The organism is Paraburkholderia aromaticivorans (assembly GCF_002278075.1).
Lineage (GTDB): Bacteria > Pseudomonadota > Gammaproteobacteria > Burkholderiales > Burkholderiaceae > Paraburkholderia > Paraburkholderia aromaticivorans.
Genome location: NZ_CP022989.1, coordinates 1,597,588 through 1,654,709, shown reverse-complemented (window position 1 = coordinate 1,654,709; position 57,122 = coordinate 1,597,588). Strand labels below are relative to the sequence as shown.

The window sequence follows — 57,122 nt, the reverse complement described above, 5'->3', positions numbered from 1 at the left end:
GCGCCGAGGTCGTCCGGCACCGATTCAGGGATGGCCCAGATCGCCCGCACCGGAAGACTCGTGGCCAGCACGAGACCGTTGCGGTCGAGAATCTTGCCGCGCGTGGCCGGCAATTCGAGCCGGCGCTGATAGCGGATTTCACCCTGCTTCTGATAGAACGCGTTGCCCGGGCCCTGGATCCAGAACGCGCGCGCCGTGAGCGCGACGAACGCCATGAACAGCATGAACACGACGAGCTTGGAGCGCCACATCGGCAGACGCACCGACAGGATCGGATTGGCCGAGAAAGCCACGCTCTTGCGAGCCGACGATTTTTTCATCGCACGCCTCCGCGACGGGTCGCCGCCGGCGCCGAGGCCGGGCCGGACGTCGGGATCGGCGCATCTTCAGCCTTTGCCGCGCCCGGATCGAGCGTGAGGTACTGGGTGCGGCCGGTCGTAACCGATTGCATCTTCAGGGAATCAGTGGCGATCTGCTCGATGCGCGACGTTTTCGACAGCGCGCTCTGCTGATATTGAAGTTGTGAATAGTCCTGCTGCAGCTGGCGCTCCTGCGATTGAGCGCGCTGCAACTGGATAAAGATCTGACGCTGCTGATTGGTAGCGTTGACGACAGACAAGGCGCAGCCCATCACGATAATCAGCAGGAAGATATTGAGGCGGTTCATGGCGCGATCCGCTCCGCCACACGCATCACGGCAGAACGGGCGCGCGGGTTCGCGGCGACTTCAGCGTCGCTCGCGAACACACGGCCGATGATCTTGAGCGGGGGGCTCGGCAGATCGACTGCGCGAATCGGCAGACGGCGATCCACCGCAGGCGTACTGGCGTGCGCCTGCATGAATCGCTTGACGATCCGGTCCTCGAGCGAATGAAAGCTGATGACCACCAGCCGCCCCCCTTGCTCCAGCAGCGACAACGCCGCTTCTAAAACGACTTGCAGCTCCGCAAGCTCTTGATTGATGTGAATCCGTATAGCTTGAAAGGTGCGGGTTGCCGGATCCTTGCCCTTCTCACGGGTTTTGACGACGTTAGCCACGATTTGGGCAAGCTCGCCCGTGCTGACGAGAGGCCCAAGACGGTCGGACTCTGCCCGGCGAGCAACAAGCGCCTTTGCAATCTGAAAAGCAAACCGTTCTTCCCCATAATCTCGTATCACCTCCGTCAATTCCTGCACCGTGGCCCGCGCCAGCCAGTCAGCTGCCGATTCGCCGCGCGTCGGGTCCATCCGCATGTCGAGCGGGCCGTCGGCGCGGAAGCTAAAGCCCCGCTCCGGATCGTCGACTTGCGGCGACGACACGCCCAGATCCAATAAAACGCCCGACACCCGTCCTACGCCGCGCTCCGCCATCGCGGTGCGCAGAGAAGCAAAACTCTCATGCACGATGCCAAAGCGCGGATCCGTGATCTGCTGAGCCGTGGCGATGGCAAGCGGATCTTTGTCGAAAGCGATCAGACGCCCCGACTCACCCAGCTTCTCCAACACCAGCCGACTGTGACCACCGCGCCCGAACGTGCCGTCCACATAGATGCCGTCCGCGCGTGTGACCAGCGCTTGAACCGCTTCTTCCAGCAGCACCGTGCGATGCTGCAATTCATTTCCCATCGCAGGTGCCATATATGTAAACCGCGATCAGAACGTGAAATCTTTCAAGGCGTCGGGCATGCCCTCTGCCATTGCCGCCTGTTCTTTCGCGGCGTAAGTCTGTGCGTCCCATAACTCGAAGTGACGACCCATGCCGAGCAGGGTCACTTCTTTTTCCAGCCCGCCGGCCGTGCGCAATTCCGGCGATACGAGCACGCGCCCTGCGCCGTCCATATCAACGTCCATTGCGTTACCGAGAAAAATGCGCTTCCACCAGGTCGCGTTCATGGGCAGCTTGTCGACCTTGTCGCGAAAGATTTCCCACTCCGGGCGCGGAAAGAGCAACAGGCAGCCGTCCGGGTGCTTGGTGATCGTCACCCGGCCCTCTGCCTGTGTTTGCAGCGCATCCCGATAACGAGAGGGAATAGACATCCGCCCTTTCGCATCGAGCGTCAGCGCCGACGCCCCTTGGAACACTTCGCTCTCCCCTGTCGACCGGCTTTGGCGCTTCAGCGCTTACCCGGTCCTATGCAGTTCGCTGCGCCCGACCGGAGTCGGCGCTTTCAGCGCTGAATGCCGGCCCACGCAACCTGATTGCTCTCGCGGCGCGTTGCGGCGCCGGCTGCCCGATTCGTGAAAATCTACCCGAAACTGCTTGCGAGATCACACAAAAATACACTTTCTCACACTGTCTCCCACTTTAGAGGAACGCTAAACAGGGGTCAAGGGAGATGCGTGCTTTTCCGGCGAATTTTTGTTGCTAGAACAAGGACTTAGCGCGACTCCTTCATGTCAGACATAAAACGGAAAACCGTTATAAATGAATGAGCTAGTGCAACTTGTGAAGGTGATACGTGAAAAGTGCGGGGGAAAGGCGCGGAATGAAAGAGATCGTCAAGCGGGATCGGGATGTGCCGGATGGGGTCTGCGGGTACTTCAGGCGGACGGCGCGCGATGCGCCGTTCCACTTTCAGGCGGTACGTACTTGGAAGTCTCGAACTTATATGTAATAGGCAGTGCGAGTCATGACTTTCGACACGGCGCGCATCAACGCGCGGACGGGGAACGGCAGTTCGACCCCGCCGGCCTCCGTCGCGGCCTTGCCGTGTTCCACCTCGTCCACGCGCATCTGCTCGACGATGGCGCGCGACTCGCGGTCGGCTGCCGGCAATTGGTCCAGATGGCTGTCGAGATGCTGTTCGACCTGCCGCTCGGTTTCGGCCATGAAGCCGAGGCTGACGCGGTCACCCATGCGCCCTGCCGCGAGGCCGATCGCCAGCGCGCCGACATACCACACCGGGTTCAACAGGCTGGGACGCGAGTCGAGCGCCTGGAGGCGCCTCGCCGTCCACGCGAGATGATCCTCCTCTTCGATCGCAGCGCGATTGAACACGGCGCGCAACGAAGGCGACTTGGTGGCGAGTTTCTGAGCCTGATACAGCGCCTGGGCGCACACCTCGCCGACATGGTTCACGCGCATCAATCCAGCCGAGTGGGCCCGCTCTGCCGGCGAGAGTTCGGGCACTGCTGCCGTCACCGGAGATTCTTGCGGAACGGGCAACGGACGACTCATCCGCGACACGCCGGTCATTGAGCGTAAACCCCGATCAAACTCGCTAATCAACTCGTCCAGAAACATTCGATGCTCCCTCATTCAACAACCGCCTCACCGATCCGCCCGGCCCGCGCCACAAGGCTTTACAGCGCAAAACCGGCCTCGCTAAAACGTTCAAACCGGGTGAATCGGGCGGCCAACTTCTGATTTTAGACCATGTTGCGTAAACGAAACAGGAGCGTTCCTACCCCGCTCCTTTTTCTTTGTCCCATGTAGGCCTTTTGTTACATTACGTGCAACTTCTCGCGAAGTTGGACAAGCAAGGCCTCAACGCTAGATAAATATTCCGCCTTGTACAAAAGATTCGTAATCCTTGGAGATCATTCGATGAAAAAGTCGCTTCTCGCTCTCGCAGCACTGGGCGCATTCGCAGGCGTCGCACATGCTCAGAGCAGCGTGACCTTGTACGGTATCATTGACGAAGGCTTCAACATCAACACCAACTCGGGTGGCAAGCACCTGTACAACCTGTCCAGCGGCGTTATGCAAGGCTCGCGTTTCGGCCTGCGTGGCACTGAAGATCTGGGCGGCGGTCTGAAGGCCATCTTCGTGTTGGAAAACGGCTTTGACGTGAACAACGGCAAGCTGGGTCAAGGCGGCCTGATGTTCGGCCGTCAAGCTTACGTCGGCCTGTCGAGCCAATTCGGCACGGTCACGCTGGGTCGTCAGTACGACTCCGTCGTCGACTACGTTGGTCCGCTGGAAGCCGGCGACCAGTGGGGCGGCTACATCGCTGCTCACCCGGGCGACATCGACAACTTCAACAACGCGTACCGCACCAACAACACGGTCAAGTACACCAGCGTTGATTACGGCGGCCTGAAGTTCGGCGGCACGTACAGCTTCGGCGGCGTTGCCGGCAACGTCACGTCGAACCAGATCTGGTCGTTGGGCGCTGGCTACAACAACGGTCCCCTCGTGTTGGGCGTTGGCTATTTGAACGCACGTAGCCCGGCAGCTTCGGGTGGCCTGTTCAACAACGGCGGTACGGCTGCAGCACCGGCCGCAGCTGTGACCTCGCCGGTCTACGCTGGCTTCGCGTCGGCTAACACGTACCAGGTGATCGGTGCAGGCGGCGCATACACGTTCGGCGCAGCAACGGTTGGCGTGACGTACTCGAACATCCGCTTCGGCAACCTGGGCGCTTCGTTCGCATCGCCGTTCAAGGGCCAGTCGGCTACGTTCAACAACGCAGAACTGAACTTCAAGTATCAGTTGACCCCGGCATTGCTGGTCGGTGCAGCGTATGACTACACGCGCGGCGCGGAAATCAACGGCAACTCGCGTGCTCAGTACCACCAAGGCTCGCTTGGCGTGGACTACTTCCTGTCCAAGCGCACGGACGTGTACGTGATCGGCGTGTATCAACACGCTCTGGGCGACACGATCAACGCAGCGGGCGCTACGGTCAACGCAACGGCAGGCATCAACGGCCTGTCGGGTTCGTCGAACCAAAACCAACTCGCAGCTCGCGTTGGTATCCGCCACAAGTTCTAATAAGTCGTAATAAAGCAGTTTGCCTCAAAGGCGCCTTCGGGCGCCTTTTTTTATGGTTGGCCGCGTATCGCCCTTCGGCCTGGCTGGCGTCGCATCACGACAGCGATGGCGCCAGCGGCAAAAAGCCCGGCAGACCTGTATCTGCTGGGCTCATTCGAATTGCCCACTACACGCTGCTTCGCGCTGGCTTCTTCCGTGATCAGCGCTCGATCCGGCTTAGACCCGCCCGTCGCGCAACTCGCGCCGTAGAATCTTGCCGACATTGCTCTTCGGCAGTTCGGTGCGGAATTCGACGATCTTCGGCCGCTTATAGCCGGTCAGTTGCTGCTTGCAATACGCGAAGATGTCCGCATCAGTGAGAGCCTGGTCCTTCTTCACGACGAACAGCTTCACCGCTTCGCCCGAATGCTGATCCGGCACGCCGACCGCGGCGACTTCGAACACGCCCGGCAGTTTGGCGACCACGTCTTCGATTTCGTTCGGATAGACGTTGAAACCGGACACGAGAATCATGTCCTTCTTCCGGTCGACGATCTTGACGAAGCCACCTTCATTCATCAGGCCGACATCGCCCGATTTAAAGAAGCCGTCCGGCGTCATCACTTTCGCCGTCTCGTCGGGCCGGTTCCAGTAACCCGCCATCACTTGCGGGCCGCGAATGCAGATTTCGCCGGGCTGGCCGAGCGGCACTTCGTTGCCTTCGTCGTCGCGAATCGAGATTTCCGTCGACGGCAGCGGTAAGCCGATCGTCCCGCTGTATTCCGTGACGGTCACCGGATTACAGGTCACGCAGGGCGACGTTTCAGACAACCCGTAGCCCTCGATGATCGGCGTGTGCGTGTGCTCGTACCAGCGCCTGGCGACAGCCTCCTGCACCGCCATACCACCGCCGTTCGCGGCGATCAGCTTCGAAAAATCGAGCTTATGGAAGTCCGGGCTGTTCAACATGGCGTTGTACAGCGTGTTGACGGCGGGAATAGTCGTGATCGGATACCCTTCCAGCGCCTTGATCATGCCTGGAATGTCGCGCGGATTCGGAATCAGCACGCCGAGGCCGCCGGTACGGATGGTCAGCAACCCGCAGACGGTCAGCGCAAATACGTGATACAGCGGCAATGCCACAACAGTGATGAACTGATCGATGTCCGTGCGATTCGCGCGCACCGGGTCGAGCCAGATCTCGGACTGCAGCACGTTGGCGATCAGGTTCCGATGCAGCAGCGTCGCGCCCTTGGCTACGCCCGTCGTGCCGCCGGTGTACTGCAGAAAGGCGACATCGTCCGGACCTTGCCGGACCGGATTGAAGTTCTGGTGCCCACCTTCCGCGATTGCGGTATTGAATTTGACGTGGCCCGGCAGGCTCCACGCCGGCACCATCTTCTTCACCTTGCGCACGACGAAGTTGACCAGCGTGCCCTTGATCCCCATCAGATCGCCCATCGCGGCCACGACGACATGCTTGACCGAGGTATTGCGTACGATCGCCTGCAGCGTAACTGCGAAGTTTTCGAGCAGAATGATCGCTTCCGCGCCGCTGTCCTTGAGCTGATGCTCCAGCTCACGCGGGGTGTAAAGCGGGTTCACGTTCACGACCACGTAACCCGCGCGCAGGATAGCGGCGATCGCCACTGGGTATTGCAGCACGTTCGGCATCATGATCGCGATGCGCGCGCCGCGGACAAGGCCCTTCGACTGAAACCACGCTGCCAGCTTGCGCGAGAGCGCGTCGAGCTCGCCATAGCTAATCGCCTTGCCCATGCAGACGAACGCCGGCTTGGCGCGGTGCTCGCGGAAGGCCTCTTCCAGAAGCTCTCCGAGCGATGAATAGCGGGTCGGGTCAATCTCTGCGGGAACGCCGGGTGGATAAGATTTCAGCCAGATTTTGTCCATGCAGCGTCTCCTCCTTTATTTTCGAATGGTCGTGCTAAAAACGCATCGTAGCATGGGCACCTCGGTGCTAATTGCGAAAAGCGGCCGGGTTAGACTGCAGCCTCGAACCTGCGAAAGACGAGCGCCGTGGGGCGATCAGGCGTGCTTCAGACGCGCTCGACCTCGACGAGGCAGTCGTAGAACGTTGCGGATCCGCCCAGATCCGTGAGCGCCTGGCTGGTGACCTGATTGGCATTGCGGCCGTCGGGCGCAAGCTTCTTCCACCAGATCGACAGGCCGACCACGAGCCCCTCGCGGGCTTTATCGGTCAGACGGACGCGCGCCTGCATCGAGCCGCGATCGTTAAAAATGCGCACTTGATCGCCGTCGATGATGTCTCTCGGTTGCGCATCGGCCGGATGCATGTCGAGATGCGGCTCACCTTCCGTAGAGCGAAGGCTTTCAACGTTCACAAAGGTGCTGTTCAGGAAGTTGCGGGCCGGAGGCGAGATCATGGCCAACGGATAGCGAGCGGCCAGTTCCGGTGCCCCGTCAGCGGATTCGTACGGTGGCAGATAGTCCGGTAGCGGGTCGAGTCCCTGCTGAGCGAGACGCTCGCTGTAGAACTCGCATTTGCCGGACGGCGTGCGGAAACCGCCTTCGGCGAACGGCGCATCGGGCAGGTTCAGGCGCGCCCAGCCCGTTTGCTTCAGCCTCGCCCAATTCACACCCTCGAGCATGCTGTCTTGCCAGCGGAAGGCCGCCTGGGCGACGGTCTCGTCGCTCTCGAACAGAGCCGGCTCATCAAGCTCCATATGACGCGCGATGCCCCGAAAAATCTCCGTGTTGGGAAGCGCTTCGCCGACCGGGGGGATTGCCGGCAGGTTGACCATCACGTGCGTATGGCCGTACGACTTGTGGACGTCGAGGTGCTCGAGCTGGGTGGTCGCAGGCAGCAGCAGATCGGCGTAGTCGGCCGTATCGGTCTGGAAATGCTCCAGGACGATCGTGAACAGATCTTCGCGCGCGAAACCCGCGGCCACTCGCTCGGAATCCGGCGCGACGGCCACGGGGTTCGAGTTGTAGACGACAATCGCTTCGAGCTTCGGGCCAAACGTCGCGTCGCCCTGGTGCAAGAGCGCATCGCCGATCGCATTCATGTTGATGACACGGCTCGTTTTGGTCGGCCAACCCGGCATCAGGTCCGGACGCTGCAACGCGTGCGAGTCGACCGGCGCCCAGCCGGCCGACGACAGCAATACGCCCCCCGCTCTCTCGCGCCACGCACCCGTCAGGGACGGCAGACACGCGATCGCGCGCACGGCGTTGCCGCCGCCACGCACTCGTTGCAGGCCGTAGTTCATGCGAATCGCGGCCTTTTTCGTGCTGCCGTAAAGTCGCGCAAGATCCACGATCACGTCCTCATCGATACCGCAAATTTCGGCAGCACGCGACGGCGGGTAATTGAGCGCACGGGCTTTCAGTTCATCGAAACCTAGCGTGTGGGCCTCGACGTAAGCATGATCGAGCAGATCTTCCGCAATCAACACGTTGATCATGCCGAGTGCCAGCGCGCCGTCGGTGCCGGGTTTCAACGCGATGTGCTGGTGGCATTTTTCGGCCGTCAGCGAACGGTACGGATCAATCGCGATCAGCCGCGCACCGCGACGTTTGGCCTGCTGGGCGCGCGTCCAGAAATGGAGGCTCGATGCGATGGGATTCGAGCCCCAGATGAGGATGACTTCGCTCTCGTCGAAAAACTCCGTCAGCATGCCAAGGCTCGCGCCATAGGTGTACTTCAGCCCAGCCGCACCCGCGGCTGCGCAAATCGTCCGATCCAGTTGCGATGCGCCGAGCTTGTGGAAGAATCGCTGCGCAATACTGTCGCCCTGAACCAGGCCCATGGTGCCGGCGTAGCTATAAGGGAGGATCGCCTCCGGCGCGCGGCTCGCAATCTCCGACAGGCGGCGAGCGGCAAGTTGGAACGCTTCACCCCAATTGATCGGCTCAAAATGGCCTTCGCCTTTACGGCCGACGCGCTTCATGGGTGTCGTCAATCTCTGCGGATGATGCACGCGCTCAGCATAGCGGCTGACCTTGGTGCACAGCGCACCTTGCGTTGGAGGATGGTCGGGATCCGCGATGACCTTGATCGCGCGACCGCCGTCGACCCTCACGCGCATCGCACAGGTGTCAGGACAGTCGTGCGGGCATACGAGGCGAGCGTGTTCAGTCGGAGCATTCATCGGCGGTCCGTCCAGGTGAGCAGTAGAGCAATGGGGGATTCTATTACGTCAATTGCCAGCCGGCCTGCACTGTCCCGCCAAAAATGCCTTCGGCGTAGAATCGGTTATCACCGTGCCCGGGCCAACGTGGCCCCGAGCGATTCCACGCAAGCCAAAGCACACTCGCCTCATCACTCCATCATGAAACTGATCCCCGAAATCCAGGCCGCTCACGGCGAAATCCAGACCCTTCGACGAACGATCCACGCCCATCCAGAATTACGTTACGAAGAGACCGCAACGGCAGATCTGGTTGCGCGAACCCTTGAATCGTGGGGCATCGAGACGCATCGAGGACTGGGCAAAACCGGTGTGGTCGGCGTATTGAAACGCGGCAACGGCTCACGCTCCATTGGTCTGCGGGCCGATATGGACGCGTTGCCGATTCAGGAACTGAACAGCTTCGATCATCGGTCGAAAAACGACGGAAAAATGCACGCCTGCGGCCATGATGGACATACCGCAATGCTTCTCGGCGCTGCGCGGCATCTGGTCAAACATGGTGAATTTGATGGCACGATCGTGTTTATCTTCCAACCCGCCGAGGAGGGCGGCGCCGGCGCGCAGGCCATGATCGACGACGGCCTGTTCGTAAAGTTTCCGGTCGACGCGGTCTTCGGCATCCATAACTGGCCGGGGATGGCCGCGGGTCACTTCGGTGTAACCGAAGGTCCGATCATGGCATCGAGCAACGAATTTCGCATTGAAATCAAGGGCATCGGCTCGCACGCGGCGATGCCGCACAACGGTCGCGATCCCGTTTTCACAGCGGTTCAGATCGCGAACGGACTACAGAGCATCATCACTCGGAATAAGAAACCGCTCGACACCGCAGTGCTGTCAATCACTCAGATTCACGCCGGCGATGCAGTCAATGTCGTCCCGAACAATGCGTGGATCGCCGGCACGGTGCGGACGTTTACGACAGAGACCCTCGATCTGATCGAAGCGCGCATGCGCAAGATCGCAGAAAGCACGGCGGAAGCTTACGATTGTTCCGTCGACATTCAGTTCCACCGAAACTATCCGCCAACGATCAACAGTGGCGAAGAAGCGCGCTTCGCGGCGGCAGTCATGAAGGAAATTGTCGGCGCGGAAAATGTCGACGATGCGGTTGAACCGACGATGGGCGCGGAGGACTTTTCCTTCATGTTGCTCGCCAAGCCGGGCTGCTATGCATTTTTGGGCAATGGCGACGGCGGCCATCGGGATTCGGGGCACGGGGCGGGTCCGTGCATGCTGCATAACGCGAGCTATGACTTTAACGACGATTTGTTGCCGATCGGTGCGACGTACTGGGTGCAGCTTGCGCAACGATTCCTGGCGCAAGAGAAATAGAATTATTTCTCGAGCTAAAGGTGGTGATTAATTCGCACCTTTAGCTCGTCGCACTGGGGGAATAGCATTTCGAGGAACTCGCTCAGGCGTTAATACAGCAGATCAGCGAGTTTCGATTGTTCTGAGTTTCAGCGGCCGTAAACGCAGAAACCCCACCTTTTTGGGGTGGGGTTTCTGATGCTGCTGGGGAGCCTGACGATTACCTACTTTCACACGGGAATCCGCACTATCATCGGCGTGGAGTCGTTTCACGGTCCTGTTCGGGATGGGAAGGGGTGGGACCGACTCGCTATGGTCATCAGGCATGACTTGTTGCTCGGCTGTCCCGGGGACAGCCCAGCCAATCTGGAAGAAGTAGTTTCTGGTGATGCTCACCAGGGTAGAGCGTGGGGTTGTGTTGTTTCTGTTGGCACAACACTGATCTCAACCGTGCGTTCTGCGTGCCCCATCTGGAGTTCACGCGTGCCCCCTTCGGGGGTGGGATGCTCGTAAGTGCTGAAGCACTAACGATCATCGCAAGACACACCTGTTATAGGATCAAGCCTTACGGGCAATTAGTATCAGTTAGCTTAACGCATTACTGCGCTTCCACACCTGACCTATCAACGTCCTGGTCTTGAACGACCCTTCAAGGGGCTCGAAGCCCCGGGGATATCTCATCTTAAGGCGAGTTTCCCGCTTAGATGCTTTCAGCGGTTATCTCTTCCGAACATAGCTACCCGGCGATGCCACTGGCGTGACAACCGGTACACCAGAGGTTCGTCCACTCCGGTCCTCTCGTACTAGGAGCAGCCCCCTTCAAATATCCAGCGCCCACGGCAGATAGGGACCAAACTGTCTCACGACGTTTTAAACCCAGCTCACGTACCTCTTTAAATGGCGAACAGCCATACCCTTGGGACCGGCTACAGCCCCAGGATGAGATGAGCCGACATCGAGGTGCCAAACACCGCCGTCGATATGAACTCTTGGGCGGTATCAGCCTGTTATCCCCAGAGTACCTTTTATCCGTTGAGCGATGGCCCTTCCATACAGAACCACCGGATCACTATGACCTGCTTTCGCACCTGCTCGACTTGTCGGTCTCGCAGTTAAGCACGCTTATGCCATTGCACTATCAGCACGATTTCCGACCGTACCTAGCGTACCTTCGTACTCCTCCGTTACACTTTGGGAGGAGACCGCCCCAGTCAAACTGCCTACCATGCACTGTCCCCAGTCCGGATAACGGACCAAGGTTAGAACCTCAAACAAACCAGGGTGGTATTTCAAGGACGGCTCCACGCAGACTGGCGTCCACGCTTCAAAGCCTCCCACCTATCCTACACAGACCGGTTCAAAGTCCAATGCAAAGCTACAGTAAAGGTTCATGGGGTCTTTCCGTCTAGCCGCGGGGAGATTGCATCATCACAAACACTTCAACTTCGCTGAGTCTCGGGAGGAGACAGTGTGGCCATCGTTACGCCATTCGTGCAGGTCGGAACTTACCCGACAAGGAATTTCGCTACCTTAGGACCGTTATAGTTACGGCCGCCGTTTACCGGGACTTCAATCAAGAGCTTGCACCCCATCATTTAATCTTCCGGCACCGGGCAGGCGTCACACCCTATACGTCCACTTTCGTGTTTGCAGAGTGCTGTGTTTTTATTAAACAGTCGCAGCCACCAGTTTATTGCAACCCCTTCACCCTTCTGGCGCAGGCCAGTCAAGCTACAGGGGCGTACCTTATCCCGAAGTTACGGTACCAATTTGCCGAGTTCCTTCTCCCGAGTTCTCTCAAGCGCCTTAGAATACTCATCTCGCCCACCTGTGTCGGTTTGCGGTACGGTCTTGTTAAACTGAAGCTTAGAGGCTTTTCTTGGAACCACTTCCAGTTGCTTCTTCACCGAAGTGAATGGCCTCGCACCCTTGAATTCCGCGCCCGGATTTGCCTAAGCGCCTTCTCCAATGCAAGGACCGGGACTTCCAACACCCGGACAACCTTCCGCGATCCGTCCCCCCATCGCATTTAACAATGGTGCAGGAATATTAACCTGCTTCCCATCAGCTACGCATTTCTGCCTCGCCTTAGGGGCCGACTCACCCTACGCCGATGAACGTTGCGTAGGAAACCTTGGGCTTACGGCGAGGGGGCCTTTCACCCCCTTTATCGCTACTCATGTCAGCATTCGCACTTCCGATACCTCCAGCACACTTTTCAATGCACCTTCGCAGGCTTACGGAACGCTCTCCTACCATGCACATAAATGTGCATCCGCAGCTTCGGTATATTGCTTAGCCCCGTTACATCTTCCGCGCAGGACGACTCGATCAGTGAGCTATTACGCTTTCTTTAAAGGATGGCTGCTTCTAAGCCAACCTCCTGACTGTTTTAGCCTTCCCACTTCGTTTCCCACTTAGCAATATTTGGGGACCTTAGCTGGCGGTCTGGGTTGTTTCCCTCTTGACACCGGACGTTAGCACCCGATGTCTGTCTCCCGTGATTGCACTCTTCGGTATTCGGAGTTTGCTATGGCGTAGTAATCCGCAATGGACCCCACAACCATGACAGTGCTCTACCCCGAAGGTGATACACGAGGCACTACCTAAATAGTTTTCGGAGAGAACCAGCTATTTCCAGGTTTGTTTAGCCTTTCACCCCTATCCACAGCTCATCCCCTAACTTTTCAACGTTAGTGGGTTCGGACCTCCAGTACGTGTTACCGCACCTTCATCCTGGCCATGGATAGATCACCTGGTTTCGGGTCTACACCCAGCGACTGAACGCCCTGTTCGGACTCGCTTTCGCTACGCCTGCCCTAATCGGTTAAGCTTGCCACTGAATGTAAGTCGCTGACCCATTATACAAAAGGTACGCCGTCACCCCTTACGAGGCTCCGACTGTTTGTATGCATGCGGTTTCAGGATCTATTTCACTCCCCTCCCGGGGTTCTTTTCGCCTTTCCCTCACGGTACTGGTTCACTATCGGTCGATCACGAGTATTTAGCCTTGGAGGATGGTCCCCCCATCTTCAGACAGGATTTCACGTGTCCCGCCCTACTTGTCGTACACCTAGTTCTTCCTCGCTGTTTTCGTCTACAGGGCTATCACCTGCTATGGCGGCACTTTCCAGAGCCTTCGACTAACAATGAAGATAAAGAGTACAGGCTGGTCCCATTTCGCTCGCCACTACTCTGGGAATCTCGGTTGATTTCTTTTCCTGCGGTTACTTAGATGTTTCAGTTCACCGCGTTCGCTTCACGTAGCCTATGTATTCAGCTACGGATGACCCATACGGGCCGGGTTTCCCCATTCGGATATCGGTGGATCAAAGCTCGTTTGCCAGCTCCCCACCGCTTTTCGCAGGCTACCGCGTCCTTCATCGCCTGTGATCGCCAAGGCATCCACCACATGCACTTGTTCGCTTGACCCTATAACGGGTGTGTCTCATGTGTGATCCACTGGGAATCACACGCTCGCCACAATCGCTACAGGTTGAGTATTCGTGTTGCGCCGTATTCCAAGGCAATCTTTCGATCACCTTTTCATACATTGATACAATCACAACCCTGATTCACCTACTTGCGCACCCATCTCTAAGTACACTTTCGTGAATCTCTTTACTACTTCTTCCTGATTGTTAAAGAACGACAGCCGATATCGCAGTTGCTATAACCGCGTATCACTCTGACTGGCTCAATCGCCAATGCCAAACATTCAGTTCAACTGAACCCTTGGCATTGAGGATTGGTGGAGGATGACGGGATCGAACCGACGACCCCCTGCTTGCAAAGCAGGTGCTCTCCCAGCTGAGCTAATCCCCCAGTCATGCACAGATCAGATCTGCTTTCATCCCAGGGGTTTCACCGGTCAGCCACCGCAGAATCAGTGGTGGGTCTGGATGGATTCGAACCATCGACCCCCGCCTTATCAAGACGGTGCTCTAACCGACTGAGCTACAGACCCCTGAGTCTGTCTGCGTATCTGTCTTCAATTTCACAGCCGATAAGCGTGAGCGCTCAACACCTGACGCGTTAGCTCGAGAAAGGAGGTGATCCAGCCGCACCTTCCGATACGGCTACCTTGTTACGACTTCACCCCAGTCATGAATCCTACCGTGGTGACCGTCCTCCTTGCGGTTAGACTAGCCACTTCTGGTAAAACCCACTCCCATGGTGTGACGGGCGGTGTGTACAAGACCCGGGAACGTATTCACCGCGGCATGCTGATCCGCGATTACTAGCGATTCCAGCTTCACGCACTCGAGTTGCAGAGTGCGATCCGGACTACGATCGGTTTTCTGGGATTGGCTCCCCCTCGCGGGTTGGCGACCCTCTGTTCCGACCATTGTATGACGTGTGAAGCCCTACCCATAAGGGCCATGAGGACTTGACGTCATCCCCACCTTCCTCCGGTTTGTCACCGGCAGTCTCCCTAGAGTGCTCTTGCGTAGCAACTAGGGACAAGGGTTGCGCTCGTTGCGGGACTTAACCCAACATCTCACGACACGAGCTGACGACAGCCATGCAGCACCTGTGTTATGGCTCCCTTTCGGGCACTCCCACCTCTCAGCAGGATTCCATACATGTCAAGGGTAGGTAAGGTTTTTCGCGTTGCATCGAATTAATCCACATCATCCACCGCTTGTGCGGGTCCCCGTCAATTCCTTTGAGTTTTAATCTTGCGACCGTACTCCCCAGGCGGTCAACTTCACGCGTTAGCTACGTTACCAAGTCAATGAAGACCCGACAACTAGTTGACATCGTTTAGGGCGTGGACTACCAGGGTATCTAATCCTGTTTGCTCCCCACGCTTTCGTGCATGAGCGTCAGTATTGGCCCAGGGGGCTGCCTTCGCCATCGGTATTCCTCCACATCTCTACGCATTTCACTGCTACACGTGGAATTCTACCCCCCTCTGCCATACTCTAGCCCGCCAGTCACAAATGCAGTTCCCAGGTTAAGCCCGGGGATTTCACATCTGTCTTAGCGAACCGCCTGCGCACGCTTTACGCCCAGTAATTCCGATTAACGCTTGCACCCTACGTATTACCGCGGCTGCTGGCACGTAGTTAGCCGGTGCTTATTCTTCCGGTACCGTCATCCCCCTCAGGTATTAACCAAGAGGTTTTCTTTCCGGACAAAAGTGCTTTACAACCCGAAGGCCTTCTTCACACACGCGGCATTGCTGGATCAGGCTTTCGCCCATTGTCCAAAATTCCCCACTGCTGCCTCCCGTAGGAGTCTGGGCCGTGTCTCAGTCCCAGTGTGGCTGGTCGTCCTCTCAGACCAGCTACAGATCGTCGCCTTGGTAGGCCTTTACCCCACCAACTAGCTAATCTGCCATCGGCCGCCCCTGTAGCGCGAGGTCCCGAAGGATCCCCCGCTTTCATCCAAAGATCGTATGCGGTATTAATCCGGCTTTCGCCGGGCTATCCCCCACTACAGGACACGTTCCGATGTATTACTCACCCGTTCGCCACTCGCCACCAGGGTTGCCCCCGTGCTGCCGTTCGACTTGCATGTGTAAGGCATGCCGCCAGCGTTCAATCTGAGCCAGGATCAAACTCTTCAGTTCAAACCTGTTACTGTTTTTCGGGCTCTTCCGAACCCGGTCGCTCACTCAACGTACTGACGAATGATCCAACCATCTTGCGACAGTCAAACCTTCCTTTCATTACTGTGTGAGACTTGATACTTTTGCTTTGCGCCAGATTCCGGAGAATCCAGCCCGCATCGCGCATCAAGCGCCCACACTTATCGGCTGTTAATTTTTAAAGATCGAGTCCGCATTCACTACCGAACCAGCACCGCACTTCCAGCTACCCGGCACCGCTTCGTTCTGCGTCGCTGCATCAGCAGCACAGAAACGAGATTATGGAGAACTTTCGCTGCGTCGTCAACAGGTTTTTCTAACTTTCTCAACCCGCCCACTCCGCTGAAAGCCTTGCCACTGCTGGCTCTCCCGCCTCCCGCGCCCCGTTGACCGAAGCACGAAAGAGCGAGATTCTAGCGAGCCGGACACCGCCTTGCAAGCGTTATTTTGACAAGCGTATTAACGATGCTTGAAAACCGGCTTGCGCTTCTCCACGAACGCAGCCATGCCTTCTTTCTGATCTTCGGTGGCGAAGAGCGAGTGGAACAGGCGGCGCTCGAAATGCACGCCTTCCGCGAGCGTCGTTTCATAGGCGCGATTGACTGATTCCTTCACCATCATCACGGCCGGCAGCGGGAATTCAGCGATCGTGGCAGCCGCAGCTATCGCCTCGTCGACCAGGGAAGCAGCCGGAATCACGCGCGACACCAACCCGGCACGCTCGGCTTCCGCGGCATCCATGAAGCGCGCGGTCAGGCAAAGGTCCATTGCCTTCGCCTTGGAGACGGCGCGCGGCAAACGCTGCGTACCTCCGGCACCCGGCATGATGCCGAGCTTGATTTCCGGCTGACCGAATTTTGCCGTGTCGGCGGCAAAAATGATGTCGCACATCATCGCCAGCTCGCAGCCCCCGCCCAGCGCGAAGCCGGCCACCGCGGCAATGATCGGCTTGCGGACGGAGCGAACCGTTTCCCAGTTGCGCGTGATGTAGTCACCCTTATAGACATCCATATAGGTGTAAGTGGACATCATGCCGATGTCGGCACCAGCCGCGAACGCCTTTTCGCTGCCCGTGACCACGATCGCACCGATCGCGTCATCGGCATCGAACTCGCGCAGCGCCGCGCCCAACTCATCCATCAACGCGTCGTTCAGAGCGTTCAACGCCTTCGGGCGATTCAACGTGACCAACCCGACCCGTCCCCGCGTCTCAACCAGAATGTTCTCGTAAGCCATGCCGCCTCCTATGGGTAGAAAAATCGCGCGCGAAAACACTTCGCGCGGCCATCCTAATAATGCTAACATTCCCCAACCAACCGGTCGGTCAATTATTCGACAGGCTTTCCCCAACGTACAAGCCAAGCCCCTCTGCCATGACACATCCGCTATTCACCAAGCACGAAGACACACTGCAAAAGGCGCTCACTGCGATCGAAACGCGCGGCTACTGGAGCCCGTTCGTCGAAATGCCCAGTCCGAAAGTGTACGGGGAAACAGCTAACGCAGACGGCGAAGCCGCATTCAAAGCCCATCTCAACGCGACGTTCCAGTTAGACCAGCCGTCGACGGGCGAAACGGTCGGGGCCGAGGTCTCGCCGTTCGGATTTCCGCTCGGTATCCGCTACCCGAAGGCCGACCCCGCCGCACTGATCGCGGCGGCGGCCGCAGCCCAGCGCGACTGGCGCGCCGCCGGCCCGCAGGCGTGGATCGGCGTGTGCCTCGAAATCCTTGTGCGCGTGAATCGCGCCAGTTTCGAAATTGGTTACAGCGTGATGCACACGACCGGCCAGGCATTCATGATGGCCTTCCAGGCCGGCGGCCCGCACGCACAAGATCGTGCGCTCGAAGCCGTCGTGTACGCGTGGGACCAATTGCGCCGCATTCCCGGCGAGGCCCACTGGGAAAAGCCGCAAGGCAAAAATCCTCCGCTTGCGATGCACAAGCGCTACACCATCGTGCCGCGCGGCACCGGCCTTGTACTCGGCTGCTGCACGTTCCCGACATGGAACGGCTATCCGGGCCTCTTCGCCGACCTGGCCACAGGCAACACCGTCATCGTCAAGCCGCATCCGGGCGCAATTCTGCCGCTCGCTCTGACTGTGCGAATTGCGCGCGACGTTCTGCGCGAAGCGGGTTTCGATCCGAACGTCGTTACCTTGCTGGCTACCGAACCGAACGACGGCGCGCTCGTCCAGGATTTGGCCCTGCGTCCCGAAATCAAGCTCATCGACTTCACGGGCAGCACGCAAAACGGCACGTGGCTCGAGCGCAATGCGCACCAGGCGCAGGTTTACACGGAAAAAGCCGGCGTAAACCAGATCGTGATCGACTCGGTCGACGACATCAAAGCCGCTGCCCGCAACATCGCCTTCTCACTGGCGCTGTACTCGGGCCAGATGTGCACCGCGCCGCAAAACATCTACGTGCCGCGCGGCGGCATCCGCACGGCGGAAGGCACGCTCGGCTTTGACGAAGTCGCGCAAGCCATTGCCGGCGCGGTGCAAAAGCTTGTCTCCGACCCCGCGCGCGCGGTCGAACTACTCGGCGCGATTCAGAACGAAGGCGTGGCCCAACGCATCGGCGAAGCCGCAAAACTCGGCCGCGTTCTCGCTGAGAGCCAGTCGCTCGTGCATCCCGCTTTTGCCGGCGCCCGTGTGCGCACACCGCTCGTGGTCCAACTGGATGCCGCGACCGACCATGCGCAATTCACCAAAGAATGGTTCGGCCCGATCTCGTTCGTCATTGCGACGGACTCGACTGCGCAGTCGCTCGATCTTGCCGGCGCAATCGCGGCTGAACACGGTGCGTTGACGCTGTCGATCTACAGCACGGACGAAACCGTGCTCGAACAGGCGCACGAGGCATCGATCCGCGGTGGCGTAGCCCTGTCGATCAATCTGACCGGCGGTGTGTTCGTCAACCAGTCTGCGGCCTTTTCGGACTTCCACGGCACGGGCGCCAACCCGGCGGCCAATGCCGCGCTGGCTGACGCGGCCTTCGTGGCGAATCGCTTCCGCGTAGTTCAAAGCCGCGTTCATGTTGAACCGAAAGCGGCGCCGGCGGTAGCTGGCTGAATGGCATAAGACAAAGCACGGCTTCGTCCTATGCCGTTCGGCCGAATGGACCGGGCTGTGCGTCCAAATTAACATGAGACATCGGATCGGCATCTCGCGCCGATCCGCCCCCGCAGGAACCCCTATGAACGACGCCTTCATCTGCGATGCGATTCGCACCCCAATCGGCCGCTACGGCGGCGCCCTGAAAGATGTCCGCGCCGACGACCTCGGCGCGGTACCGATCAAGGCGTTGATCGAACGCAATCCCGGCGTCGACTGGCGCGCTCTCGACGACGTGATCTACGGCTGCGCCAATCAGGCGGGTGAAGACAACCGCAATGTCGCGCGGATGTCGGCATTGCTGGCCGGCTTGCCCACTGAGGCGCCGGGCGCCACCATCAACCGCCTGTGCGGCTCGGGTATGGACGCGGTCGGTACCGCCGCGCGTGCAATCAAGGCGGGTGAAGCACGCCTGATGATCGCCGGCGGCGTCGAAAGCATGACACGCGCACCGTTCGTCATGGGCAAGGCGGCTAGTGCGTTCTCGCGCCAGGCTGACATTTACGACACGACCATCGGCTGGCGCTTCATCAATCCGCTGATGAAGCGCCAGTACGGCGTCGATTCGATGCCTGAGACCGCGGAGAACGTTGCCGTCGAATTCGGCGTGAGCCGTGCGGATCAGGACGCGTTTGCGCTGGCGAGCCAGCAAAAGGCGGCACGCGCGCAGCAGGACGGAACGCTGGCCGAGGAAATCGTCGGCGTCGACATCGCGCAGAAGAAAGGCGACCCCGTGCGCGTACTGCTCGACGAACACCCGCGCGAAACATCGCTCGAAAGCCTGGGCAAGCTCAAAGGCGTGGTTCGTCCGGACGGCAGCGTGACGGCCGGCAATGCGTCGGGCGTGAACGACGGCGCGTGCGCGCTGTTGCTCGCGAACCAGCAGGCGGCCGACCAATACGGCCTGCGCCGGCGCGCCCGGGTGGTGGGCATGGCGACGGCGGGCGTCGAGCCGCGCATCATGGGTATCGGCCCGGCGCCGGCCACGCAAAAGCTGCTGAAACAACTCGGCATGACGCTAGAACAGCTCGACGTGATCGAGTTGAACGAAGCCTTCGCATCCCAAGGCCTGGCTGTGCTGCGCACGCTCGGTCTGCGCGACGACGACCCGCGCGTCAATCCGAACGGCGGAGCCATTGCACTCGGCCACCCGTTGGGCGCGTCGGGCGCGCGTCTGGTCACGACCGCGCTATACCAGCTGGAGCGGATCAACGGTCGCTTTGCGCTTTGCACGATGTGCATCGGCGTGGGTCAGGGCATCGCGTTGGTTATCGAGCGGCTCTGACACCAACGCCACAGCGCCCAGCGATCAAAGAGACTTTGAGGAGACACCCAATGTCATACGAAGCGATTAGTCTCAACATCGACGCATCGAGCCATGTCGCCGTCATCACCCTGAACCGGCCGGACAAACTCAATAGCTTTACTCGCGCGATGCATCAGGAATTGAGCGCCGCGCTCGACCAGGTCGAAACGTCCGGCGTTCGTGCGCTCGTGCTCACGGGCGCGGGGCGAGGCTTCTGCGCCGGCCAGGATCTGGCCGACCTCGACTTCACGCCAGGCGCCATGACCGATCTGGGTGAGCTGATCGAACAACATTTCAATCCGCTGATTCGCCGCCTGCAGGCATTGCCAATGCCGGTCATCGCCGCGGTGAACGGCACGGCTGCCGGTGCCGGCGCCAATCTCGCCCTCGCCTGCGACCTTGTGCTCGCGGCTCGCTCCGCGAGCTTCATTCAGGCGTTCGTGAAGATCGGTCTCGTGCCCGACTCAGGCGGCACATGGTTCCTGCCGCAGCGTGTCGGCATGGCTCGCGCCATGGGGCTCGCGATGACTGGCGACAAACTCAGCGCGGAAAAAGCCGAAAACTGGGGTTTGATCTGGCAGGTAGTCGATGACGCGGAACTCGCCGGCACCGCGACAAAACTCGCGTCCCAACTCGCGCAGCAACCCACGCGCGCCATCGCCGCAATCAAGCAGGCCATGCGGGCGGGCGCGACGCAAACGCTCGACCAGCAACTCGATCTCGAGCGCGATCTGCAACGCGAACTGGGTGCTTCCCACGACTACGCGGAAGGCGTGCAGGCCTTCGTGGAAAAGCGCGCGCCGCGCTTCGAGGGGCGGTGATATGTCCAGTCGAGCCAACCATCCCAGCCACATGACGCCGGACGAACTCGCCCGCGCGACCGCTGCGGCGATGTACGAGAACGACGCGTGCAGCCGCGCGCTCGGCCTCGAAATCGTCGAAGTGCGCCCCGGATACGCGCGCCTGCGCATGGCAGTGCGCGACGACTTTCTGAACGGCCATCAGATTTGCCATGGCGGCCTCATCTTCACGCTCGCGGACTCGACCTTCGCGTTCGCCTGCAACACGTACAACATCAATACGGTCGCGGCCGGTTGCTCGATCGAGTTCCTGCGGCCCGTGCACGGCGGCGACGTGCTGACGGCGGAAGCCGTCGAGCAGACGTTGAGCGGCCGAACCGGCATTTACGACATTCGCGTGACGAATCGTGCCGAGGAAACCGTCGCGATGTTTCGCGGCAAATCGGCACAGATCAAAGGGACCCTGATTCCAACAGGCGATTGATATTGGCAACTTCGCGGCAACCCCGCGGCAACCATGCTGCAACTCGCGGCGAGCACCCGGCAATTGCGCGATGCCCCGTGACGAAAACCGCGGCAAATTCGCCGCTCAGTGGAGCTCTCGGGCGCCGCATCGTTAAGCAGCAGCCAGCCCCGGCTTTCGCGCACAAGCGCACGTACACCAGACCCAAGCATTGAGGCAGCAAGGAGACATTTCATGACCACCGCCCTTCCGCTCGATCCGATCGAGACCGCCAGCCGCGACGAACTTGCCGCGCTTCAACTTGAACGGCTCAAATGGTCGCTGAACCATGCCTATGAAAACTCGCCGGTTTATCGTCGCAAATTCGATGAAGCCGGCGTTCACCCGAGCGAAGTGAAAAGCCTCGCGGACCTGGCGCGCTTTCCCTTCACCACCAAGAAGGATTTGCGCGACAGCTACCCGTTCGGAATGTTCGCCGTGCCGCAGGATCAGATTTCACGGATTCACGCGTCGTCGGGAACCACGGGCAAGCCGACCGTAGTGGGTTACACCGCGCGCGACATCGATACGTGGGCAAACCTCGTCGCGCGGTCGGTTCGCGCCGCGGGCGCAAGGCGCGGCGACAAGGTTCATGTGAGCTACGGCTATGGTCTGTTCACGGGTGGTCTAGGCGCGCATTACGGTGCCGAGCGCGCGGGGCTCACCGTGATCCCGTTCGGTGGCGGCCAGACCGAAAAGCAGGTGCAGCTGATCCAGGACTTCCGGCCCGACATCATCATGGTGACGCCGAGCTACATGCTCTCGATTGCGGACGAACTCGAGCGTCAAGGCGTGGACCCGGCGAATTGTTCGCTGCGTATCGGTATCTTCGGTGCGGAACCGTGGACCAACGACATGCGCCAGGCGATCGAAAAGCGCATGGGAATCGATGCTGTCGACATCTATGGCCTGTCCGAAGTGATGGGACCCGGTGTCGCGTCGGAGTGCGTGGAAACGAAAGACGGTCCGACCATCTGGGAAGATCATTTCTATCCCGAGATCATCGATCCCGAAACCGGCGAGGTGCTGCCGGACGGCGAACTCGGCGAACTCGTGTTTACCTCGCTGACCAAAGAAGCGCTGCCGATCATCCGTTACCGGACCCGCGACCTGACGCGCCTCCTGCCGGGCAGCGCGCGCACCATGCGCCGGATGGAAAAAATCACCGGCCGCTCGGACGACATGATGATCGTGCGCGGCGTGAATGTGTTCCCGACGCAAATTGAAGAACTGCTGCTCAAGCAGCATGCGCTCGCCCCGCACTATCAGATCGTGCTGACCAAGGAAGGTCCGCTCGACGTGTTGACGTTGAACGTCGAGCCTTGCCCGGAATCGGCGCCGGACACGGCCGCCCTGAACACCGCCAAGCAAGCGTTGGCCTACGACATCAAGGCGCTGATCGGCGTGAGCGCGGTGGTCAACGTGCTGGGTGTGAACGGGATCGAGCGTTCGGTGGGCAAGGCGCGGCGTGTGGTGGACAAGCGCCAGTCGGGTTTGTAACAACGGGACGAAGCGCGCGATGCGGCGGATCCACGCCGCGCCGCGCGCCGCTCACTCTGCTCACACCTCAGGAATTCGGCAGCAGCAACCACATCCGGCCGCCCTGCTTCATCTTGCCCGCCAGGTCGCCGGCGTCGTCGCCGAGGCCCCAGAAGTAATCCGCGCGCACGCCGCCCTTGATTGCGGAACCCGTGTCCTGCGCGAAGACGAGGCGATTCATCGGCGAGTTGGTCAGCGGACGCGTGGTTTGCAAGAACACCGGCGTGCCGAGTGGGATCGCCGCCGGATCGACCGCGATCGAGCGCTCCGGCGTCAGCGGAACGCCCAGCGCGCCGATCGGACCGTCCGCGCCGCCGCCCGGCACGCTTTCGCCGGACGGCATCTCGCGGAAAAACACAAAACGCGGATTCGTATCGAGCAACGCGTCGACGCGGGTGGGATTCGCACGCGCCCACGCCTTGATGCCCTGCATGGTCGCCTGTGCGGGCGTGAGTTCGCCGCGATCCAGCAACCAGCGCCCAATCGACTTGTACGGCTGATTGTTGGTGCCGCCGAAGCCGAGACGCATCACGCTGCCGTCTTCCATCACGATGCGCCCGGAGCCCTGCACCTGCAGGAAGAACGCTTCGATCGGATCGTCGACCCACACGATTTCATTGCCGTTGAGCACACCCGCGCGCTCCAGCTGCGCGCGCGCCGGCAGCGGCGCGCCCGCGCGATAGCCGGATGGCCAACGATACAACGCGGTCTGATACACGCCGTGCCGCGTGCGTGACCCGCGCAACAAGGGCTCGTAGTACCCGGTGACCAGGCCGTCGACGGTGCCGTCGGTATTCGCTAACTGGAAGGGCGTGAAATAGGCTTCAAAGAAAGCCCGCGCACTGGTGACGTCGAGGTCGTCGATTTGCGAGGCTGCGGCGCACGCGCGCGCCCAGTTCGGCTGACGCGCCAACCGCGCGCAGTTTTGCCGCAATGCGGCGGTCGCGCCGATCAGCGAGTCGTCCTGCCAACCCGGCACCTGCTGCCACGCAACGGCCGTCAGCCGCGTCGCGGCAATCTGCCCGGGTATGATCGCGGCACCCGTGGGCGGCGACACGGAGGGCCGGACCGCGCCGCCGCCGCCGCAGGACGCCAGCAACACCGCAACCGAAAGCGCGCCGAGCCATGCTCCGGCCGTGCGGACAAAACGCATACAATGTTCGTTCTTGATGGAAACCGCCATGTCTGATCTGTTCGACGAATACCCGATGCTTATCTTTGCGCTGGAATCGCTCCTCGCGCTCTTCCTGCTCGTCTTTATCGTTGTATGGACGTCGTCCGGCAAGAAGAAAGCGGCGCGCGCCAACGCGAGTGAACAGCAAAAACAACAAAAACCGCAAAGCCCGCAATGAAGCCGCGCGTCGATCCGCGCATCGAGCTTTCTAAAGACCGCTAGCCACGCCCCCGGTTCAATGCAACGTACGCGGCATGCGCAGGATGAATTCCGGCACCGGCGCATCGAAACGCTCGCCGTCCTCGGCCACGCAGAAGTACTCCCCGCGCATGGTGCCGACCGGCGTGGCGATCACCGCCCAACTCGTGTACTCGAAATGCTCGCCCGGTTTGAGCAGCGGCTGATGGCCGACCACGCCCAGGCCCTTCACTTCCTGTACGTTCTTGTCACTGTCCGTGATCACCCAATGGCGCGCGATCAACTGCGCCGGCACCTGGCCGGTGTTACGGATAGTCAGCGTGTATGCGAATGCATACTGGCGGCGCTCCGGGTCCGACTCTTCGGGCAGATATTGCACCTGCGTCGAGACGCTGAATTCGTACTGGCTCATCCTGATTCCGGTCTGCTGAAGCGGGTGTGAAAAATCGCGGGAAAGCCCGAACGTCAATGGTTTGCGGGCACATTGGCAAAGCGGCGCCGATGGTGTTGGCATTCTGCTTGATGCGCGACACGCCCGCAACCGGACAAATCCCTTTGGCCAAGGGCCAGTAAGACGTTTTGTCACGCTCAAAGCTCGAATGGGGGCCGGGCGTGGAGCGGACTCAAAGCGCTGGCGAACCGGAGCACCCGTGCACAACACGGTAAAATGGCGCTTTCCCGCTTGCATCCTCCCCCGCCATGACGCAATTCCGCATCGCTCCAAGCATTCTGTCCGCCGATTTCGCCCGCCTCGGCGAAGAAGTCCGCAATGTTGTCGCCGCCGGCGCCGACTGGATCCACTTCGACGTGATGGACAATCACTATGTGCCGAACCTGACCATCGGCCCGCTCGTCTGCGAAGCGATCCGCCCGCACGTCGACGTGCCGATCGACGTGCATCTGATGGTGCGTCCGGTCGACCGGATCGTGCCAGACTTCGCCAAAGCCGGGGCAAACCTGATCAGCTTTCATCCTGAAGGCTCGGACCATATCGACCGCACGCTGTCGCTGATCCGCGATCACGGCTGCAAGGCCGGCCTGGTGTTCAATCCGGCCACGTCGCTGAATTATCTCGATCACGTGATGGACAAGGTCGATCTCGTGCTGATCATGTCGGTGAATCCGGGCTTCGGCGGCCAATCCTTCATTCCGGAAGCGCTCAACAAGCTGCGCGAAGCGCGCCGGCGCATCAACGCCTACACGGAGCGCACCGGCCGCGAGATTCATCTGGAAGTGGACGGCGGCGTAAAAGTGGACAACATCGCGGAAATCGCGGCGGCCGGCGCGGACACTTTCGTGGCCGGTTCGGCGATTTTCGGCCAGCCCGACCACAAGGTCGTGATCGATAAGATGCGCGCGGCGCTCGCCAACATCCAGCACTGAGCATCCACGCACAACCGGCCCGCACGATGACCACTCCGTTTCCCGCCCCGACTTTCACCGGCCCGCGACTGCAAGCCGCGATCATCGACCTCGACGGCACGATGATCGATACCGCCGACGACTTCACCGCCGGCCTGAACGGCATGCTCGCGCAACTCGACGCGCAGGAGACTTCGCGCGAGGAAGTGGTCGGTTATGTCGGCAAGGGTTCGGAGCATCTGATCCGCAGCGTGCTGGCGCCGCGCTTCGAAACGGAGCATGCGCAAGACCGCTTCGACGAGGCGCTCGCGATCTATCAGGCGGAATACGCAAAAATCAACGGCACGCACACGCGGCTTTACCCCAACGTGGAAGCCGGCCTGATCGCCATGCGCGACGCCGGTCTCAAACTCGCCTGCGTGACCAACAAGCCGCATCGGTTCGCGGTGGAATTGCTGCAGCAATACGGGATCGCCCAGTATTTCAGTGTCGTGCTCGGCGGCGACAGCCTCGCGAAAAAGAAGCCCGATCCGCTGCCCATGCTCACCGCCGCAGCGCAACTCGGCGTCGAGCCGCGGGCCACGGTGGCCATCGGCGATTCGGAAAACGATGCGCTGGCAGGTCGCGCCGCGGGCATGGCCACGCTCACGGTGCCGTACGGCTACAACCACGGCCAAGCTATACAAACGATAAAATCCGATGGTATAGTTGATTCGCTGCTGGACGCCGCCAAGGCGATCGCAGCGCACCATTCCACGACTTGAATAGTCCTTCATCCTCATGTTTCTGAATAAAAAACGGAGTCTGATTAGCATCGACCGGGGAGCCTGGCCCTGGCGTCGCTGGTCGCGCTAACCTCGCCTGAGGTACGCTGAAGCTCGCCTTCGGCGACCGTTTTTTACTTCGCTGCGCTCACGCGTTTTTTCCATCACTTTGTTTCGCTGCATCGGTTGATTCGGCCTGCGTGTACCCGCAAAGTACATCTGTGCGCTGAAATCCCTTGCACGCGTCGATGGGAAACTCGCGCCGGTCGGTATCATCGTGTCGAAACGTCGAACGAACGCCTGACCGGGCGCGCCACGCCCCGCTTTGTCCGACGCAAGCCGCCGGACCACCGTACAGGATCGGAACATGACCGAACTCGAATTCCAGTCCCTCGCCAACGAGGGTTTCAACCGCATCCCGCTGATCGCCGAAGCGCTCGCCGACCTCGAAACGCCGCTCTCGTTGTACCTGAAGCTCGCGCAGAGCGAGCGCAACGGCGCCAACTCGTTCCTGCTGGAATCGGTGGTGGGCGGCGAACGTTTCGGCCGCTATTCGTTCATCGGCCTGCCGGCGCGCACGCTGCTGCGCACCCGCAACGGCGTGTCGGAAGTGGTGCGCGACGGCAAGGTCGTCGAAACGCACGAGGGCGACCCGCTCGAGTTCATCCAGCAATTCCAGGGGCGTTTCAAAGTGGCGCAACGCCCCGGTCTGCCGCGTTTCGCGGGCGGTCTGGCCGGCTATTTTGGCTACGACGCGGTGCGCTACATCGAAAAGAAGCTTGCGCACACGGCGCCGAAAGACGACCTGAATCTGCCCGACATCCAATTGCTGCTGACCGAAGAGGTCGCGGTGATCGACAACCTCGCGGGCAAGCTCTACCTCGTGATCTACGCCGACCCGACCCAGCCCGAGGCGTACACGAAAGCCAAACAGCGTCTGCGTGAGTTGCGCCAGCGCTTGCGCACCACCGTGCAGCCGCCGGTCACGTCGGCCAGCGTGCGGACCGAAACTTACCGCGAATTCGCGAAAGACGACTATCTGGCGGCCGTGCGCAAGGCGAAGGAATACATCGCGGCCGGCGAACTGATGCAGGTGCAGGTCGGCCAGCGCCTGATCAAGCCGTACCGCGACAATCCGCTCTCGCTGTATCGCGCGCTGCGCTCGCTGAATCCGTCGCCGTATATGTACTACTACAACTTCGGCGACTTCCACGTGGTGGGGGCATCGCCGGAAATTCTGGTGCGCCAGGAAAAGCGCGGCGAGGATCGCATCGTCACGATCCGGCCGCTCGCCGGCACGCGTCCGCGCGGCAACACGCCGGAACGCGACGCGGAACTCGCGACCGAACTGCTGAATGACCCGAAGGAAATCGCCGAACACGTCATGCTGATCGACCTCGCGCGTAACGACGTGGGCCGCATCGCGCAGATCGGCTCGGTGGTCGTCACCGACAAGATGGTGATCGAGAAGTACTCGCACGTGCAGCACATCGTGAGTTCGGTCGAAGGCAAGCTGAAGCCCGGCACCACCAATTTCGACGTGCTGCGGGCCACCTTCCCGGCCGGCACGCTGTCCGGCGCGCCGAAGGTCCGCGCGATGGAACTGATCGACGAACTGGAACCCGTGAAGCGCGGCCTGTACGGCGGTGCTGTCGGCTACCTGTCGTTCACGGGCGAAATGGATCTGGCCATCACGATCCGCACCGGCGTGATCGCGAACGGCAATCTGTACGTGCAGGCGGCAGCGGGTGTAGTCGCGGATTCGGTGCCGGAATCCGAATGGCAAGAGACCGAGAACAAGGCACGCGCGGTGTTGCGCGCCGCCGAACAGGTTCAAGACGGCCTCGATAGCGACTTCTGACCGGAGACACACCATGCTGCTCATGATCGACAACTACGACTCGTTCACCTACAACCTGGTGCAATACTTCGGCGAACTCGGCGAAGACGTGCGCACCTTTCGGAACGACGAAATCACGCTGGACGAAATCGCAAAGCTCAACCCGGAGCGCATTTGCCTGTCGCCCGGCCCGAGCAACCCGCAACATGCCGGCATCACGCTCGACGTACTGCGCGAATTCGCCGGCAAGACGCCGATTCTCGGCGTGTGTCTCGGCCATCAGGCAATCGGCGAGGCGTTCGGCGGGCGCGTGGTGCGCGCGCAAACCATCATGCACGGCAAGGTCAGCACCATCGAAACCGATTGCAAAGGCGTGTTTGCCGACCTGCCGAAGCATTTCGTCGTGACGCGCTATCACTCGCTCGCGATCGAACGCGAATCGCTGCCCGACTGTCTCGAAGTGTCCGCCTGGACCGAAGACGGCGAGATCATGGGCGTGCGTCACAAGGAACTGGCGGTGGAAGGTGTGCAGTTCCACCCGGAATCGATCCTGTCCGAACACGGCCACGCGCTGCTTGAAAACTTCCTGAAGCAATCGAAATCGGCCGGCGCCCCGACGCCCACCCGCAACGCTTGATGAACCGAGACGACATCATGACGATTACGCCCCAGGAAGCGCTGCAACGGACCATCGAGCACCGCGAGATTTTCCACGACGAAATGCTGCACCTGATGCGGCTCATCATGCGCGGCGAACTCTCGCCCGTGATGGCGGCCGCGATCATCACCGGCTTGCGCGTCAAAAAAGAGACCATCGGCGAAATCACGGCAGCCGCCACGGTGATGCGTGAATTCGCCCGGCACGTCGACGTGCCGGACAACTCGAACTTCGTCGATATCGTCGGCACCGGCGGCGACGGCTCACAGACCTTCAACATCTCCACGGCAACCATGTTCGTGTCGGCCGCGGCGGGCGCCAAGGTCGCGAAACACGGCGGCCGCGGCGTGTCGAGCAAGTCGGGCAGCGCGGACGTACTCGAAGCGCTCGGCGTGAATATCGATCTGCAGCCGGAACAGGTGGCGGCTTCGATTGCGGAAACCGGCATGGGTTTCATGTTCGCGCCGAACCATCATCCGGCCATGAAGAACATCGCGCCGGTGCGCCGTGAGCTCGGCGTGCGGACCATCTTCAACATTCTCGGGCCGCTGACCAATCCGGCCGGCGCGCCCAACCAGCTGATGGGCGTGTTCCACGGCGACCTCGTCGGCATTCAGGTGCGCGTGATGCAGCGCCTCGGCGCGAAGCACGTGCTGGTGGTGTACGGCATGGACGGCATGGACGAAGTCTCGCTCGGCGCGGCAACGCAAGTCGGCGAGTTGCGCGACGGCCAGGTCCACGAATATGAAATCCATCCGGAAGATTTCGGCATGCAGATGGTGTCGAACCGCTCGCTGAAAGTGGCCGACGCCACCGAATCCAAAGCGATGCTGCTCGAAGCGCTCGACAACAAACCGGGCGTGGCCCGCGAAATCGTCACGCTGAACGCGGGCACGGCGCTCTATTCGGCGAACGTGGCCTCGTCGATTGCGGACGGCATCCAGTTGGCGCGCGAAGCGATCGCGAGCGGCAAGGCGCGGTCGAAAGTCGACGAGCTGGTCCGCTTTACCCAGCAATTCAAGCAGTAATCACGTAGCGAGACACTTATGAGCGACATCCTCGACCGCATCATCGCGGTCAAACGCGAAGAAGTCCGGGCGGCCGAACAGAGCGCGCCGCTCGAAGAGCTGCGCCTCGAAGCGTCGTCGCGCGACCTGCGCGATTTCGTCGGCGCGTTGCGCGCGAAACACGCGGCGGGTCTCGCGGCGGTGATCGCCGAAGTCAAGAAAGCGAGCCCGTCCAAAGGCGTGCTGCGCGAACACTTCGTGCCGGCCGAGATCGCGCGTTCGTATGAAAAACACGGCGCGGCCTGCCTGTCCGTGCTCACCGACGTGCAGTTCTTCAAGGGCAGCGTCGCGTATCTGGAGCAGGCGCGCGCGGCCTGCAATTTGCCGGTGCTGCGCAAAGACTTCATCGTCGATCCGTATCAGATCGTCGAAGCCCGCGCGATGGGCGCCGACGCCATCCTGCTGATTGCCGCCGCGCTCGAAACCGCGCAGATGCAGGACCTCGAAGCGCTCGCGCATTCGCTGGGTCTGGCCGTGCTGGTCGAAGTGCACGACGAGAACGAGCTGAGGGAAGCGCTCACGCTGAAAACGCCGCTGATCGGCATCAACAACCGCAATCTGCGCACCTTCGAGACGTCGATCGAGACGACGATCGGCATGCTCGAAGCGATTCCCGACGACCGTATTGTCGTCACCGAGTCGGGCATTCTGTCGCGCGTCGATGTGGATCGCCTGCGCGCGATGGACGTGCACACGTTCCTCGTGGGCGAAGCGTTCATGCGCGCGGACGAGCCGGGTGTGGAACTTGCGCGGATGTTCTTCTGAGCGCGCTGTCGACATACGGCAAGCGGCATACGTAGCGGAGCAGGTCATGGGCATGGAACGCGAAATCAAGCTGGCGCTGCCGCCTGCGCAGGTGCAGGCGGCGACGCAGTGGTTCGTTGCGCGCACCGGGGCGCAGGGTCGTCCGATCAAGCTGGTGAATATTTACTTCGACACGCCTCGACTGGCGCTGGCGGGTTCGAAGAGCGCCTTGCGTTTGCGCCAGACGCCCGACGGCTGGCTGCAAACCTTCAAAACGGTCGGCAAGGCCGCGAATGGTTTGCACAGCCGACATGAATGGGAAATGCCGGTCGCCGGTGAAAAGCTGGAGATCGACGCGCTGCTGCGCGAGTGCGACGAATCGTCCGCCGCGGATGCTTTGCGTCAGGCCGCGCCGGAACTCATCGAACTCTTTCGCACGAATTTCACCCGGACGCTGTGGCAGGTTCAAGCGGACAGCGCGCAAGTCGAAGCCGCGATCGATCAGGGCGACGTGCTCGCCGAGGTCGATGGCCAAACGCGCCGCGCCCCGATTTCGGAAGTGGAACTGGAACTGAAGTCCGGCGACGAAGCCGCGCTCCACGCGCTCGCGGCGGAACTCGGCAAGCAGATCGCCGGCCTCGCACCGGACGACGTCAGCAAGGCGCAGCGCGGTTATCAATTGCGGGCAGCTTGAGCGCGGCAAAGCCGCTCTCCGGCGCACGAGACTGAATGGCGCGCCACACCTTGAGCAACGCGGCGTTTGCTGCGACACTTCCCCGCCATGACCTCCGCTTCCCGCCCCCGCTCCAATCCGTCGCAGGCTTCGCTGTTCGGCGACGCCGCATCCGCACCGACCGGCGCCACGTCGATCACTCCGCCGCAACCCGGCGCCGGTGCGCCGCCGCCGACGCTCGAAGCGCAATTCGACGCTCTGCCGCCGGCATGGCGCGCGCATCTGAAACCGTTTATTGAAAGCGATGCCTACGCGCCGCTCTGCCGTTTCGTCGACGGTGAGCGCGCCGCCGGCAAAACCGTCTACCCCGCCGACGTATTCCGCGCGCTGCGCCTCACGAGTCCCAATGAAGTGAAAGTGGTGATCCTTGGCCAGGATCCCTACCACGGCGAAGATCGCGGTACGCCGCAAGCGCACGGGCTCGCGTTTTCGGTGGCGCCGAACGTGCGCACGCCGCCGTCGCTGCGCAACATCTTCAAGGAGATTGCCGTAAGCCTCGGCCACGAGACGCCACGTCACGGCTGTCTCGACACCTGGGCGAAGCAAGGCGTGCTGCTGCTGAACACCGTCTTGACCGTGGAGCGCGACTCAGCCGCCAGCCACGCAAAACGCGGCTGGGAAAAATGCACCGACACGCTGATCCATGAACTGGCGACGCGTCATGACGGTCTCGTGTTCATGTTGTGGGGCGCGCATGCGCAAGCCAAGCGCGCGTTGCTCGGCGGCAAGTCGCATTGTGTGCTGGAAGCGCCGCATCCGTCGCCGCTGTCGGCGCATCGCGGCTTTCTCGGCTGCGGGCATTTTGCCAAGGCGAACGAGTATCTCGCAGCGCACGGCCGCCAGCCCATCGACTGGCGCCTGCCCGACGAAGCGCAAATGCTCGCGTGAGGCCGCCGGCAACAGGCATCCGCGCGACCACCGCCTCATAAACAAAAGACGCCACGGACTCAAAATCCGTGGCGTCTTTCATTTCGGAAAGCTATCCGCCGCACATTGAAGCGGCTCGGCCAGCTTTACGCAGCGGCGATCGCTTCGCGTGCCGAAGCCAATGCGGCGCTCGCGGCGTCCGGGCCCATGTTCAGGCCTTCGGCGTAAATGAAGCTCACGTCGGTCATACCGAGGAAGCCTAGGAAGCTCTTCAGGTACGGCGTCTGGCTGTCGTTCGGCGTGCCCAGATACTTGCCGCCGCGTGCCGACACGACGTAGACCTTCTTGCCCTTCACGAGACCTTCCGGACCGTTCGCGGTGTACTGGAACGTGATGCCGGCGCGCGCGATGAAGTCGAAGTACGTCTTCAGTTGCGACGAGATGCCGAAGTTGTACATCGGCGCGCCGATCACGACGATGTCGGCGGCTTGCAGTTCGGCGATCAGCGCTTCGCTGCGCGCCGCGATGGCGGCTTGCTCGGCCGTGCGTTGGTCAGCCGGCGTGAAGAACGCGCCGAGAACGGCGTCGTCCAGATGCGGCAGCGGTTCGGCTTGCAGATTGCGGACGACGACTTGCGCGCCCGGATTCGATTGTTGCAGCTTTGCGGTCAGCTCGTTGACGAGCAGCGTCGAGTTCGCGCCTTGCGAGCGGGCTGCCGAGTTGATTTGCAGGATCGTGGTCATGGTTGACTCCAGTTGGGGCGCGCAGTGTTGCGCGAGTGGAGCCATTGTGTTTTTTTACCGACCCGGGAAAAAGCCATCCGGCGGCGACGGATTGTTGCAGTGGTAGAACAATCCGCCACGCCCGGCCGCCGATTGGAGGCGCCGGATGACGATCAGCTTGCCAGCCAGCGCTCGCGCGCCGTGCGCGCCGCGGGCCGTTTGTCGCTGACGGCGAGCTTGTAGCGCGTTACCTCGGGCCCGTCCAGCTTGACTTGCACGGTGCGCAGTTCATCGCGGCGGAAGGCGTGAACCTCGACTTTCGCGCCCGGCTGATAGCGCGCGAGCAAACCGTCGAGATTCGAGCCGGTCACGCGCAGGCCGTCGAGCGCGATCAGCACGTCGCCGGCCGAGAGTCCGGCTTTTTGCGCGGCGCTGCCGTCATGGATCGCCGCGAGGGTGCAATCCACGCCGCCGCGCACGCGTGCGCCAAGCGACGGCTTGCCGTTCTTGTCGAGCTCGGGCGCGATTGCGACGCCGAACGGCGCGAGCAGCGTGTCGAGTGGCAGATCCCGCGTGCCGTGCACGGCTTCGGCGAACAACTCGCCCAGCTTCGCGCCGGTCGCTTCCGCGAAAATCGCCTCGATCTCGCTTTCTTCGACGCCGACCGGTTTGCCGCGATAGAAGTCACGGCCAAAGCGCTGCCACAGCAGGCGCATCACGTCGTCGAGCGATTTGCGGTTATTGGTCTGCGCGCGGATGGTCAGATCGAACGCGAGCGCGACGAGCGAACCCTTGGTGTAATAGCTGACGACCGCGTTCGGCGCGTTCTCGTCCTGCCGGTAGTATTTGACCCACGCGTCGAACGAGCTTTCGGCGACACTCTGCTTGAGGCGCCCGCTGCCGCGCTGCACGCCGCCGACCACCTTGCCGAGCAGGCCGAAATAGTCGTCCTGCGAAATCAGGCCGCTGCGCACGAGGATCAGATCGTCGTAGTAAGAAGTGAAGCCCTCGAACAGCCACAGCAGCGGCGTATAGTTTTCGACGCTCAGGTCGTACGGCGCGAACACGGCCGGCTTGATGCGCTTCACGTTCCAGGTGTGGAAGTATTCATGGCTGCACAGGCCGAGGTAGGTCCGATAGCCTTCGGTGAGCGCTTCGCGCCCTTCCACCGGCAGATCGCCGCGATTGCAGATCAGCGCGGTCGAAGCGCGGTGCTCAAGCCCGCCGTAACCGTCGGTGACGGCCTGAGTCATGAACACATAGCGATCCACCGGCGCCTTCTTCGACCTGGGCTCGAACAACGCGATCTGCGCTTCGCAGATGCGCTTGAGGTCGGCGCACAGACGCGCCATGTCCAGCCCGACCACGCGCCCGGCGATCACGACGTCGTGCGGCACGCCGTGCGCCTTGAACGTCGCGAGCGCGAATTCACCCAGCGTGACCGGATGATCGATCAGCTCGTCGTAGTTCTGCGCGCGATACTCGCCGAAACCGTAACGCTTCGTGCCGCGCGCTTCGCGCAGCGCGGTGGCGACACGCCAGTTGCGGTATACCGCGCCTTGCGGCTTCTGGATATCGACCACGCATTGCGCCTCCTCGTGGCCGAGCGGCGACAGGAACACGCTCGTGCCGTTGAAAAAGCCCGTCGTATCGTCGAGATGCGCGGCGCGCACCGACAGATCCCACGCATAGACCTCGTAGCGCAGCGTCAGCGAGCCTTTGACCGGCGCGGCCTGCCATGTGTGCTTGTCGGTCTTTTCGACCCGCACCTTGCGGCCCGCGTCGTTGACGGCGCGCAGCGTCACGATGTTGCGAGCGAACTCGCGCACCATGTAGCTGCCCGGAATCCACACCGGCAGCATGAAACGCTGACCGGCCGGATCGGGATCGGCGACGGTCACGGTGACTTCGAACAGGTGGGCGGCGGGTTGCTTGGGAACGATGGTGTAGCGGATCGGCTTCATCGGCGGCGATTAGGAGTTTTCTGGCGGGGATGTTCGGGCTCGATGCGAAAGGAGGCGCACGTCGCGCCTCCTTTGCTGGATGGGTGGTGCGTGCTCAGTGCACCGCGGACATTTCCTTGTCCAGCCGTTCGGCCGGCACGGCGCCGGGCAGACGGCGGCCGTCCGCGAGGAACACCGTGGGCGTGCCGTCGACGTTCATGGCGTGGCCGAGCGCGAGGTTCTTGTCGATCGCAGCGGTGTCGCAGGTGCCGGCAGCGGTGGGCGCCTGATGGTCCTGCATCCACGACTCCCACGCCTTCGCGCGGTCCGTCGAACACCAGATCGATTTCGACTTCGCGGTCGAATCCGGCGACAGCACAGGGTACAGGAAGGTATAGACCGTCACGTTGTCGATCGACTTGAGCGACGTTTCGAGCTGCTTGCAGTACGGGCAGTTCGGATCGGAGAACACGGCGATCTTGCGCGCGCCATTGCCCTTCACGACCTTCACGGCGTTCGCGAACGGCAGGCTCGCGAAGTCGATACGGTTGGTTTCCGCGAGGCGCGCTTCGGTCAGGTTCTTGCGGGTCTTTGCGTCGACCATGTCGCCGAGCAGCAGATAATCGCCGTTCGCGTCGCTATACACGATCTGCGTGCCGAGGTTCACTTCGTACAGACCGGCCACCGGCGACTTCGTCACGCTCTTGATCGTCACATCCGCGAGGCGGGTTTGCAGCGTGGCCTTGAGCTTGTCGGTAGTCTGGTCGGCCTGGGCCGAGCAGCCGATCGTGACGGCTGCGATTGCCAGCGCGGCAGCCGCCACGCGGAAAGTCTTTTTCATGCTGAATTCCTGGGTTCAATCGTGCGTTTTGCGCGTTTCGTGACGTTGCGGGTATGACCGGCACGGCGTCCATCCGTTCATGATACCTGCCTGGCCGGCTGCGGCATGCCGGACCGGGCGCATCAACCCAGCGCGGCCGACACCAGCCAGCGTTTGATGAACGGCTGCGCACCGACGAAAGCCATGCCGGTATTGCGCAACGCCTTGGCGAACGGACCGGGAACGGAAAAGAGTTTTTGCAGACCGTCGGTGGCGATCATCAGCGCGCGGATATCTTCGCGGCGGGCGCGTTCGTAGCGGCGCAGCAGCACCATGTCGCCGAGATCGCGGAACGACTCCTTGCCCGCGACGGTATCGGCCAACGCCGCAACGTCGCGCAAGCCGAGGTTCATGCCCTGCCCGGCCAGCGGATGGATCAAATGTGCGGCGTCGCCAACCAGCGCGACGCGCGGCGCCACCAGCCGGTCGACCGTTTGCAGCGCGAGCGGGAAACCTTGCGCGGGCGTCACACAGTCGAGCGCGCCGAACTGGCCGCCCGTCACGCGCTCCACTTCGGCGGCGAGCCGCGCCGGGTCGAGCGCGACCAGCTGTTCGGCGTGCTCGGTGCGAGCCGACCACACCAGCGAGACGTGGCCGTCCGGCATGGGCAAGAGCGCGATGATCTCGCCGTCCTTGAACCATTGGTACGCGGTCTCGCCGTGCGGCTTCGCGGCCTTGAAATTGGCGACCACGCCAGTCTGTTTGTAGTCGCGCCGGACCATCTTCGAGCCGATCTGCGCGCGCACCCAGGAATGCGCGCCGTCCGCGCCGACCACCAGATCGGCTTCGAGCACATTGCCGTTGGCCAGCCCGACGCTGGCGCTGTCGGCGGTGAAGTCGAGCGCCTGAGCGCGCGTGTCGATCCAGCTGAGATTCGGCTGGAAGCGCAGCGCCGCATCCAGCCCGCGCTCGATCACCGACGACTCGACGATCCACGCCAGTTGCGGCACCGAAGCCTGGAAAGCCGAGAAATGCAGCTCGGCATGCGCGTCGCCGTAAACACGCATGTCGTAGACGGGCCCGAGCCGCGTCAGGTCGAGCGCCTGCCAGACCCGCAAACGCTCCAGCAGAGCCTGTGAGCTCGACGACAGCGCGTAGACCCGCGAGTCGAAGCTGGCGCCGTGGGGCAGCGCCGCGCAGGGTTGCGCGAGCAGCGCCACGCGCAGTCCGCCTTGCGTCAGCGCCAGCGCCGCGGTCTTGCCGACGAGCCCGCCGCCGATCACGGCGGCATCAAAGGTCTGGTGGTGTGCGTTCATCCGCGCATTATAGCCGCGGGGGTTGCGAGGGACGGATCGACACGCGCGGCATTTGCGCCCGGACAACCGCGCCCCGGTTGCCGGGCGCACCGCATGCGCGGCTTTCCCGCCGCCGCCGCAGTCAGCCGATCCGAACGGGTTACAATTGCGGTTTCCGTGAAAACTCGCACCCGGTCGTCGAGCCAACGCCCCGATCCGGTGTCTTGTCCCGCTCCGCTGAATTGATCCGCCACGCCCAACGCGAAGGCTTCTCGAATCCTGCACACAGCGTCGAGCGCGTCACGCAACTTACTGAATCACTGAAGGATTTCCATGAGCCTCAAATGCGGCATCGTCGGCCTGCCTAACGTCGGCAAGTCCACCCTGTTCAATGCGCTGACCAAGGCGGGCATCGCCGCCGAAAATTACCCGTTCTGCACGATCGAGCCGAACGTCGGCATCGTCGAAGTGCCGGACGCGCGTCTGAAGGCGCTCGCTGAAATCGTCAAGCCGGAGCGCATCCTGCCGGCCGTGGTGGAATTCGTCGACATCGCCGGCCTCGTGGCCGGCGCGAGCAAGGGCGAAGGGTTGGGCAACCAGTTTCTCGCCAACATCCGCGAAACGGATGCGATCACGCACGTGGTGCGCTGCTTCGAAGACGAGAACGTGATTCACGTCGCGAACAAGGTCGATCCGCTGTCGGATATCGAAGTGATCAACACCGAACTGGCGCTCGCCGACCTCGCCACCGTCGAAAAGGCGCTGGCGCGCTATTCGAAGGCGGCCAAGTCGGGTAACGACAAGGAAGCCATCAAGAACGCCGCCGTGCTGGAAAAAGTGCGCGCGCAGCTCGACCAGGCCAAGCCGGTCCGTGCGCTCGACCTCTCGGACGAAGAAAAAGCCACGCTCAAGCCGTTCTGCCTGATCACCGCGAAGCCGACCATGTACGTGGCCAACGTGAAGGAAGACGGTTTCGAGAACAACCCGCACCTGGACGCGGTCACGAAGTTCGCGGCCTCGGAAGGCGCGCCGGTGGTCGCCGTATGCGCCGCGATCGAAGCGGAAATCGCCGACCTCGACGAAGCCGACATGGAAGTGTTCCTCGCCGACATGGGCATGGAAGAGCCGGGCCTGAACCGCGTGATTCGCGCCGGCTTCAAGCTGCTGGGCCTGCAAACCTACTTCACGGCCGGTGTGAAGGAAGTGCGCGCGTGGACGATCCATATCGGCGATACGGCGCCGCAGGCTGCAGGCGCGATCCACACGGACTTCGAGCGCGGCTTCATTCGCGCGCAGACCATCGCGTTCAACGACTTCATCACTTACAAGGGTGAGCAAGGCGCGAAAGAAGCCGGCAAGATGCGCGCGGAAGGCAAGGAATACGTCGTGCACGACGGCGACGTAATGAACTTCCTGTTCAACGTCTAAGTTCGAACGTCTAAATCGAGTTTGAGCTTCGGCTTCGGCGCGAGGCGGCCACGGGTTGAAACCTGAGCGCCGCCACCCGCGTAGCCGGTGACCTTGAAAGAGCCCGCCTGAAGCGGGCTCTTTGCTTTATTGCCCGTCAGTCGTGCCGGCGCGCCCGCACTGCAGCGGCAACGCAATGCCGCCCCTGACGGCCGCCATCTTCGTTGGCGAGTCCGCGAGCACCGCATCGATGCCGAGGCACGCGGCCCTCCGGTAGTCGTCCGCGTTGTTCACGGCAATCGCGACGATTCGCACATCCGGCTTCTGCCGGAAGCACGCGACGGTTGCCGGCGTCCACAGCGTGGCCTGCACGTCCGAGCGCCCTTCTCCCAGCATGAACTGCTCCACCACCGTCAATGCGCGATGCAACTCGAACGCGCTCATGGCGTGTTCGGCCGGCGCGTCCACACAGCCCTGATTGAACAAGACACGCGCGAGCCGACCACGCGTGGCATCGCGCGATTCGAACAGCCTCGCTTGCGGATACGCGGCAAAGCTCTGTTGATAAGCCGCTTCTGTCGAATAGATCGACACGCGCCGCCACGCGTTTTCTTCATCGAGCACGCGTGCGACCGCCTGCGTCTGCGGCCCCGCGGGCAGCGCCTTCATGTCGAGGATGACCGGCATGCCCGCGGGCATCGCGCGCAACGCGTCGCGCAGCGTCGGAATGCCCACCGGGTGATCGCGGTACGGATACGTCTGCGCGCGGCGGAACGTCCACCCCGCATTCACGCGTGCGAGTTCAGCGGCCGTATGAGCGGACACCGGCCCCGTCGAGTCGGTCAACGCCGACAGATCGCCCGGCCGGTAGAGAACCGGCACGCCATCCTTGCTCAACTGCACGGTGAGCCACATCGCGTCGGCGTGATGTTCGACCGACAGGCGAATCGCTTCGAGCGTGTTCTCCGGCGCATCGCCCGTGCCGCCGCGATGCGCGATGATCGCCGGCAATGCGCTCACCTGCGTGGCGGCATTGCCGGTCTTCAAGGGCGTAAGCGAACACCCCGCTAACACGAGGCCCGCAATCGCGCTACCCGCGGTCAATCGTACTGAACTCAGCATCTGGAATCCTGATTAATACGCGCCGTCGCGCCACGTCCACGAAACGGCCACGCCCCCAACGGACGACTATCATGCCCGCGCGCGCACGGCCGCGTCCAGCGGACGAGCTCCGCCCTTGCTCCCACGCAGACTTGCGCATTCATGGCGCATGCGAACACCAGTTGTTTCCGTTTTGTGACACCGATGTTAAATTGCGGCATTCGGCGCCCTTCAAAAAAAATGCACGCCGCCCGGTCGCCGACGCCGGACTGTCATCGAACACAAATAGAATCGCGCGATTCGCAGCCGCGCCCTTTCCGCAACCCTGTTGCATGAGACCAGAGTCAGCGCTGAAGCGCACACTCTGGTCGACATAGGAGACAAATCGATGAGTTTGAAGCCGCTAATCCGTTCGCTATCCGTTGCCGCCGTATTGAGCGCCGGCCTCAGTCAGGCGGCCCACGCCGCAACTGAAATCCAGTTCTGGCATGGCATGGAAGCCGCGCTGGGCGAACGGCTGAACGACATTGCCAACGCGTTCAACGCGTCGCAAAGCGACTACAAGATCGTGCCGGTATTCAAAGGCACCTACGACCAGACCCTCGCCGCCGGCATCGCCGCGTACCGCAGCGGCAATGCGCCGGCCATCCTGCAGGTCTATGAAGTCGGCACCGCCACGATGATGCAGGCGAAGAAGGCCGTGATCCCCGTCTCGGAAGTATTCAAGCAAGCCGGCGTGCCGCTCGATGAAAAAGCCTTCGTGCCGACCATCGCCAGCTATTACAGCGACGCGAAAAGCGGCGAGCTGATCTCGATGCCGTTCAACAGTTCGACACCGGTGCTGTATTACAACAAGGACGCCTTCAAGAAAGCCGGCCTCGACCCGAACCAGCCGCCGAAAACCTGGGCCGAACTGCAGGCCGACGCGCAGAAGCTGAAGGCATCGGGCATGGCGTGCGGCTATTCGTCCGGCTGGCAGAGCTGGATTCAGCTCGAGAACTACAGCGCCTGGCACGGCGCGCCGTTCGCGTCGAAGAACAACGGCTTCGACGGCCCGGACGCGCAACTGGAATTCAACAAGCCGCTGCAGGTCGCGCATATCCAGTTCCTGCAAAACATGCAGAAGGACGGCACCTTCACCTATGTCGGCCGCAAGGACGAACCGGTGTCGAAGTTCTATAGCGGCGACTGCGGGATCATCACCAACTCGTCGGGTTCGCTCGCCACGATCAAGAAGTACGCGAAGTTCAACTTCGGCACCGGCATGATGCCCTACGACGCCAGCGTGAAGGGCGCGCCGCAGAACGCGATCATCGGCGGGGCAAGCCTGTGGGTGCTGTCGGGTAAAGATCCGGCGGTCTACAAGGGCGTGGCGAAATTCCTTTCGTATCTGTCGTCGGCGCCGGTTGCGGCCAAGTGGCATCAGGACACCGGCTATCTGCCGGTCACCACCGCCGCCTACCAGTTGACGCAGCAGCAGGGCTTCTACGAGAAGAATCCGGGCAGCGACACCGCCATCAAGCAGATGCTCAACAAGCCGCCGCTGCCGTACACGAAGGGCTTGCGTCTGGGCAACATGCCGCAGATCCGCACGATCATCGACGAAGAGCTCGAACAGGTCTGGGCACAGAAGAAGACGCCGCAGCAGGCGCTCGACGCGTCGGTCTCGCGCGGCGACGAACTGCTGCGCCGCTTCGAAAAAGCCGGCAACTAGGCATTCGCCGGCGGGGTTCCGGTGCGCTCGCAGCGGAACCCGTGGTTGCCGCAGAACCTTGGGAATCATCGATGGAAAAGCGCTCCAGCTTCGGCACCAGCCTGCTGCCCTACCTGCTCGTCGCGCCGCAACTCGCGATCACGCTGCTGTTCTTTCTGTGGCCGGCCGGCGAGGCGCTGTGGCAATCCACGCAAAGCCAGGACGCGTTCGGCACCTCGAGCGAGTTCGTCGGACTCGCCAACTTCAAACAACTGTTCGGCGATCCGCTCTACCTGTCGTCGTTCTATACGACGCTGATCTTCTGCGCGCTCGTCACGGTGTCGGGACTCGTGATCTCGTTGCTGCTCGCAGTCTGCGCCGATCGCGTGATACGTGGCGCGAGGACGTATCAGACGCTCCTGATCTGGCCGTACGCGGTTGCGCCCGCGATCGCCGCCGTGCTGTGGTCGTTCCTGTTCAACCCGAGCATCGGTCTCGTCACCTACGCGCTCGCCAAGTACGGCATCGTCTGGAATCACGCGCTGAACGCGGGCCAGGCCATGTTTCTGGTGGTGCTCGCGTCCGTCTGGAAACAGGTCAGCTATAACTTTCTGTTCTTCTACGCCGGCTTGCAGGCGATTCCGCGCTCGCTCATCGAAGCGGCGGCGATCGACGGCGCCGGTCCGGTGCGGCGCTTTTTCGGCATCGCACTGCCGCTCCTGTCGCCGACCAGTTTCTTCCTGCTGGTGATCAACATCACCTACGCATTCTTCGACACCTTCCCTGTGATCGACGCCGCCACCGGCGGCGGTCCCGCGCAATCAACCCGCACGCTGATCTACAAGATCTTCGCCGAAGGTTTTCAAGGGCTCGACATCGGCAGCTCCGGCGCGCAGTCGGTGATCCTGATGGTGATCGTCGTCGCATTGACGGTCGTGCAATTCCGCTTCATCGAACGCAGGGTTCAATACTCATGATCGAGAACCGCCGCGGTTTCGACCTCTTCTGCCACGCGGTGCTGATTCTGGGCGCCGTGCTGGTGGTGTTTCCGGTGTACGTCGCGTTCTGCGCGGCGACCATGAGCGAGCACGAAGTGTTCAGCGTGCCGCTTTCGCTGCTGCCGAGCACGCACCTGTTCGAGAACGTCGCGACCGTCTGGTCTCAAGGCAGCGGCAACGCGGCGGCGCCATTCGGCCGCATGCTGTTCAACAGCCTCGTGATGGCGCTGGTGATTTCGATCGGCAAGATCGCGGTCTCGATGATCTCCGCGTACGCGATCGTGTTCTTCCGTTTCCCGTTTCGCAACCTCGCGTTCTGGCTGATCTTCATCACGCTGATGCTGCCGGTCGAAGTGCGGATCTTTCCGACCGTGCAGGTCGTGTCGTCCATGCATCTGAGCAATACGTACAGCGGTTTGACCTTGCCGCTGATCGCTTCGGCCACCGCGACGTTCCTGTTCCGCCAGTTCTTCATGACGCTGCCGGACGAACTGATGGAAGCCGCGCGGATCGACGGCGCAGGCGCCATGCGTTTTTTCTGGGACGTGGTCCTGCCGCTCTCGAAGACGAATATGGCGGCCCTCTTCGTCATCACGTTCATTTACGGCTGGAATCAGTACCTGTGGCCGATTCTGATCACGAGCCAGCAATCGCTGACCACGGCCGTGGTCGGCATCAAAAGCATGATCGCCTCCGGCGACACCGCCACCGAATGGCATCTCGTGATGACCGCGACGCTGCTCGCGATGCTGCCGCCGCTCGCCGTCGTGCTGACCATGCAGCGCTGGTTCGTGCGCGGACTCGTGGACGCGGAGAAGTGAGCGGCGTTGCTTGAGCGAGCTTCTTCCGGCATCGGAACGGACAACACCGAATCAATACCGCGCGACCCGCGGCAAGCAACGAAAGGCAAAAAACGGCATGGCTGCACTGACTCTGCAAGGCGTTAAAAAAACTTACGACGGCAAACAGTTCGTGTTGCACGGCATCGACGTGAACGTCGCCGACGGCGAGTTCGTCGTGATGGTCGGTCCGTCCGGTTGCGGCAAATCGACCCTGCTGCGAATGGTGGCGGGACTCGAACGCATCTCCGACGGCAGCATTTCGATCGCCGGCAAAGTGGTCAACCAACTCGAGCCGAAGGATCGCAACATCGCGATGGTGTTCCAGAACTACGCGTTGTATCCGCACATGAGCGTGGCCGAGAACATGGGTTACGCGCTGAAGATCGCGGGCGTGGACCGCGCGCAGATCCGCAAGCGCGTGGACGCCGCCGCGCAGATTCTCGAACTGGAAGCGCTGTTGCAACGCAAACCGCGCGATCTGTCCGGCGGCCAACGGCAACGTGTCGCGATGGGCCGCGCGATCGTGCGCGAGCCGGCCGTGTTTCTGTTCGACGAACCGCTGTCGAATCTCGACGCCCGCCTGCGCGTGCAGATGCGCCTCGAAATCCAGCGCCTGCATGCGCGGCTTGCCACCACGAGTCTGTACGTGACGCACGATCAGATCGAAGCGATGACCTTGGCCCAGCGCGTGATCGTGATGAACAAGGGCCACGCCGAGCAGATCGGCGCGCCGACCGAGGTCTATGAGCGGCCCGCCACGGTGTTCGTCGCGAGCTTCATCGGCTCGCCGGGGATGAATCTGCTGGAAGGCCGCGTGTCGGACGACGGCGCTGTCTTCCAGGTGGCCGGCAACGGTCCGGCGCTGCCTTTGAAAGGCGCGGCGTCGATCGGCCATGAAGTCGCCAAAGGACGCGAGTGGACGCTCGGCATTCGTCCGGAACACATGAGCCCCGGCCAGCCGGATACGGCTTATGCAACGCTCACTGTCGATTCCTGCGAACTGCTCGGCGCGGACAATCTCGCGCACGGGCGCTGGGGCAGCCATGACGTGACGGTGCGCCTGCCACACGCGCATCGGCCCGCAGCGGGCGAAGCGCTGCAAGTGGCGCTGCCCGCGCAGCACCTGCATTTCTTCGACCCGGCGAGCGGAAGACGCGCGAATTGATACCTGATAGACCGCACAAGCAAGCAGTCAGAATAACAAGCACTCGAAAGACCATGATGCGCTTCACGGGCAAAAACCTGCGGTCCTGCGCCGCGGTTGCCGCGGCACTGCTGTTCAACGTGTCGGCGGCGTTCGCGTACGTTGCGCCGGGCACGACGTCCGACGAAGCGAACCTCAGCAATCACAACACCTATACCAATCGCGACGGCAACACCGTGCACGCGCCGGCCCGCTCCCTTTCGGGCAAGGCGCCGGAAGGCGCCACGGCGCGCTGCCGCGACGGCACCTACAGCTTCAGCCGGCACCGCAGCGGCACGTGCTCGCGGCACGGCGGCGTGGCGGATTGGCTCTGAGCATCCGAACCGCCTCCCGCCGAACGGACACCCACTGCCGTCGCCCGCCGCTGCCGAAGTACAATGCCATCTGAAGAACCCGCCCGCGCGCGGGGCGCCGCGAAGTTTGACGCCACGCTCTACGCCGCGCCGGCCGGCGCCGGGCGCTCCGCCCGGCCATAACACCGATTACCCATCCACCCACGATCGCCCGCCCCCTCGCGGCCGGCGTCGTCAACGTCTATTGCAAGCAAATGGCCCAATACGTTTTCACCATGAACCGGGTCGGCAAGATCGTGCCGCCCAAGCGTCAAATCCTGAAAGACATCTCGCTGTCGTTTTTCCCCGGCGCGAAGATCGGCCTGCTCGGCCTGAACGGCTCCGGCAAGTCGACGCTGATCCGCATCATGGCCGGTGTGGACAAGGATATCGAAGGCGAAGCCACGCCCATGCCGAACCTGAACATCGGCTATCTGCCGCAGGAACCGCAGCTCGATCCGAACAAGACGGTGCGTGAAGCGGTCGAGGAAGGTCTCGGCGACGTGTTCAACGCGCAGAAGAAGCTCGACGAAATCTACGCGGCCTATGCCGAACCGGACGCCGACTTCGACGCGCTCGCCGCCGAACAGGCCAAGTACGAAGCGATCCTCGCCACGTCAGATGGCGGCAACGCCGAGCAGCAGATCGAAATCGCCGCCGACGCGCTGCGCCTGCCGGCCTGGGACGCGAAGATCGAACATCTGTCGGGCGGCGAAAAGCGCCGCGTCGCGCTGTGCAAGCTCCTGCTCGAAAAGCCGGACATGCTGCTGCTGGACGAGCCGACCAACCACCTGGACGCGGAATCGGTGGACTGGCTGGAGCAGTTCCTGACGCGCTTCCCCGGCACCGTGGTCGCGGTGACCCACGATCGCTACTTCCTCGACAACGCCGCCGAGTGGATTCTCGAACTCGACCGCGGCCACGGCATTCCGTGGAAGGGCAACTACAGCAGCTGGCTCGACCAGAAGGAAGAGCGGCTGAAGCAGGAAGAATCGTCGGAATCGGCGCGTCAGAAAGCCATCAAGAAGGAACTGGAGTGGGTGCGCCAGAACCCGAAGGGCCGTCAGGCGAAGTCGAAGGCGCGCATCGCCCGCTTCGAGGAACTGAACAGCCAGGACTACCAGAAGCGCAACGAAACCCAGGAAATCTTCATTCCGGTCGGCGACCGCCTCGGCAATGAAGTGATCGAGTTCAAGAACGTCAGCAAGTCGTATGGCGACCGTCTGCTGCTCGACAACGTCAGCTTCAAGATCCCGGCGGGCGCCATCGTCGGCATCATCGGGCCGAACGGCGCGGGTAAGTCGACGCTGTTCCGCATGCTCACCGGCCGCGAACAGCCGGATTCGGGCGAGATCGTGCAAGGCCCGACCGTCAAGCTCGCGTACGTGGATCAAAGCCGCGACGCGCTGGACGGCTCGAAGACCGTGTTCGAGGAAATCTCCGGCGGTGCGGACGTGCTGACGGTCGGCAAGTACGAAACGCCGTCGCGCGCATATATCGGCCGCTTCAACTTCAAGGGCGGCGACCAGCAGAAGATCGTCGGCAACCTGTCGGGCGGCGAGCGCGGCCGGCTGCATCTGGCCAAAACGCTGATCGCGGGCGGCAACGTGCTGCTGCTGGACGAACCGTCGAACGACCTCGACGTCGAAACGCTGCGCGCGCTCGAAGACGCCTTGCTCGAATTCGCCGGCTCGGTGCTGGTGATCTCGCACGATCGCTGGTTCCTCGACCGGATCGCCACGCACATCCTCGCGTTCGAAGGCGATTCGCAAGTCACGTTCTTCGACGGCAATTACCAGGAATACGAAGCGGACAAGCGCGCGCGTCTGGGTGAAGAAGGTGCACGCCCGAAACGTCTGCGTTACAAGCCGATCGCGCGATAAGTCCGGATCGGGCGGCCTGCTCGTCGCCGCTAATGACGCGCGGGCCGCTGCGGCGGCCGCCTTGCGGCCCGCCACGGCGGGCATTGCGGGTACCGCGCGGCAGGTGCCGGACCGTCCGGCGCCGCCGGGTGAACCTTACGGCACACACCTTGCTTACCACCGCGTGACGCACGTCATCGCGGCGGGCCACGTGCGTTCCGCTCGGCCCCATTCATCCACGCGCGCACCCGCCACACGAGCGCGCAGGCCGATCACTGCCACACCGCACGTAACGCGGTGACGAGGAGGCAAGCATGGCGATGTCGAAGGGCAAGCGCTGGGCCGTTGCCGTGGGCGGCGCGCTGCTGGTGCTGATCGTCGCCGTGGTCGGCGCCTTCCGGTACGCCCAACACGAGATCAAGGAGCGCGTGATCGCGGCGCTCGGGCCGCTGGGCAGCGCCGAAACCATCGATGTCGGCCTCACCTCGGTCCGCCTCACCAACGTTCTCCTCAAATCACCGCCCGGCTGGCCGGCCGGCGATCCGCTCAAAGCGGACGAGATCACCCTGACCCCGGACATTCGCGACCTGCTCGCGCGGCGCATGCATGTCCGCAACGTGGTGGTGCGGGGCTTCGATATCGCCGTGCTGCGCACGAAGGACGGCGCGATTCGCCTCATGCCGAATCTGCGCCAAACCGTGAACCAATCCGACACGGAGGCGAGCGGCACGGCGGCGTCGACTCCCCGTGAAAAGCAGGTCGATCACATCAAGTTCGAGCACGGCAACTTCCACTTCTACGACATGACAGTGGGGCCGCCGGCGTTCAAAGTCACGGTCAGCGATGCCAATGCGACCGTCGACAACCTGCGCCTGCCCGCCCTCACCGAGCCGACCACCGTCGATGTCACGGGTTCGATCAAAGGCCCCGCGCACACGGGCACCGTGTCGTTCGGTGGCTGGATCAAGATCGCCAGCAAGGACTCGCAGACCACCAGCAAACTTCATGGCGTCGACGTCGTGATGCTCGACCCGTACCTGATCAAAAAGGCCGGCGCCAAGGCGCAAGTGACCGGCGGCACGGTCGACATGACAGTCGAGTCGACGGTGCGCAACTATCGGTTGCACGCACCCGGCACGTTGACGGTCCACAATCTGCAACTCGCCGACAGCGGCAATCCGCTCGACACCTTTCTGTCGATTCCGACCAAAGCCGCGGTCGCCGCGTTCAAGACGCACAACGGCGACATCACGCTGCATTTCGTGCTGGATGGGGATTTGCGCGACCCGAAATTCTCGGTGCAGGAAGGCCTGATGAAGCGCATCGGCACCGGCTTCGCGAAAGCGCTCGGCGTGAGCGTCGAGGACGTGGCGAAGGGTGCAGGAGAAACCGTGAAAGGCTTGGGTAACGCGTTGAAGAATCTGCTCGGCCAGTAGGTCGGTCAGATCCGTCAGCCGCGCGTGAAATGCGCTGAATCAGGCAGAAGTGCGGCGGAGGTGAAGCAACGCCGCCGGAAGCGGACCCGCTGGCTTGCCGCTAGAACCGCCTCGGCCTCAAACCGGCAACCCCAGCCCGCGCAGTGTCGTTTCGGTTTGCGCGGCGCTGATGTGATGCACACCGTGCCAGCCGAGCGCCGTCGCGGCCTCGGCGTTCTTCAGGTTGTCGTCGATAAAGACGAGTTCAGCGGGCTCGATGCCCGGCAGTTGCGCGTCGATCCGCTCAAGCATGGCGGCGAAGATGGCCGGATCAGGCTTCACCAACCCCACCCGGCCCGACACGACGATATCGCGAAACCGCCGCAGCACCGGGTAATGCTCCCACGCATAGGGAAAGGTTTCCGCCGACCAGTTGGTTAGCCCAAAGAGCGGCACCTCGGCCGCTTCGAGCTTTTCCATGATCGCCACGCCCTCCTGAAGCACGCCGGCCACCATCTCGTGCCAGCGTTCGTAGAACGCGCGGATCAGCGTTTCGTGATCGGGAAACTTCGCGACGAGTTCCTCGGTGGCCTCGACGATCGGCTGGCCACCGTCCTGACGGATCACCCAGTCCATCGAACAGACGTGCGTCAGAAACCAGCGGCGCTCCGTCTCGTCCGGAATCAGTTCCCGATACAGATACTCGGGGCTCCAGTCGATCAATACGCCGCCGAAATCGAACACCACTGCCTTGATGGCCATGCACTCTCCGTGAGCGAATTTCCGCGGGCAATCAGATGGGTTGCGTGCGCAGGTCCAGCCACGCCTTGGCGTCGCCGGACACGTGCGGCGACAGGCGCGTGCGCACGGTTTCGTGATACGCGTTCAGCCACGCGCGTTCGTCCTCGCGCAGCAGCGAAAGATCGAGGCAACGCGTGTCGATCGGGCACAACGTCAACGTCTCGAACTTGAGGAAGTCGCCAAACTCGGTTTGGCCAGCAGGCACGTTGAGCACGAGGTTCTCAATGCGCACGCCCCACTTGCCCGGACGGTAAATGCCCGGCTCGACCGAGGTGATCATGCCTTCTTCCATCGCGGTCCACGGTTCGGCCGGCGCATAGTGCGAAATCACCTGCGGGCCTTCGTGCACGTTCAGGAAATAGCCCACGCCGTGACCGGTGCCGTGGCCGTAATCCGCGCCTGCTTCCCAGATCGGCGCGCGGGCGATTGCGTCGAGCATCGGCGAACGGATGCCGCGCGGGAACTGTGCGCGAGAGAGCGCCATGGTGCCCTTGAGCACGATCGTGAAATCGCGCCGCTGCGCTTCGCTGATGGTGCCGATCGGCACCACGCGGGTGATGTCGGTCGTGCCGCTCAGATACTGCGCGCCGGAGTCGATCAGCAACAGGCCGTTGCCCTCGATCACCGAATGCGATTCTTCAGTGGCGCGGTAGTGCGGCATCGCGCCGTTCGCGTTGAAGCCGGCGATCGTTGCAAAGCTCAGCGACACGAAGCCCGGACGACGCGCCCGAGCCGCCGTCAGACGTTCGTCGATAGTAAGTTCGGTGATGGTTTCGCGGCCCAGCGCGCCTTCGAACCACGCGAAAAATTCCGCGAGCGCCGCGCCGTCCTGCTCCATCGTCTCGCGCACATGCTCGGCTTCCGCCGCGGTCTTGCGCGACTTGAAGAAGGTGGACGGATTGACAGCCTCGACCACGGTGACCGTGGACGGCACCGACTGCAGCGAGCCGAACGTGATGCGGCGCGGGTCGATCAGCAGCGTGCTGCCGGCGGGCAGCGCGGCCAGTGCGTCCGCGGCCCTGGCATACGGCTCGACGCTGATGCCGTCCTTCGCCAGCGCATCGGCCAGCGACTGCGGCACCTTGCCGTTCGCGACGAACAGCGACGCATGGTCCACCCCGATCAGCGCGTGCGCCACGAATACCGGGTTATAGCTGACGTCGGCGCCGCGCAGATTGAGCAGCCACGCGAGATCGTCGAGCGTGGAGATGAAGTGCCATTGCGCGCCTTTGTCGGCCATCGCGCGGCGAATCTGCGCGAGCTTTTCCGAACGGTCGACGCTCGCATGCGGCGCGGCATGCTCGAACACGGCGGCGGCCGGCAGCGACGGACGCTGCGGCCAGATCGCGTCGAACAGATCGACGTCCGTGCGCAACTGCACGCCGCGCGCGCTCAGCGCCTGGCTCAAAGCCCGCGCCGCCGCCACGCCGAGCACGGCGCCATCCACACCGACGGTGCCGCCCGCCGGCACGTTCTGCGCGAGCCATTCGAAATGCGGCGCGCTCTGCTGGCCCCCGGTCATCTTCATCAGCTGAACGCCGGTTCCGGCCAGTTGCGCATTGGCCTGTTCCCAATAACGGCTATCTGTCCAGACACCGGCGAAGTCCGCGGTCACGATCAGCGTGCCGGCCGAGCCTGTGAAGCCGGACAGCCACTGCCGGCCTTGCCAGCGCCCCGGCAGGTATTCGGATAGATGCGGATCCGCGGACGGCACCAGGTAGGCGGCAACGCCCTCACGCGCCATTGCGTTGCGCAACGTGGCGAGCCGTTCGGGAATGGAGGAGGTTTCGGGAAGTCGGGCATTCATCGGATTCACCTGCAAATATTCATCGACGGGAAAGCAAGCCGACCGTCACGGCAACGGCGATCAACGCGACGGCGGTGCATACCGGCCATTCGAGCGTATCACCGTCATGAAAGAGACCTATCACGTTGCCGGCCATGTGCGCGACGGCCGCGCCCAGCACCCCGGCCAACAGCGCCGCCCACCACCGGGCGCGGCTCGCGCGCCGCAGTGGATGCAACCACCAGCCCGCGAGGCCGATCGCCGCCCCTAATACTACAAGTCCAGGCCACCCCATTAGCGGCCGGCCTCGCGCAGTTTCGGATTCGTCTCATGGGCGCAAGGGGCCAATACAGCTAGCATTTTTGTCTCGTTAACTATAGAAGTTCAGCACGGCGCTTTCCGCATAGCGGTTGAGTTTAGGGGTCGGGGTGATGTTAGGCAAGCTGTAAGCCTTACGGAAAAGCCTGGTCCCCGGTCATTGCCACGCTGAAAGCGCGTCATGCGAATCGCCCTTATCGAGCCGGACCTGAGGCACGCTGAACTGGTCGGTCGGCTGGTTTTCGCCGGCGGTCATCTGTGTCAGCACTTCACCGCGAGCGTCCCGTTCCTCGCTCGCGTCAACGAAGAATTCTTCGACCTTCTCATTACCGAAAGCTGGGCCGGCGACCATTCCGCCGAAGACGTCATCCCGCGCGCCCGCGCCGTCCTGCCGGGTTTGCCGGTGATCGTGCTGATGTCGGCGCCGCGCGAAAGCCAGATTGTCGCCGCGCTGCATGCCGGCGCCGACGACTGCCTGGCCAAACCGGTTCGCGGCCCCGAGATGCTGGCGCGCGTGGACGCGCTCCTGCGCCGCGCCGGCTTGCGGCGGCCGCCCAACCGGCGGCGCGACACCATCGGCGAATATGCGTTCGACGCGGCGCAGTTCGCCGTCACATTCCGTAACCGGACGGTCACCCTCACGCCGAAGGAATTCCGTCTTGCACTGCTGCTCTTCAGCAATCTGTCGCGGCCGGTGTCGCGGGCGCATATCCTTGAAAACGTCTGGACGCGCCGCCGCGACGTAAGGTCGCGCACGGTCGACACGCACGCGTCGCGGGTGCGCAGCAAATTGCAGCTTCACCCCGAACACGGTTATTGCCTGACGCCGCTCTACGGCTACGGCTATCAACTCGACGCAATCCCGCCGGAAGCGGTCGTCGAAGCGGTCGTGGAGCCGGAATGACGTCCTCACAATGTAAGAATCGTGGAAACGCTATAATATTCAGCTAAACCATAGCTCCCCCAAATGCAGCTTCTAACGATCGGAATCAATCACCACACTGCGCCTGTCGCCTTGCGCGAACGCGTGGCGTTTCCGCTCGAACAGATCAAGCCTGCACTGGACACCTTCAAGAGCATCTGGCTCGGCCCGTCGGTCCGCACGGCGCCGGAAGCCGCGATCCTGTCCACCTGTAATCGCACCGAGCTCTACTGCGCAACCGACGACCAGGCCGCGCGCGAAGCCGCGATCCAGTGGCTGTCCCGTTATCACAACCTGCCCATCGACGAACTCGCGCCGCACGTCTACGCGCTGCCGCAGTCGGAAGCCGTGCGCCACGCGTTTCGCGTCGCGTCCGGGCTGGATTCGATGGTGTTGGGCGAGACGCAAATCGTCGGACAAATGAAGGACGCGGTGCGCACCGCGTCCGAAGCCGGCGCGCTCGGCACCTACTTGAACCAGTTGTTCCAGCGCACCTTTGCCGTGGCGAAGGAAGTGCGCAGCACGACTGAAATCGGCGCGCAGTCGGTTTCCATGGCGGCCGCCGCCGTGCGCCTCGCCCAGCGGATTTTCGACAAGGTTTCGAACCAGCGCGTGCTGTTCATCGGCGCGGGCGAAATGATCGAACTCTGCGCCACGCACTTCGCCGCGCAGCAACCGCGCGAACTGGTGGTCGCGAACCGCACGGCCGAGCGCGGCACGCGGCTCGCCGAGCGGTTCAACGGCCGGGCCATCCCGCTCTCCGATCTACCCACGCGCATGCACGAGTTCGACATCATCGTGTCGTGCACCGCGTCCACCTTGCCGATCATCGGTTTGGGCGCGGTCGAGCGGGCGGTCAAAGCGCGCCGCCACCGGCCGATTTTCATGGTCGATCTGGCCGTTCCGCGCGATATCGAGCCCGAAGTCGGCAAGCTCGAAGACGTGTTCCTGTACACCGTCGACGACCTCGGCGCGATCGTCCGCGAAGGCAATGCGTCGCGGCAAGCCGCGGTCGCGCAGGCCGAATCGATCATCGAAACGCGCGTGCAGAATTTCATGCAATGGCTGGACGCGCGCAGCATCGTGCCGGTGATCCGCCATATGCACACGCAGGCCGACGTGCTGCGTCGCGCAGAAGTGGAGCGCGCGCAAAAAATGCTCGCACGCGGCGACGATCCGGCCGCCGTGCTCGAGGCGCTGTCGCAGTCGCTCACCAACAAACTGATCCACGGCCCCACGCACGCACTCAATCGCGCGAGCAGCGAAAACCGTGACACGCTCATCGAACTCATGAGCGGTTTCTACAAGCACTCCGGTTCCACGGAGCGTTAGCGGCGCAGCCAGCGCCCGCGCTGTCCGCGCTGCCCGCACGTGGCCCGCGACATGCTTCTGACCAAGGGCATCCGCCCATTCCCCTAGTCGTCGTCCTTGCCGGAGTCCGCTCCGATACCCGTCCGATGAAAACGAGCATGCAACGCAAGCTCGACCAGCTCACTACCCGGCTGGCCGAACTGAACGATCTGTTGAGCCGAGAGGACATCACCTCGAATCTCGACCAATACCGCAAGCTCACGCGGGAACACGCCGAGCTCGGGCCGGTGGTCGAGCACTACGCGCTGTGGCGCCAGGCCATGAACGACGCGGCTACCGCGCAGGAATTGCTGGCGGATGCGTCCATGCGCGACTTCGCGGAAGATGAAATTCGCGCCGCGCGCGAGCGCATGGACAAGCTCGGCGCCGAGCTGCAGAAGATGCTGCTGCCGAAAGATCCGAACGACGACCGCAACATCTTCCTCGAAATCCGCGCCGGAACAGGCGGCGACGAATCCGCGCTGTTCGCGGGCGACCTGCTGCGCATGTACCTGCGCTATGCCGAGCGCAACCGCTGGCAAGTGGAGATGATGTCGGCGAGCGAATCCGATCTGGGCGGCTACAAGGAAGTGATCGTGCGGATCGCCGGTGAGGCCGCCTATTCGAAGCTCAAGTTCGAGTCCGGCGGCCATCGGGTGCAACGCGTGCCGGCGACCGAAACCCAAGGCCGCATCCACACGTCGGCCTGCACGGTCGCGGTCATGCCGGAAGCGGACGAAATCGGCGAAGTCGAGATCAATCCCGCCGATCTGCGCATCGACACGTTTCGCGCGTCCGGCGCGGGCGGGCAGCACATCAACAAGACCGATTCGGCGGTGCGCGTCACGCACTTGCCGACCGGTATCGTCGTCGAATGCCAGGACGACCGTTCGCAGCACAAGAACAAGGACCGCGCGCTGAAGGTGCTGGCCGCGCGCATCAAGGACAAGCAGTCGCACGAACAGCAGGCGAAAGAAGCCGCCACGCGCAAGAGCCTGATCGGCTCGGGCGACCGTTCGGAGCGGATTCGCACCTACAACTTCCCGCAAGGGCGTTTGACGGACCACCGGATCAACCTGACGCTCTACCGCCTCGACGCCATCATGGACGGCGATCTCGACGAGCTGATCGCGGCGCTCGTCAGCGAGCATCAGGCCGAATTGCTGGCCTCCCTGGGCGACGCGGACTGAAGCGCGCATGACGTCGGCCACACCCGCTACACCCGCGACGCCTGCCGCGCTGTTGCGCGCCTCGCCGCTGCCGCCGCTCGAAGCGCGGATTCTGCTCACGCACGTGCTCGGCTGGCGGCCCACGCAATTGATCACGCGCAGCGACGAATCGCTCGTGCCCGAGCTGGTTGCACGTTACCGGGCGCTGGAAGCGCGCCGCGTAGCCGGCGAGCCGGTGGCGCAACTGGTCGGCGCCCGGGAATTTTTTGGGCTGGATTTCGAAGTCACGCCGCACGTGCTCATTCCGCGCCCCGAGACCGAGTTGCTGGTCGACACCGCGCTGGCGGCGCTGGAACACCTCGCGCGTCCATGTGTGCTCGATCTCGGTACCGGCACCGGCGCGATTGCCGTTGCGATTGCATCGATGCGGCCCGACGCACGGGTCTGGGCGCTCGACCGCTCCGCCGAAGCGCTGGCGGTCGCCACGCGCAACGCCGCCCGCCTGCTCGACGCGAAGCGCCCCGGCGGCGCTGTCGTGCTGACGCAAAGCGACTGGTACGACTCGCTCGACGCCGACTTGCGCTTTAACGTGATCGTCAGCAATCCGCCGTATATCGCGAGCGGCGATCCGCATCTGGACGAAGGCGATCTGCGCTTCGAACCGCGCGGCGCGCTCACCGACGAAGCCGACGGGCTCAACGCGATCCGCGCGATCATCGCCGGCGCACCCACACGGCTCGCCGCCAACGGCGTATTGTGGATCGAGCACGGCTACGATCAGGCCGAAGCCGTGCGCGGCTTGCTGACGGCGCAAGGCTTTGCGCACGTGCGCTCGGAGCGCGATCTTGCCGGCATCGAGCGGATCAGCGGCGGCCGTCTGGCCGGCTGACGCGCATCGCCTAATATCCACAATCGCCGCACGGACATCGCGGGGTTCGGCCGGCTGTATCGAAATCCGCTATCATTTCAGCCTATTCCCTACACATCACGGAACCGCAAGGTCAGTCATGGACACGCAACAACGCATCAAGCAAATCGTCGACGACAACGCCGTCGTCCTCTTCATGAAGGGCACCGCTCAGTTCCCGATGTGCGGCTTTTCGGGCCGCGCCATTCAGATCCTGAAGGCGTGCGGCGTCGGTGAGATCAAAACCGTCAACGTCCTCGAAGACGACGAAGTCCGCCAGGGCATCAAGCAGTTCTCGAACTGGCCGACCATTCCGCAGCTCTATGTGAAGGGCGAATTCATCGGCGGCTCGGACATCATGATGGAAATGTACGAATCGGGCGAACTGCAGCAGTTGTTTGCCGCGGCCTGAGCGGCCCCGGTCCACACACCCTGCCCCCACGGCGCCGCGAGCCATGACAACACGCGCTGCGGCGCCACGCCGGCTGATCGTCGCGATCACCGGCGCGACCGGCGCCATCTACGGCATCCGGCTGCTCGAAACGCTGCGCCGGCTGGGCGGCGTGGAAAGCCACCTGCTGATTTCGAGCGCGGGGTGGCTCAATATCCAGCACGAACTCCAGTTGAGCAAAGAAGATGTGCATCCGCTCGCGGATGTCGTCCATTCGGTGCGCGACGTCGGCGCAAGCATCGCGTCCGGCTCGTTTGCCACCGACGGCATGGTGGTCGCCCCTTGCTCGATGAAGACGCTCGCCAGCGTCGCACACGGTTTCTCGGACAACCTGATCACGCGCGCCGCCGACGTCACGCTCAAGGAGCGCCGCCGCCTCGTGCTGCTGGTGCGCGAAACGCCGTTTAATCTCGCGCATCTGCGCAACATGACGGCCGTTACCGAGATGGGCGGCGTGATCTTTCCGCCCTTGCCCGCTTTCTACAACCAACCCGCTTCCATCGACGAAATGGTCGATCACACCGTGGCGCGCGTGCTGGATCTGTTCGCGCTCGGGCCGGCCATGTCGCCGTCGTGGGCTGGGCTGCGCGGCGCTCAGGAATAGCGGGCGCGGCGTGGCTAAGTCTGTGCATGTGCGCAGATTGACAACATCTGCGACACAATCAATTCCTTTTTAGCCCGTTTATCAAACAGCCGTTCGCCCCTATATTGGTAGCAGCCCAATCTTTGCGCCGCACTTAAGCAGCGGCGCTGCTGCCATGAACCGCTTGCCTTCGCTTTTCCTGTCGCACGGCGCTCCCACGCTGCCGATCGACCCATCGTTGCCGTCCGCCGAATTCGGCACACTTGGCGCGCAACTGCCGCGTCCCGAATCGGTGCTGATGCTCTCGGCCCATTGGGGCACGGCGCAGCCGGTGGCGAGCACGTCGACGGCGCCGGAAACCATTCACGACTTCTACGGCTTTCCGCGCCAGTTGTACGAGATCCAGTACCCCGCTCCGGGCGCGCCGGACGTGGCGCGCCGTGCCGCCGTGCTGCTCAACGACAACGGCATCCTCGCGGACGCCCAGCCGCACGGACTCGACCACGGCGCATGGGTACCGATGCTGCTCATGTTCCCACACGCCGACGTGCCCGTCGCCCAGTTGTCCATCCAGCCGAATAAGGACGCGGCGCATCACTTCCGCGTCGGCCGAGCGCTGCGTTCGCTGAGAGACGACGGCGTGATGGTGATCGGCTCCGGCCAGATCACGCACAACCTGCGCGCCGCCGACTTCTCCGCGCGCCCCGAGGATGCCGATCCGCGCGTCGCCGAATTCACCGGCTGGTTCGAGGAAAAGCTCGCCGCGCA

49 protein-coding genes, 2 tRNA genes and 3 rRNA genes (2 of these 54 only partly in view) are annotated in these 57,122 nt (G+C 62.4%); 31 read left to right on the top strand and 23 right to left on the bottom strand.

The window, feature by feature from the left end:
- From CJU94_RS07585 to coq7, 5 genes are all read right to left on the bottom strand, one after another.
- On the bottom strand, nt 1–320 hold the start of the coding sequence (locus CJU94_RS07585; RefSeq protein ID WP_095418162.1) for a peptidoglycan D,D-transpeptidase FtsI family protein. Its footprint begins 1,546 nt before the window's first position; only the first 320 of its 1,866 coding nucleotides appear in the window; its start codon is at nt 318–320; its stop codon lies off the left edge, out of view.
- Nucleotides 317–667 (bottom strand): cell division protein FtsL, encoded by a 351-nt coding sequence (ftsL, locus tag CJU94_RS07580; protein ID WP_095418161.1) that lies wholly within the window; start codon nt 665–667, stop codon nt 317–319. Before ftsL ends, CJU94_RS07585 begins: the two co-directional genes overlap by 4 nt.
- On the bottom strand, nt 664–1,617 hold the full coding sequence (gene rsmH / locus CJU94_RS07575) for a 16S rRNA (cytosine(1402)-N(4))-methyltransferase RsmH (protein ID WP_095418160.1): 954 nt from the start codon (nt 1,615–1,617) through the stop codon (nt 664–666). Before rsmH ends, ftsL begins: the two co-directional genes overlap by 4 nt.
- 15 nt (nt 1,618–1,632) lie before the next feature.
- Nucleotides 1,633–2,061 (bottom strand): division/cell wall cluster transcriptional repressor MraZ, encoded by a 429-nt coding sequence (mraZ, locus tag CJU94_RS07570; protein ID WP_091798777.1) that lies wholly within the window; start codon nt 2,059–2,061, stop codon nt 1,633–1,635.
- Between the two features lie 523 nt (nt 2,062–2,584).
- Nucleotides 2,585–3,223 carry a 2-polyprenyl-3-methyl-6-methoxy-1,4-benzoquinone monooxygenase gene (coq7, locus tag CJU94_RS07565; RefSeq protein ID WP_095418159.1) on the bottom strand — a complete coding sequence of 213 codons (639 nt, stop codon included), beginning with the start codon at nt 3,221–3,223 and terminating at the stop codon, nt 2,585–2,587.
- A 303-nt stretch (nt 3,224–3,526) separates the two neighbouring features.
- Between coq7 and CJU94_RS07560 the strand changes: the two genes are divergently transcribed.
- Complete coding sequence (locus CJU94_RS07560) at nt 3,527–4,696, top strand: porin (protein ID WP_095418158.1); 1,170 nt, start codon at nt 3,527–3,529, stop codon at nt 4,694–4,696.
- Nucleotides 4,697–4,912: 216 nt separating this feature from the next.
- On the opposite strand, the gene CJU94_RS07555 is transcribed toward CJU94_RS07560, so the two are convergent.
- Together CJU94_RS07555 and CJU94_RS07550 are read right to left on the bottom strand one after the other, a co-directional pair.
- Nucleotides 4,913–6,586: a long-chain fatty acid--CoA ligase gene (locus tag CJU94_RS07555; protein ID WP_095418157.1), complete on the bottom strand. Its 1,674-nt coding sequence runs from the start codon at nt 6,584–6,586 to the stop codon at nt 4,913–4,915.
- Nucleotides 6,587–6,732: 146 nt separating this feature from the next.
- The gene (locus tag CJU94_RS07550; RefSeq protein WP_095418156.1) at nt 6,733–8,811 is read right to left on the bottom strand and encodes a molybdopterin-containing oxidoreductase family protein; all 2,079 of its coding nucleotides are present in this window, start codon (nt 8,809–8,811) and stop codon (nt 6,733–6,735) included.
- A 180-nt stretch (nt 8,812–8,991) separates the two neighbouring features.
- Between CJU94_RS07550 and CJU94_RS07545 the strand changes: the two genes are divergently transcribed.
- Nucleotides 8,992–10,188 (top strand): M20 aminoacylase family protein, encoded by a 1,197-nt coding sequence (locus tag CJU94_RS07545; protein ID WP_095418155.1) that lies wholly within the window; start codon nt 8,992–8,994, stop codon nt 10,186–10,188.
- A 190-nt stretch (nt 10,189–10,378) separates the two neighbouring features.
- Here the strand turns inward: CJU94_RS07545 and rrf are convergent.
- From rrf to CJU94_RS07515, 6 genes are all read right to left on the bottom strand, one after another.
- Nucleotides 10,379–10,491: ribosomal RNA gene (rrf, locus tag CJU94_RS07540) — 5S ribosomal RNA — on the bottom strand.
- Between the two features lie 230 nt (nt 10,492–10,721).
- Nucleotides 10,722–13,599: ribosomal RNA gene (locus CJU94_RS07535) — 23S ribosomal RNA — on the bottom strand.
- Nucleotides 13,600–13,916: 317 nt separating this feature from the next.
- Nucleotides 13,917–13,992 (bottom strand) — tRNA-Ala (locus tag CJU94_RS07530).
- A gap of 65 nt (nt 13,993–14,057) precedes the next feature.
- Nucleotides 14,058–14,134, bottom strand: a tRNA-Ile gene (locus tag CJU94_RS07525).
- Nucleotides 14,135–14,212: 78 nt separating this feature from the next.
- Nucleotides 14,213–15,745: ribosomal RNA gene (locus CJU94_RS07520) — 16S ribosomal RNA — on the bottom strand.
- The 16S, 23S and 5S rRNA genes sit together here with 2 tRNA genes alongside, the layout of an rRNA operon.
- A 477-nt stretch (nt 15,746–16,222) precedes the next feature.
- A complete protein-coding gene (locus tag CJU94_RS07515) occupies nt 16,223–16,999 on the bottom strand; it encodes an enoyl-CoA hydratase (RefSeq protein WP_095418154.1) in 777 nt (258 codons plus the stop codon).
- 137 nt (nt 17,000–17,136) lie between these two features.
- Between CJU94_RS07515 and paaN the strand changes: the two genes are divergently transcribed.
- The 5 genes from paaN to paaK all read left to right on the top strand — a co-directional run bounded on the left by paaN (nt 17,137) and on the right by paaK (nt 22,987).
- Nucleotides 17,137–18,837 carry a phenylacetic acid degradation protein PaaN gene (paaN, locus tag CJU94_RS07510; protein ID WP_095418153.1) on the top strand — a complete coding sequence of 567 codons (1,701 nt, stop codon included), beginning with the start codon at nt 17,137–17,139 and terminating at the stop codon, nt 18,835–18,837.
- A 124-nt stretch (nt 18,838–18,961) separates the two neighbouring features.
- Complete coding sequence (gene pcaF / locus CJU94_RS07505) at nt 18,962–20,164, top strand: 3-oxoadipyl-CoA thiolase (RefSeq protein ID WP_095418152.1); 1,203 nt, start codon at nt 18,962–18,964, stop codon at nt 20,162–20,164.
- Nucleotides 20,165–20,214: 50 nt separating this feature from the next.
- Entirely contained in the window at nt 20,215–21,006 is a 792-nt protein-coding gene (gene paaG, locus CJU94_RS07500) for a 2-(1,2-epoxy-1,2-dihydrophenyl)acetyl-CoA isomerase PaaG (RefSeq protein ID WP_095418151.1), read from the top strand.
- A gap of 1 nt (nt 21,007) precedes the next feature.
- A complete protein-coding gene (paaI, locus tag CJU94_RS07495) occupies nt 21,008–21,469 on the top strand; it encodes a hydroxyphenylacetyl-CoA thioesterase PaaI (protein ID WP_095418150.1) in 462 nt (153 codons plus the stop codon).
- A gap of 213 nt (nt 21,470–21,682) precedes the next feature.
- Nucleotides 21,683–22,987, top strand: a complete 1,305-nt coding sequence (gene paaK / locus CJU94_RS07490) for a phenylacetate--CoA ligase PaaK (RefSeq protein WP_095418149.1) — start codon at nt 21,683–21,685, stop codon at nt 22,985–22,987.
- A gap of 67 nt (nt 22,988–23,054) precedes the next feature.
- Here paaK and mltA read toward each other — a convergent pair whose 3' ends face one another.
- Nucleotides 23,055–24,179 (bottom strand): murein transglycosylase A, encoded by a 1,125-nt coding sequence (gene mltA, locus CJU94_RS07485; RefSeq protein ID WP_095418148.1) that lies wholly within the window; start codon nt 24,177–24,179, stop codon nt 23,055–23,057.
- A gap of 28 nt (nt 24,180–24,207) precedes the next feature.
- Between mltA and CJU94_RS41355 the strand changes: the two genes are divergently transcribed.
- Complete coding sequence (locus CJU94_RS41355) at nt 24,208–24,378, top strand: hypothetical protein (protein WP_167397520.1); 171 nt, start codon at nt 24,208–24,210, stop codon at nt 24,376–24,378.
- 57 nt (nt 24,379–24,435) lie between these two features.
- Here CJU94_RS41355 and apaG read toward each other — a convergent pair whose 3' ends face one another.
- On the bottom strand, nt 24,436–24,810 hold the full coding sequence (gene apaG / locus CJU94_RS07475) for a Co2+/Mg2+ efflux protein ApaG (protein ID WP_007180283.1): 375 nt from the start codon (nt 24,808–24,810) through the stop codon (nt 24,436–24,438).
- Nucleotides 24,811–25,097: 287 nt separating this feature from the next.
- Between apaG and rpe the strand changes: the two genes are divergently transcribed.
- From rpe to CJU94_RS07435, 8 genes are all read left to right on the top strand, one after another.
- The gene (rpe, locus tag CJU94_RS07470; RefSeq protein ID WP_095418146.1) at nt 25,098–25,781 is read left to right on the top strand and encodes a ribulose-phosphate 3-epimerase; all 684 of its coding nucleotides are present in this window, start codon (nt 25,098–25,100) and stop codon (nt 25,779–25,781) included.
- Nucleotides 25,782–25,807: 26 nt separating this feature from the next.
- Nucleotides 25,808–26,524, top strand: a complete 717-nt coding sequence (locus tag CJU94_RS07465; RefSeq protein ID WP_095418145.1) for a phosphoglycolate phosphatase — start codon at nt 25,808–25,810, stop codon at nt 26,522–26,524.
- Nucleotides 26,525–26,891: 367 nt separating this feature from the next.
- Entirely contained in the window at nt 26,892–28,385 is a 1,494-nt protein-coding gene (trpE, locus tag CJU94_RS07460; protein WP_091798732.1) for an anthranilate synthase component I, read from the top strand.
- Between the two features lie 13 nt (nt 28,386–28,398).
- On the top strand, nt 28,399–29,001 hold the full coding sequence (locus tag CJU94_RS07455; RefSeq protein WP_095418144.1) for an aminodeoxychorismate/anthranilate synthase component II: 603 nt from the start codon (nt 28,399–28,401) through the stop codon (nt 28,999–29,001).
- A 17-nt stretch (nt 29,002–29,018) separates the two neighbouring features.
- Nucleotides 29,019–30,050, top strand: a complete 1,032-nt coding sequence (gene trpD, locus CJU94_RS07450) for an anthranilate phosphoribosyltransferase (RefSeq protein WP_095420252.1) — start codon at nt 29,019–29,021, stop codon at nt 30,048–30,050.
- An 18-nt stretch (nt 30,051–30,068) separates the two neighbouring features.
- Nucleotides 30,069–30,854 carry an indole-3-glycerol phosphate synthase TrpC gene (trpC, locus tag CJU94_RS07445; protein ID WP_095418143.1) on the top strand — a complete coding sequence of 262 codons (786 nt, stop codon included), beginning with the start codon at nt 30,069–30,071 and terminating at the stop codon, nt 30,852–30,854.
- A 46-nt stretch (nt 30,855–30,900) separates the two neighbouring features.
- Complete coding sequence (locus CJU94_RS07440; RefSeq protein ID WP_095418142.1) at nt 30,901–31,527, top strand: CYTH domain-containing protein; 627 nt, start codon at nt 30,901–30,903, stop codon at nt 31,525–31,527.
- Nucleotides 31,528–31,614: 87 nt separating this feature from the next.
- Nucleotides 31,615–32,454: a uracil-DNA glycosylase gene (locus tag CJU94_RS07435; protein WP_095418141.1), complete on the top strand. Its 840-nt coding sequence runs from the start codon at nt 31,615–31,617 to the stop codon at nt 32,452–32,454.
- Nucleotides 32,455–32,579: 125 nt separating this feature from the next.
- Here CJU94_RS07435 and CJU94_RS07430 read toward each other — a convergent pair whose 3' ends face one another.
- The 4 genes from CJU94_RS07430 to CJU94_RS07415 all read right to left on the bottom strand — a co-directional run bounded on the left by CJU94_RS07430 (nt 32,580) and on the right by CJU94_RS07415 (nt 37,234).
- Nucleotides 32,580–33,176: an FMN-dependent NADH-azoreductase gene (locus CJU94_RS07430; RefSeq protein ID WP_095418140.1), complete on the bottom strand. Its 597-nt coding sequence runs from the start codon at nt 33,174–33,176 to the stop codon at nt 32,580–32,582.
- 152 nt (nt 33,177–33,328) lie between these two features.
- Nucleotides 33,329–35,119: a M61 family metallopeptidase gene (locus CJU94_RS07425; RefSeq protein WP_095418139.1), complete on the bottom strand. Its 1,791-nt coding sequence runs from the start codon at nt 35,117–35,119 to the stop codon at nt 33,329–33,331.
- Nucleotides 35,120–35,213: 94 nt separating this feature from the next.
- A complete protein-coding gene (locus CJU94_RS07420) occupies nt 35,214–35,939 on the bottom strand; it encodes a DsbC family protein (protein WP_095418138.1) in 726 nt (241 codons plus the stop codon).
- Between the two features lie 122 nt (nt 35,940–36,061).
- Nucleotides 36,062–37,234 carry a UbiH/UbiF family hydroxylase gene (locus tag CJU94_RS07415; protein WP_095418137.1) on the bottom strand — a complete coding sequence of 391 codons (1,173 nt, stop codon included), beginning with the start codon at nt 37,232–37,234 and terminating at the stop codon, nt 36,062–36,064.
- A gap of 312 nt (nt 37,235–37,546) precedes the next feature.
- On the opposite strand from CJU94_RS07415, the gene ychF reads away from it, so the two are divergent.
- A complete protein-coding gene (gene ychF, locus CJU94_RS07410) occupies nt 37,547–38,641 on the top strand; it encodes a redox-regulated ATPase YchF (protein ID WP_095418136.1) in 1,095 nt (364 codons plus the stop codon).
- 126 nt (nt 38,642–38,767) lie between these two features.
- Here ychF and CJU94_RS07405 read toward each other — a convergent pair whose 3' ends face one another.
- Complete coding sequence (locus tag CJU94_RS07405; RefSeq protein ID WP_095418135.1) at nt 38,768–39,742, bottom strand: glycerophosphodiester phosphodiesterase family protein; 975 nt, start codon at nt 39,740–39,742, stop codon at nt 38,768–38,770.
- A 367-nt stretch (nt 39,743–40,109) separates the two neighbouring features.
- On the opposite strand from CJU94_RS07405, the gene ugpB reads away from it, so the two are divergent.
- The 7 genes from ugpB (at nt 40,110) to CJU94_RS07370 (ending at nt 48,088) form a co-directional block, all read left to right on the top strand.
- Entirely contained in the window at nt 40,110–41,435 is a 1,326-nt protein-coding gene (gene ugpB, locus CJU94_RS07400) for a sn-glycerol-3-phosphate ABC transporter substrate-binding protein UgpB (protein ID WP_095418134.1), read from the top strand.
- A gap of 71 nt (nt 41,436–41,506) precedes the next feature.
- Nucleotides 41,507–42,391 carry a sn-glycerol-3-phosphate ABC transporter permease UgpA gene (gene ugpA, locus CJU94_RS07395; RefSeq protein WP_095418133.1) on the top strand — a complete coding sequence of 295 codons (885 nt, stop codon included), beginning with the start codon at nt 41,507–41,509 and terminating at the stop codon, nt 42,389–42,391.
- Nucleotides 42,388–43,233, top strand: coding sequence for a sn-glycerol-3-phosphate ABC transporter permease UgpE (gene ugpE / locus CJU94_RS07390; protein WP_095418132.1), 846 nt, complete (start codon nt 42,388–42,390; stop codon nt 43,231–43,233). The genes ugpA and ugpE overlap by 4 nt, the downstream gene beginning before the upstream one ends.
- 97 nt (nt 43,234–43,330) lie before the next feature.
- A complete protein-coding gene (locus tag CJU94_RS07385) occupies nt 43,331–44,419 on the top strand; it encodes a sn-glycerol-3-phosphate import ATP-binding protein UgpC (RefSeq protein ID WP_095418131.1) in 1,089 nt (362 codons plus the stop codon).
- Nucleotides 44,420–44,472: 53 nt separating this feature from the next.
- Nucleotides 44,473–44,772: a DUF3761 domain-containing protein gene (locus CJU94_RS07380; protein WP_425272184.1), complete on the top strand. Its 300-nt coding sequence runs from the start codon at nt 44,473–44,475 to the stop codon at nt 44,770–44,772.
- Between the two features lie 233 nt (nt 44,773–45,005).
- Entirely contained in the window at nt 45,006–46,673 is a 1,668-nt protein-coding gene (gene ettA, locus CJU94_RS07375; RefSeq protein ID WP_095418130.1) for an energy-dependent translational throttle protein EttA, read from the top strand.
- Nucleotides 46,674–46,966: 293 nt separating this feature from the next.
- A complete protein-coding gene (locus CJU94_RS07370; protein WP_095418129.1) occupies nt 46,967–48,088 on the top strand; it encodes a DUF748 domain-containing protein in 1,122 nt (373 codons plus the stop codon).
- A 117-nt stretch (nt 48,089–48,205) separates the two neighbouring features.
- Here the strand turns inward: CJU94_RS07370 and CJU94_RS07365 are convergent, their stop codons facing one another.
- Genes CJU94_RS07365 through CJU94_RS07355 form a run of 3 tightly spaced genes read right to left on the bottom strand, consistent with a single transcriptional unit; the run spans nt 48,206 to nt 50,949 of the window.
- Nucleotides 48,206–48,829: an HAD family hydrolase gene (locus tag CJU94_RS07365; protein ID WP_095418128.1), complete on the bottom strand. Its 624-nt coding sequence runs from the start codon at nt 48,827–48,829 to the stop codon at nt 48,206–48,208.
- Nucleotides 48,830–48,860: 31 nt separating this feature from the next.
- Entirely contained in the window at nt 48,861–50,675 is a 1,815-nt protein-coding gene (locus CJU94_RS07360; protein WP_095420250.1) for an aminopeptidase P family protein, read from the bottom strand.
- Between the two features lie 19 nt (nt 50,676–50,694).
- On the bottom strand, nt 50,695–50,949 hold the full coding sequence (locus tag CJU94_RS07355) for a hypothetical protein (protein WP_095418127.1): 255 nt from the start codon (nt 50,947–50,949) through the stop codon (nt 50,695–50,697).
- 204 nt (nt 50,950–51,153) lie between these two features.
- Between CJU94_RS07355 and CJU94_RS07350 the strand changes: the two genes are divergently transcribed.
- From CJU94_RS07350 to CJU94_RS07320, 7 genes are all read left to right on the top strand, one after another.
- Nucleotides 51,154–51,876 (top strand): response regulator transcription factor, encoded by a 723-nt coding sequence (locus CJU94_RS07350; protein WP_095418126.1) that lies wholly within the window; start codon nt 51,154–51,156, stop codon nt 51,874–51,876.
- A 63-nt stretch (nt 51,877–51,939) separates the two neighbouring features.
- Nucleotides 51,940–53,226 (top strand): glutamyl-tRNA reductase, encoded by a 1,287-nt coding sequence (gene hemA, locus CJU94_RS07345; RefSeq protein ID WP_095418125.1) that lies wholly within the window; start codon nt 51,940–51,942, stop codon nt 53,224–53,226.
- Between the two features lie 125 nt (nt 53,227–53,351).
- Nucleotides 53,352–54,434, top strand: a complete 1,083-nt coding sequence (prfA, locus tag CJU94_RS07340) for a peptide chain release factor 1 (protein WP_095418124.1) — start codon at nt 53,352–53,354, stop codon at nt 54,432–54,434.
- Nucleotides 54,435–54,441: 7 nt separating this feature from the next.
- On the top strand, nt 54,442–55,302 hold the full coding sequence (gene prmC / locus CJU94_RS07335; protein WP_095418123.1) for a peptide chain release factor N(5)-glutamine methyltransferase: 861 nt from the start codon (nt 54,442–54,444) through the stop codon (nt 55,300–55,302).
- A 118-nt stretch (nt 55,303–55,420) separates the two neighbouring features.
- A complete protein-coding gene (gene grxD, locus CJU94_RS07330; protein ID WP_007180255.1) occupies nt 55,421–55,732 on the top strand; it encodes a Grx4 family monothiol glutaredoxin in 312 nt (103 codons plus the stop codon).
- A gap of 43 nt (nt 55,733–55,775) precedes the next feature.
- Nucleotides 55,776–56,375 carry a UbiX family flavin prenyltransferase gene (locus CJU94_RS07325; RefSeq protein ID WP_095418122.1) on the top strand — a complete coding sequence of 200 codons (600 nt, stop codon included), beginning with the start codon at nt 55,776–55,778 and terminating at the stop codon, nt 56,373–56,375.
- 154 nt (nt 56,376–56,529) lie between these two features.
- Nucleotides 56,530–57,122: the 5' portion of a DODA-type extradiol aromatic ring-opening family dioxygenase gene (locus tag CJU94_RS07320; RefSeq protein ID WP_095418121.1), read on the top strand. It continues 193 nt past the right edge of the window; 593 of the gene's 786 nt are visible here — the first part of the coding sequence; the start codon lies at nt 56,530–56,532; the stop codon falls past the right edge of the window.

What these genes read in the sequence shown, in the direction of transcription:
- CJU94_RS07430 (WP_095418140.1), bottom strand. Translation starts at nt 33,176, where the DNA reads ATGACCACGATCCTGCAAATCAACTCGGCAGCCCGCTCGCAAGGCGCG.
- CJU94_RS07435 (WP_095418141.1), top strand. Translation starts at nt 31,615, where the DNA reads ATGACCTCCGCTTCCCGCCCCCGCTCCAATCCGTCGCAGGCTTCGCTG.
- grxD (WP_007180255.1), top strand. Translation starts at nt 55,421, where the DNA reads ATGGACACGCAACAACGCATCAAGCAAATCGTCGACGACAACGCCGTC.
- paaG (WP_095418151.1), top strand. Translation starts at nt 20,215, where the DNA reads ATGTCATACGAAGCGATTAGTCTCAACATCGACGCATCGAGCCATGTC.
- ugpA (WP_095418133.1), top strand. Translation starts at nt 41,507, where the DNA reads ATGGAAAAGCGCTCCAGCTTCGGCACCAGCCTGCTGCCCTACCTGCTC.
- prfA (WP_095418124.1), top strand. Translation starts at nt 53,352, where the DNA reads ATGAAAACGAGCATGCAACGCAAGCTCGACCAGCTCACTACCCGGCTG.
- CJU94_RS07515 (WP_095418154.1), bottom strand. Translation starts at nt 16,999, where the DNA reads ATGGCTTACGAGAACATTCTGGTTGAGACGCGGGGACGGGTCGGGTTG.
- CJU94_RS07440 (WP_095418142.1), top strand. Translation starts at nt 30,901, where the DNA reads ATGGGCATGGAACGCGAAATCAAGCTGGCGCTGCCGCCTGCGCAGGTG.
- paaN (WP_095418153.1), top strand. Translation starts at nt 17,137, where the DNA reads ATGACACATCCGCTATTCACCAAGCACGAAGACACACTGCAAAAGGCG.
- CJU94_RS07455 (WP_095418144.1), top strand. Translation starts at nt 28,399, where the DNA reads ATGCTGCTCATGATCGACAACTACGACTCGTTCACCTACAACCTGGTG.
- ugpB (WP_095418134.1), top strand. Translation starts at nt 40,110, where the DNA reads ATGAGTTTGAAGCCGCTAATCCGTTCGCTATCCGTTGCCGCCGTATTG.
- CJU94_RS07325 (WP_095418122.1), top strand. Translation starts at nt 55,776, where the DNA reads ATGACAACACGCGCTGCGGCGCCACGCCGGCTGATCGTCGCGATCACC.
- CJU94_RS07420 (WP_095418138.1), bottom strand. Translation starts at nt 35,939, where the DNA reads ATGAAAAAGACTTTCCGCGTGGCGGCTGCCGCGCTGGCAATCGCAGCC.
- CJU94_RS07555 (WP_095418157.1), bottom strand. Translation starts at nt 6,586, where the DNA reads ATGGACAAAATCTGGCTGAAATCTTATCCACCCGGCGTTCCCGCAGAG.
- apaG (WP_007180283.1), bottom strand. Translation starts at nt 24,810, where the DNA reads ATGAGCCAGTACGAATTCAGCGTCTCGACGCAGGTGCAATATCTGCCC.
- rsmH (WP_095418160.1), bottom strand. Translation starts at nt 1,617, where the DNA reads ATGGCACCTGCGATGGGAAATGAATTGCAGCATCGCACGGTGCTGCTG.
- CJU94_RS07405 (WP_095418135.1), bottom strand. Translation starts at nt 39,742, where the DNA reads ATGCTGAGTTCAGTACGATTGACCGCGGGTAGCGCGATTGCGGGCCTC.
- CJU94_RS07425 (WP_095418139.1), bottom strand. Translation starts at nt 35,119, where the DNA reads ATGAAGCCGATCCGCTACACCATCGTTCCCAAGCAACCCGCCGCCCAC.
- CJU94_RS07350 (WP_095418126.1), top strand. Translation starts at nt 51,154, where the DNA reads ATGCGAATCGCCCTTATCGAGCCGGACCTGAGGCACGCTGAACTGGTC.
- CJU94_RS07355 (WP_095418127.1), bottom strand. Translation starts at nt 50,949, where the DNA reads ATGGGGTGGCCTGGACTTGTAGTATTAGGGGCGGCGATCGGCCTCGCG.
- CJU94_RS07360 (WP_095420250.1), bottom strand. Translation starts at nt 50,675, where the DNA reads ATGAATGCCCGACTTCCCGAAACCTCCTCCATTCCCGAACGGCTCGCC.
- trpE (WP_091798732.1), top strand. Translation starts at nt 26,892, where the DNA reads ATGACCGAACTCGAATTCCAGTCCCTCGCCAACGAGGGTTTCAACCGC.
- CJU94_RS07415 (WP_095418137.1), bottom strand. Translation starts at nt 37,234, where the DNA reads ATGAACGCACACCACCAGACCTTTGATGCCGCCGTGATCGGCGGCGGG.
- prmC (WP_095418123.1), top strand. Translation starts at nt 54,442, where the DNA reads ATGACGTCGGCCACACCCGCTACACCCGCGACGCCTGCCGCGCTGTTG.
- rpe (WP_095418146.1), top strand. Translation starts at nt 25,098, where the DNA reads ATGACGCAATTCCGCATCGCTCCAAGCATTCTGTCCGCCGATTTCGCC.
- CJU94_RS07465 (WP_095418145.1), top strand. Translation starts at nt 25,808, where the DNA reads ATGACCACTCCGTTTCCCGCCCCGACTTTCACCGGCCCGCGACTGCAA.
- CJU94_RS07545 (WP_095418155.1), top strand. Translation starts at nt 8,992, where the DNA reads ATGAAACTGATCCCCGAAATCCAGGCCGCTCACGGCGAAATCCAGACC.
- CJU94_RS07370 (WP_095418129.1), top strand. Translation starts at nt 46,967, where the DNA reads ATGGCGATGTCGAAGGGCAAGCGCTGGGCCGTTGCCGTGGGCGGCGCG.
- ugpE (WP_095418132.1), top strand. Translation starts at nt 42,388, where the DNA reads ATGATCGAGAACCGCCGCGGTTTCGACCTCTTCTGCCACGCGGTGCTG.
- trpD (WP_095420252.1), top strand. Translation starts at nt 29,019, where the DNA reads ATGACGATTACGCCCCAGGAAGCGCTGCAACGGACCATCGAGCACCGC.
- ettA (WP_095418130.1), top strand. Translation starts at nt 45,006, where the DNA reads ATGGCCCAATACGTTTTCACCATGAACCGGGTCGGCAAGATCGTGCCG.
- pcaF (WP_095418152.1), top strand. Translation starts at nt 18,962, where the DNA reads ATGAACGACGCCTTCATCTGCGATGCGATTCGCACCCCAATCGGCCGC.
- paaK (WP_095418149.1), top strand. Translation starts at nt 21,683, where the DNA reads ATGACCACCGCCCTTCCGCTCGATCCGATCGAGACCGCCAGCCGCGAC.
- CJU94_RS07550 (WP_095418156.1), bottom strand. Translation starts at nt 8,811, where the DNA reads ATGAATGCTCCGACTGAACACGCTCGCCTCGTATGCCCGCACGACTGT.
- mltA (WP_095418148.1), bottom strand. Translation starts at nt 24,179, where the DNA reads ATGCGTTTTGTCCGCACGGCCGGAGCATGGCTCGGCGCGCTTTCGGTT.
- ychF (WP_095418136.1), top strand. Translation starts at nt 37,547, where the DNA reads ATGAGCCTCAAATGCGGCATCGTCGGCCTGCCTAACGTCGGCAAGTCC.
- CJU94_RS07560 (WP_095418158.1), top strand. Translation starts at nt 3,527, where the DNA reads ATGAAAAAGTCGCTTCTCGCTCTCGCAGCACTGGGCGCATTCGCAGGC.
- coq7 (WP_095418159.1), bottom strand. Translation starts at nt 3,223, where the DNA reads ATGTTTCTGGACGAGTTGATTAGCGAGTTTGATCGGGGTTTACGCTCA.
- CJU94_RS07380 (WP_425272184.1), top strand. Translation starts at nt 44,473, where the DNA reads ATGATGCGCTTCACGGGCAAAAACCTGCGGTCCTGCGCCGCGGTTGCC.
- paaI (WP_095418150.1), top strand. Translation starts at nt 21,008, where the DNA reads ATGTCCAGTCGAGCCAACCATCCCAGCCACATGACGCCGGACGAACTC.
- CJU94_RS41355 (WP_167397520.1), top strand. Translation starts at nt 24,208, where the DNA reads ATGTCTGATCTGTTCGACGAATACCCGATGCTTATCTTTGCGCTGGAA.
- CJU94_RS07365 (WP_095418128.1), bottom strand. Translation starts at nt 48,829, where the DNA reads ATGGCCATCAAGGCAGTGGTGTTCGATTTCGGCGGCGTATTGATCGAC.
- CJU94_RS07385 (WP_095418131.1), top strand. Translation starts at nt 43,331, where the DNA reads ATGGCTGCACTGACTCTGCAAGGCGTTAAAAAAACTTACGACGGCAAA.
- ftsL (WP_095418161.1), bottom strand. Translation starts at nt 667, where the DNA reads ATGAACCGCCTCAATATCTTCCTGCTGATTATCGTGATGGGCTGCGCC.
- hemA (WP_095418125.1), top strand. Translation starts at nt 51,940, where the DNA reads ATGCAGCTTCTAACGATCGGAATCAATCACCACACTGCGCCTGTCGCC.
- trpC (WP_095418143.1), top strand. Translation starts at nt 30,069, where the DNA reads ATGAGCGACATCCTCGACCGCATCATCGCGGTCAAACGCGAAGAAGTC.